We start from the raw sequence: 55896 nt of genomic DNA on the forward strand, positions 1-55896 counted from the left end.
AGCGACACGGCTACCAAGCGTGGACGCGGGCCGAGTTCTCTCGCCTGGCGATTTTCTACTGGATGTTCGAGACCGGCGCCGGCCTGGGCGTGCTCTTCCTGTCGTGCATCGTGTGTGTCGTGGGCATCGTCATCACGAGCCAGTCGCTCATGGGCGCGGTGGGTGGATCGGTGAACGAATACGCCACCCTGCACGCGCTGGGCGTGGGGATGGGCTCGCTCAAGCGCGTGGTGCTGGAGCAGTCGGCCTGGGTCGGTGCCGCCGGGCTGCTGATGGGCATCGCCGCGACCGCTGCGGCGCTCTGGCTGGCAAGCCGCAACGATGTGCCGGTGTCGCTCGACGGGTGGGCGGCCTTCGCCTGCATCGTCGTCGTCATGGGCATCTCGCTGCTCTCGGGCCTGGCCGCGACACGCGTGCTCCGCCGTGCCGACCCTGCCACCTTGTTGCGCTGACGTCGCAACCTCCAGCCCACGCCATGGAACATCCCGCCATCCAAGCCACCGGCCTGTGCAAGTCGTACCGCAGTGGCAAGCTCCAGACGCCGGTGCTTCAAGGCTTGTCGATCGAGATCGCGCCCGCGCAGCTGACGCTGGTCGAAGGCCCCTCGGGCTGCGGCAAGAGCACGCTGCTGGCGCTGCTGGGTGGCCTGCTCAGGCCGGATGCAGGCGAGGTGACGGTGCTCGGCAACGAGCTGTGGCGAATGTCGCCCCGGCAGCTCGAACAATTCAGGCTGCGGCACACGGGCTTCATCTTCCAGGGGTTCAACCTGTTCGGTGCCCTGTCATGCCGGGAGCAGGTGATGCTTCCGCTGGGCTACCTGGGCATCGACCCCGCGGCGGCCCGGCGCCGTGCGGATGAAGCCCTGGAGGAGGTGCGCATGAGTGCGCGCGCCGATCTGCGCCCGTCGCAGCTGTCGGGCGGAGAGAAGCAGCGCGTGGCGATCGCCCGCGCCCTGGCCAAGCGTCCGCAGCTTCTGTTCGCCGACGAACCGACCAGCGCGCTCGATGCCGCCAACGGACGACAACTCATCGAGCTGCTGCATTCGATCGCGCGCCACCATGGCACCGCGATTCTTTGCGTCAGTCATGACCCGAGACTCATCAAGGAAGGCGACCGAGTGATGCAGATGGAAGACGGCCGCATCGTCAGCGACACGAGCCCGACCGCGCTGGAGGCGGCAACCCCATGAAGACCAACGCCAACACATGGCTCATGCGCCGCGTCGCGTCCACCGTGGCCACGGGACTCGTGTGCGCACTGGCGGCGGCATGCACTCCGGGACCCGAGGCATCGCAGGCCCCGGCCCCGGCTGCAGCCACGGTCGAGGCTGTGGCCCAGGCCAAGGGCCGCGTGGATGTGGAAGGCGGCGTCCAGCGCATCGTTGCGCCGCGCGAAGGCGTGATCGACAAGGTGCTCGTCGACATCGGCGACGAGGTGGCCGCGGGCCAGGTCGTGGCCCACCTCGCCACGAAGAAGGCGGAGCTTGCCGTGGCCCTGGCCCAGGCCGAGCTCGATCAAGCCCTGGCGCGAGTGAGTGCGCAACGCGCCCGCCTGCCCGCGCTCAAGGAGCGGTCGCAGCGCATGCGGGACGCCGCAGCCGCGGGCGCGCAAAGCGGGCAGATGTCCGACGATGCAGCAGCGGCCGTGCATGAACTCGAAGCGGACATCGCAGCGCTAGAAGCCGCCGCCCAGGTGGCACGCCGGCAACGCGATCTGGCGCAGGAGGCGGTCCTGTCGTCGGCCGTTCGCGCGCAGGCCGCCGGACGCATCGTCGAACGGTTCGCGCACGTGGGCGACGGCGTGAACGCCGCGGCGCCGTTGTTCAGCATCAAGCCGCCGCGGCCCCTGGTCGTGCTGGCCGACCTGAACGAAGAGCTGGTGGATCGCGTCAAGCCGGGAACGCGTGCGGAGATCATCCTGTCGGGCGCGGACGCAGCCAGCCACACAGCGCAGGTCATCCGCATCGGCGAGGTGTTCGGGCCGGCTCGCCTGGGCGACGAGTCACAGCCCGCCGTGGATGCCAGAAGCGTCGAATGCGTGCTCAGGCTGGACGACCAGGCCCTTCGCATCGGCCAGCGGGTTCGCGTCAGGTTCCTGCGATGAGAATGGACGTCCATCGCCTGTCTGCACCGGGTGAATCGGGAGAGGACTTCCAATGATCAAGCGTCAAACCATCGCCGTTCTCGTGGGCCTCGCAGGATCCTTGTGCGCCCATGCGGACGAGCAAGCCACCCGCCCCTGGAAACTGACCCTCGGGAACTACCACTACAGCGACGGCTCGGACGGCCGCGACACCAACCTGCGCTGGCGCCGCGACGACACCAGCGTGTGGGTCGGCGCCTACCATGACCCGGCATTCGGCAGCCAGGTCCGCACGGGGTTCGACACCTCGATTTCCCTGGGCGGCACGGCCCAGCTCCAGCCGTCGTTGCAGGCGGCCTCGCGCGGCTTCTTCGGCGGGAGCCTGAACCTGCAGGTGGGCGACCCGTGGTTCGCGGTCGTGGGTTGGGGCCGCACGAACCTGCGTCCGTACTTCAACCTCAACTTCGACCCGAACGATGCCATCACGCTCGGGGTCGGCTGGCACGGTGACGGCGGACGCAGCCTGATGCTGTCCGTCATCGCCGACGACCGGCTGCATACCGGCCAAAAGGACTGGCACCTGTCGGGCCGCTGGCCCGTGCGCGACGACTGGCGGCTGACCCTGGACCTCATGCGCAAGACCGGCATGGGTGACGAGGCCGAGGTGCGGGCCTGGGGCTGGAGTGCCACGATCGACTTTCCCGCATGGTTCATTCGCGTTGCGCGGGATCCCAACCAGAACTTCTCTGCGGTGGATGCGACACGGGTTGCTGCGGGCCTGCGCTTCTGAGCGTCTGGCGCGACACGGGTGCCGCGCTATGCAGGCCTCACGTAGTCCACCGCGAAAGCGCGCTTCGCACCGTCTGGAAAAACGACCGTGACCTCCTCACCCGCCACGCGGTCCACCGTTCCATCGCCGTAGCGAGGAACGCTCACGCCATCGCCTGACTTGAACGCAGGTTCGGCCAGGGCCGCAGGTGCAGTGTCTTCAGGCGCGCTCGCCGCGTCCTCTGCCGGCCGCAGGCAGTTGTCGCAATGCCCGCAGCGCTCGCCTTCCATCAAGGGCTCGTCGAAGTACTCCAGCAGCACGCGCCAACGGCAGAAGCCCGTCTGTGCATAGAACACCAGGCGTTCCAGCGCTTCCTGGTCGCGCTCGGCCTTGTCTTCGTAGGCCTGCGCCAGCTCGCGCAAACGGGGCATGTCAGCCGGCTGGCCGTTCTTGAGCGACCACGCGCGTGAGCGATTCGCCGTCGCGACGCCGCCGTCTCGCAGCAGCTTGAGTGCGACCGTCACGCGGTTGTGGTTGAGGCCGTGCAAAGGCGCGGCAATTTCATCGAGATGCAGCGGATGCGGCGCCGCGCTGAGCACCGCGTGCACGGCCTGCAGGTCGTCCGAGGTCGGATAGCGCTTGGCGAGGAAGAACTGCTGCACCTGCTTGTCCTTGCGCAGGAAGAGCAGCACGCAATCCGCCGGCTGGCCATCGCGCCCGGCCCGTCCCGCCTCCTGGTAGTACGACTCGACATTGCCCGGCATCTGGTAGTGGATGACGAAGCGCACGTCGGCCTTGTCGATGCCCATGCCGAAGGCGTTGGTCGCGACCATGATGCGTGACTCGCCATTCATGAATCGGTCCTGGTTGTCGTGCCGCTCGGACGCGCCGAGCTTGCCGTGGTAGCGGGTCACGTCCAGCCCCGACGCGGAGAGGCGATCGTGTATTTCCTCGCATGCCTTGACCGTCGCCGTGTAGACGATGCCGCAACCCTGCACCTTGGCCAGCACCTCGCGAAGCTGCGTGAACTTCTCGTCCTCGCGCGTGGACTGCACCACCTGGAAGTGCAGGTTGGGCCGGTAGACGCCGGTGCTGACGACGTGCATCCGCGGCCGGCCCAGCTGCTGGCGGATGTCTTCCATCACGTCGGAGATCGCCGTGGCGGTCAGCGCCAGCACCGTCGGCTTGCCCAGTTGCTCCAGCGCGTGGCTGATCTCCAAAAAAGCGGGCCTGAAGTCGTGTCCCCACTGTGAGATGCAGTGCGCCTCGTCCACCACCAGCAGCGCGATCTTCTGCCGCTGCATGGCCTGGATGAACGCGTCATCCGACAGCCGTTCAGGCGTGGCGAAGACGATGGCTGTCTGCGACTGCGCAATGCGGTCCATCGCCTCGTCCTGTTCGCGCCGCGGCAAGGCGCTGTTGAGCTGCACCACGGCGACGCCCGCGCGTTCGAGCTTGTCGGCCTGGTCCTTCATCAGCGAAATGAGCGGCGACACCACGAGCGTGATGCCGTCCAGGTGAAGCGCAGGCAGTTGGTAGCACAGTGACTTGCCGGCGCCGGTGGGCATCACGGCCAGGGTGTCCTGCCCCTTGAGCACCCGGCTGATCACCTGCTGCTGGCCGTCGTGGAGGCGAAAGATTCCGAATGTGTCACGCAGTGAGCGGCGCACGGCGTCTGGGATGACGGGAGCGGTCATGCCGTCTTCAGGCAACCGGGGTGCCTGGCCATCCCACAACCTTTTCGCGAAAATGGTTTTGCACATTTAAATTGTGTGCAATACAATTCGCTCCATGGTCAAGACCGCATCACAGCCACTGCCTCCCGCCAGCGAAATGCTGAAGCTGGACCACCAGCTGTGTTTCGCGCTGTATTCCGCATCGCTGGCCATGACCAAGATGTACAAGCCGCTGCTCGACCCGCTGAACCTCACCTACCCGCAATACATCGCGATGCTGGTGCTGTGGGAGCGCGATGGCATCACCGTGTCCGAACTGGGCCAGCGCCTGCAGCTGGATTCCGGAACGCTGACGCCCCTGCTCAAGAGGCTGGAGGGCAACGGCTTGGTGACACGCCAGCGCGACTCGGTGGACGAGCGCCGGGTGCTGCTGCACCTCACGTCCACCGGCCGCGCGCTGAAGTCCCGTGCCGCGAAGGTGCCACCCGAGGTGGTGTGCGCCGCGAACTGCACGATCGACGAACTCGCATCGCTCACGCGGCGGCTGAAGTCGCTGCGCGACGAGATCCAGAACTACTCCGACGCGGTGGCTGGCTGAGCACCGCACATCCGTCCCATCCCTGTCATCACGTTCACTGCAAAGGAGCCCACCATGGCACTCGAGAAAGTCCTGTACACCGCGTATGCAACGTCCACCGGCGGCCGCGAAGGCACGTCCAAGTCCTCCGACGGCGTGCTCGACGTGCGCCTTTCCACCCCGAAGGAACTGGGCGGCGCCGGCGGCCCCGGCACCAATCCCGAGCAGTTGTTCGCGGCCGGCTATTCGGCCTGCTTCATCGGCGCCATGAAGGCCGTGGGCGGCAAGCTGAAGATCGCCGTGCCGGCGGATGCGTCGATCGCCGCGGAAGTGGGCATCGGCCCCATCCCCAACGGCTTTGGCATCCAGGCCAAGCTGAACATCTCGCTGCCCGGCCTGGACCGTGAAGTGGCGCAGAAGCTGGTCGACGCCGCCCACCAGGTGTGCCCGTACTCGAACGCCACCCGCGGCAACATCGACGTCACGCTGAACCTGGTCTGACGCCTCCCCCGCGCTTGAGGGTCCGTGCCGGCTCTGTCACGGAGGTTTCACGCAAGCGCGCCACTCTCCCCGGTTTTGCACAACGAAACCGAGGAGAGTCCCATGACGTCGTTCCCTTCACGCCTGTCCGGCATCGCCCTGGCAGGCGTTTTCGCTTTGATGGGCACGCAAGCCCACGCCATCCAGTTGATCGCCCAGGGCAACCTGTCGGGCCAGTCGCTGGACATGTCGGGGCTCAGCGGCACGCTCGAGAACGGCCTGTCCGCCAGCCTGGCCGGCGGCCTCGGCTCAGGCCTCGCCTGGGCGGGCGGCAATACATTCATCGGCATCCAGGACCGCGGCCCCAATGCCAAGGCCTGGAACTCCACCGTCGATGACACCACCTCGTTCATCGGCCGCTTCCAGACGCTGAAGCTGGAGCTCAGCGCCGCCGCCTCCGGCTCGCCCCTGCCCTACACGCTCACGCCCACGCTGACCGGCACGACGCTGTTGTCCAGCCCCACCGCGCTCAACTACGGCACGGCTCCTGCACCCAGCATCAACAGCGCGGGCAAGAACTACTTCACCGGCCGCTCGGATGCCTTCGGCGCCGGCCTGTCCACCAACCCGAACGACGCCCGCCTCGACCCCGAGGCGGCCCGCGTCTCCAAGGACGGCAAGAGCGTGTTCGTGAGCGACGAGTACGGCCCCTACGTCTACCAGTTCGACCGCGCCACCGGCCAGCGCATCCGCACCTTCGCGCTGCCTGACATGTTCGCCATCGCCAACAAGAGCTCGCAGGGCGCCGTGGAGATCGCGACCAACGCGACGGGCCGCGTCACCAACAAGGGCATGGAAGGCCTGGCCATCACGCCGGACGGCAAGTATCTCGTGGGCTTCATGCAAAGCCCGCTGGCGCAGGATGGCGGCGATGGCGGCGCAGCCAACCGCATCGTGAAGATCGAGATCGCCACTGGAAAGGTGACGCAGTTCGCCTACAACAACACCATCGCGGGCAAGAACTACAACAGCAGCGAGATCGTGGCGCTCAACGACCACGAGTTCCTCGTGCTGGAGCGCGACGGCAAGGGCCTGGGCGACGGTTCCAAGGCGGTCGTGAAGCAGGTGTGGAAGGTGGACATCGCCGGTGCCGACGACGTGTCCGCACTCAGCGGCGCTGCGGCCTTGCTGGCCAAGGCCCCGAGCAAGACGCTGTTCCTGGACATCAAGGCCGCGCTGAACGCCGCGGGCATCGCCGACGACCGCATCCCCGCCAAGCTGGAGAGCCTGGCCTTCGGCGAAGACGTGATGGTCGGCGGCAAGCTGCAGCACACGCTGTACATCGCCAACGACAACGACTTCCTCGGCGATGTGCTGCTGTCGGACAAGAAGACCAGCGTCAGCTACGGCAACCAGTTCTTCGTCTTCGGCTTCGGGGACGCCGACCTGGGCGGCTCCGCCTTCGTGCCGCAGCAGATCACGGCCGTGCCCGAACCCGAGACCTATGCGCTGATGCTTGCCGGCCTGGGCCTCGTGGGCTGGATGTCGCGCCGCCGCCGCGGCTGATGTCCTTGCGGCGCTCCTTTCGCGGGGAGCGCCGCGCTCATGCCGAGAGCAATCTCAGCAGCAACTCGACACGCGCCTTGGCGGGCGGGAGTTCGTCCGCCGAGGGCAGGCTGTCGTGGATGGTCGGCAGGATGCGTCCGCCGGTGCGCGTGCTGCGCAGCACGGCCAAGCCTTGCCGGTTGGCCTCGATGAGCGCTTCTTCCATGTCGCGATGGATGGTGCCGTTGCCGGTGCAGGCGACGACCAGGCCCTTCACGCCGGCCGAAACGAGCGCCTTCACGACAGCCACGCCCGCGCCGGCATGGCTGGTGACGACCTCCACCTGCGGCCACTGCATGGCATCGCCGCCCAGCACCGCGGTGCCGAGCGCCTCGCCTCGCGGCCATTCGCCGAAGACCTTCACCGCGCCCTCTTCCACCACTGCCAGCGGCCCGGCATCGCCTGAATCGAAGGCATCGACACGGTAGGCGTGCACCTTGCGGAAGCGCTGCGCGGCGTGGACCTGGCCCGACATCACCGCCACCACGCCACGTGCCTGCCCGCTGCGAACCACGGCCACAGCGTCGAGCAGATTCTGAGGGCCATCGCGCAGCAAGGCCGTGGAGGGCCGCATCGCGCCGGTGATCACCACCGGCTTGCCTGGCGCCAGCACGCGCTGCAGGAACCAGGCGGTCTCTTCCATCGTGTCCGTGCCATGGGTGATGACCACGCCGGCCACCTCCGGCCGGGCCAGGTGCTGCTCGCAGCGCAAGGCCAGCGTGCGCCACACCTCGTGGCTCATGTCCTTGCTGTCGAGCTGGGCGACCTGCTCCATCTCCAGCGGCACAAGCGCGAGCGCCGGGACGGCCTGCACGAGTTGCTGCACACCCACCTGCCCCGCGGTGTAGCCCACGTTGTCGCCGGCGTCCGCCGCCTTGCCCGCGATGGTGCCTCCGGTGCCCAACACCACGACGGTCTGTGCATTGCTTTGCATTTTTTCTGAAGCTGGATGAAAATACAGGTACTGGATGGATGTTCAGTCCGGTTCCTTTGAGGCCCACCGATGCACGACGCTCCGAAACTCACTGAACGGCAACAGCAGATTCTCGACCTCGTCCAGAGCGCCATCGAGCGCACCGGCGCCCCGCCCACCCGGGCCGAGATCGCCTCGGAACTGGGCTTTCGTTCCGCCAACGCCGCCGAGGAACACCTCCAAGCCCTGGCCCGCAAGGGCGTCATCGAACTCGTGGGCGGCACCTCCCGCGGCATCCGGTTGAAGTCTGACACACTGCGCGCGCTCAACGAGAGCCGCGGCAAGCAGTTCAGCCTTCCGCTGCCCAGCCTTGCGCAGCTCTCATTGCCGCTGGTGGGCCGGGTAGCGGCGGGCAGCCCCATCCTCGCGCAAGAGCACATCGACCAGACCTTCCTCATGGAAGCCAGCATGTTCGCCCGCCGGCCCGACTACCTGCTCAAGGTGCGCGGCATGAGCATGCGAGACGCCGGCATCATGGACGGCGACCTGCTTGCCGTGCAGAAGGCCACCGACGCCAAGAACGGCCAGATCGTGGTGGCGCGCCTGGGCGACGACGTGACCGTCAAGCGCTTCAGGCGCACGCGCACGAGCATCGAACTTCTCCCCGAGAACCCCGACTTCAAGACCATCGTCGTGCCTTTCGGCGACGTGGACTTCCAGCTCGAAGGCTTGGCCGTGGGTCTCATCCGAAACAACATGCTGATGTGAGCACGGCGGTGGAAGAAGCCATGGTCATCAAAGCCCCCAAGGCCGCGACGGCGGCCGAGTGCAAGACACTCGAACAACTGCCCAACATCGGCCCATCGCTCGCGGCCGACTTGAGGCTCATCGGCATCCAGGAACCTCGCCAGTTGCGCGGCAAGGATGCCTTCGTGCTCTACCAGAAGCTGTGCGCAGTGACCGGCCAACGCCAGGACCCCTGCGTGCTCGACACCTTCATGGCCGCCACCGACTTCATGGGTGGCGCGCCGGCCGCGCCGTGGTGGAAGTACACGCCCCAGCGAAAGGCCTTGTTCGGACAGGTTTAGCCTTGATCAGGGAGGTCTGCGGACCTCCCTTTTTTTCGTCTGTGTTTTTGGGGCTTGCGCATCGGTTTGGGGGTTTGCAAAGGCGTGGGTGGGCTGGCTGGGGCGCGCGGCGGAAGCGGTCGGCCGTTGGCCGACTCCGCTGCGGTGCTCGGCTTCATGGGCTGCCGCAGAACTCACTCCGCGCCCCTGCGGTGCGCTGCGTTCAAACATGCTGCGGCAAGTCAGAAGACGAAGCGCGCTGCGCGCGCGCCCATGAAGCCTGCGCTCCTCGCCGCTTCCTGATGCGCGCCCCAGCCAGCCCACCCACGCCTTTGCTGTTGCGGCTTTGGGTTTTCTCGTCGAGCACACCCTTCGGTTGTTGAGCGGCAGGCGGCATGGGCCAGGGGCTGCGTCTGTGGCGGCGAGCAGCGCAGCACCGAGGGGTGGCGCGCGCAGCGCGCTTCGTCTTCATACTTGCCTCGGCTGTTTGACCGCAGCGCACCGCAGGGGCGCGTAGGGAGTTCCGAGGCACACCCCTCGGTGCGAGCAGCGCAGCGCAGTCGGCGCAACGCGCCGACCGCCACAGCCGCAGCCCCTGGCCCATGCCGCCTGTCGCGACACAACCAATCCGCTGAGAAGAAAGAGCCTACTTCCGAGGCTGCAACACCAGCACCGACTCCGCCGCCCCACCCCACACCGGCACGTACTCCACCTTCGCCCACGGCTGCACAAAACTCTTGTAGTGCGGCGAGAAGAACAACCCCGACTGCCCGCTCGAATGCATGAAGCGCGACTGGCTCGGATCACCCAGGTCATACAAGCCGCGGAACGACGGCCCATGCTCGTCCAGGTACAGCTCACCGGTCGTCGCATCCGGCCGCAGGTTCACACGCGACACGTTCAGCGTGTACGTGTCGCCGCCCACCGGAGTCCGCAACTCGAACCACTTCGCCAGCGGCTTCACACGGCTCAACGGCCGGTGCTCCGAGCGCGCCACGTGGGCCTTGCTCCATTGCCATGTCGACACGTCCGGACCTTGCTGCGCCTGGATCTCCTCCAGCGCCTTGGTGAAAGCCAGGTCGATCATCTGGTCGCAGGTCTCCACGACATCCTTCGTGTCCTTGTTGTCGCACCACCAGGCGTCCTTGCGCTCCAGCACACCCTCCAGCGCGTCGCGATAGCTGCGGCCCGAGCGCTCGTAGAGCTTGTCGCCCACCTCGTCAGCGAAGATGAGCTGCGCCAGATGCCGCGTCCAGGACCACAGGATCAGCGGCGCTGCCTTGTCGGCCGCCATGGTCCCGTCGAAGCCGGCCAGTTGCTCCTGCGCGGCTGCCGCCAGCGGATGCGCGGACTTTGCCTTCTGCAGGTAGGGCAGCACCTTCGGCGTCGCCAGCGACAGCACGTCCGCCTGCATGTCGCGCAGGCTGTCGATGTTGTGCTGCGGCTTGGCCTTGAGCATCTGCTCGATGCGCTGCATGCGGTAGGGCACCGTCCACTCGCTCGTCAGGTAGTGCGGGTAGTCGACTGGATGGATGCGCTGGTTGGCCGTGCCGATCCAGCCGCGTTCAGGGTCGATCTCACGCGGCGTGAGGCCCGCTTCGAGGTATCCGTTCCAGTCGTAGCGCGCGTCCCACCCCGGCGCCGGCACCTGACCCTTCAGGTCGTTCTCCGGCTTGCGCAGCGGCACGCGTCCGGCCGACACCACGCCGATGTGTCCCTCGCGGTCCGCCACCACCATGTTCTGCATCGGCGCGCTGTACTTGGCCGAGGCGGCCACGAACTCCGCCACCGAGCGCGCGGTATTGAAGCCGATGGAGGCATCGAGGGTGCCCAGGTCGGTGTCCAGCGCCGTCCAGCGCATGGCCAGCGCATAGGTGGGCCGCGAGGCCGGCCCGGTCAAGCCCTCCAGGCCATCGGAGATCACCGGACCGTGCCGCGTGGCCCGAACGGTGATCGCCACATCCGGCTTGCCCTTGACCTTGATGATCTCGTTGACTGTCTCGAACGGCGCCCAGCCCGTGGGCGTCTGGTACTGCGTGGGGTCATCGGGCTTGATGCGCTCGATGTAGATGTCCTGCACATCCGGCCCGGTGTTCGTGAAGCCCCAGGCGATGTTCTCGTTCTGCCCCAGCACCACGCCCGGCAGCCCCGGCATGGTCGCGCCGGCCACCTTGAAGCCGGGCGCCTCCAGCCGCGCCAGGTACCACAGCGCCGGCGCGGTGAGCTTCAGGTGCGGGTCGTTGGCCAGCAGCGGCTTGCCGGTGGTGGTGTGCGAGCCGTGCACCACCCAGTTGTTGGAGCCGATGCCCTCGATGCCCGACTCCGGCGCCATCAGCAGGGCTTGCTGCCCGGTTCGTCCGTCGATCTTCAGGTCGCGGTACAGCGCGGCATAGTCCGCCGTCACCAGCGGTTTGTCGCCCGGGTACGGCGGCAGCAGTTCGTTGATGCGATCCACCGGCATGCGAAGCGCCAGGCGCATGCGCAGGATCTCGGTGGTCCAGTTGCCGCCCAGGTCCCAGGCCATCATGGTCAGCCAGGCCATGGTGTCTTCGGGCATCCAGGGCTCGGGCTGCACGCCCGTCAGGATGAACTCCGGCGGACGCGCCTTCAGCCCTTGTGCCAGATAGGCGTTGATGCCCGCGGTGTAGGCCAGCACGGCGGCCTTGGCCGGCGCACTGGCATTGGCCCACTGCACCGCTGCCGTGCGCCGCACGCCCAGGGCGCGCAGGAACTTGTCGTTGTCCAGGGCCGCTTCGCCGAAGGCCTCGGCGAGCCGGCCTGAGCCGATGCGACGGTGCGTCTCCAATTGCCACAGCCGGTCCTGCGCATGCACGAAGCCCAGCCCGAACAGCGCGTCGTCCACCGACATGGCCTTGATGGTCGGAATGCCGTTCGCATCGCGCTCGATGCGGATCTCCGCCTTCGGGCCGGCAATGCTCATGCTGCCGTCCACCTGCGGCGACACCTGCTTCACGTAGATGAACCAGGCCGCCGCCACCACGAGAACCAGCAGCAGCACCAGCGCCGCGAACCTGCGCAACCACTTCATTGAACGTCTCCACCTCGGCACGAGGCCGCTTGACCGGCCCGCATTGTCGTGGCGGCCTCCAAGGGAATCAGTCAGGCATTACGAGCCCTTTTCCAGAGATCGCACCAGGGGCGGCCGCCGAACAATGCTCTCACAGCCTGCCAAGGGCGGGCCCAGGGGAAAGCATCATGTGGTCGGGTCTCGTTCAGCTGCCAACCAAGTCGCGCCAGGCCGCCAAGGCGCCGGCCCGGCTGGAAAGCTGCCCGCCCGCCCCCTTCGGCCACGAGGCTGGCTTCATGGACCGGCTGCTGGACCGCCTGATCGACTGGCTGGGCGAAGGCTTCGAGCGTCGCCGCCACGCCAATGCCGACTCCAACGACTCGCAGCCGCCGGCTGGCGTCACCCCGCTTCCCGTGGTGCGGCTGGAGTTCGCTGACGCCGTCGCGGACATTCCCACCCGCGCCGCCGACGAGCTGGCGCACCGCATCCACAACGCCCGCTCGCTGCGCGAGCTGTGGCACCTGCGGGCCGACGTGTTCAACGCCGTGTCCTGCCATTGCGATCAAGCCGAGGCACGAACGCGCCTCGCGCAACTCAACCGCCATTTCCCGGCGCGTGCGCCCAAGAGCGGTTTCGGGGGATTCGATGTCATCGAGCCAGGGAGGTCGAAGTCATGACCAAGCCGCACACCCATTCGTTCGAGCATGCCGCCGCCATCCATGGCTACGGCATGCCCGATGACCGCCTCGCCCGCATGGCCGCGCGCCGTGCGTTCGTGGAGATGAAGCAGGTGTTCATGCGTGCCGCCGCCGATGTGGATGGCACGGTGGGCGAGATGCTCCAGCAGCGCGTACGCGCGGCCAACGAGCCGGTGGAGCTGTGGCGCATCCGCGCCGTGCTGCTGGCCTCGCTGCCGGCACACCACCAGCGCACGCTGACGCATCGCATCGAGCTGCACCGGCAGTTGGACAGCCTGTTCCCGTTCAACGCCTGCGCGACGGTACCTGCCCCGCTACAGCATTCGTAGGCGCCGCCCTACCTGGACGACAGCGCCAGCTTCACCCCCAGCCCGACGAACACCGCGCCCACCGCGCGCCGCAGCCACGCGCCCACGCGACCGGCCGAGGCCGACTGCGACATCTGCTCGCGCACCGCGCCGGCCATGAACGACATCGCCACGTTGATGGCGGTACCACCCACATTGAAGATCGTGCCCAGCACCACGAAGGCCATCACCTGGCCCGACTCGCCGGGCGAGATGAACTGGGGCAGGAAGGCCAGGAAGAACAAGGCGACCTTCGGGTTGAGTGCGTTCGTCAGCGCACCCTGCCAGAACACCTTGCGCGGGTCGGCCACGGCCGTCGCACCGGGCTCGCTCGACGGCCGGCTGCGCAGCATCTGCAGCCCCACCCACACGAGGTAGGCGGCCCCCACCCACTTCACGACCTCGAAGGCCACGGCGGACGCCGCCAGCAGCGCCGACAGGCCCACCGCCGCCAGCACGGTGTGCAGCACGCAGCCCGCACCAACGCCCAGCGATGCCATCACGCCCGCACGCTTGCCGTTGGCCGCGCTGTTGCCGATGACGAACAGCATGTCCGGCCCGGGCGTGAGGTTCACCAGCAGGGCCGCCGTCATGAACAGCGGCAGGTCGTGGATGGGCAGGCTCACTTCAGCGGACCGAGGTAGTCGCTCTTGCCCAGGTCCACGCCGTTGTGGCGCAGCAGGGCGTAGGCGGTGGTCACGTGGAAGAAGAAGTTGGGCAGCACGAAGTTCTTGAGGTAGGGCTCGCCCTTGACCACGATGGGCCCGTCACGGCGGGGCACGGTGATGTCGTGGTCCTCGCTGCCGTTGATCTTGTCGGCCGGCACCGATTCCACGAAGGCGATGGTCTTGCGGATGCGCTCGCGCAGTTCGTCCAGCGTGGCCTCGTTGTCCTCGAATTTCGGGGCCTCGATGCCGGCCAGGCGCGCCACGCCGAACTTGGCGGCGTCGCTGGCGATCTGGATCTGCTTGGTGAAGGGCAGCATGTCCGGTGCCAGGCGGGCGCCCAGCAGCACGGTGGGCTCGAATTTCTTGGCAGCAGCATGCGCCTCGGCCTTGTCCAGCCAGGTCAGCAGGTTGTTGAACATGCGCACGAAGATCGGCACGCTGGCCGAATGCATGGAGATGGACATGGACGCTTGTCTCCTGAATCGTCTGGTTGGTTGCGGGGGGAAGCCGCGATGCTACCGCCGACCGGATGGACGTGCAGGACAGGCCCCAAGCGGGGTGCCAAAGACGGGGCACAATCAGCCTGTGAACATCATCATCCTCGACGACTATCAGGACGCCGTTCGCAAGCTCAGGTGCGCGAGCAAGCTGGAATCCCTCAACGCGAAGGTGTTCACCAACACCGTCAAGGGCATCGGCCAGCTGTCGGTGCGCTTGCGCGACGCCGACGTGCTGGTGCTGATCCGCGAGCGCACCCAGTTCCCCAAGCAGCTGCTGGAAAAGCTGCCCCGCCTCAAGCTCATTGCCCAGACCGGACGCATCGGCTCGCACATCGACATCGAGACCTGCACCCGCATGGGCATCGCCGTGGCCGAGGGCGTGGGCTCGCCAGTGGCGCCGGCCGAACTGACCTGGGCGCTCATCATGTCGGCCATGCGGCGGCTGCCGCAGTACATCGGCAACCTCAAGCACGGCGCCTGGCAGCAGTCGGGTCTGAAGGCCGCCTCCATGCCTCCAAATTTCGGACTGGGCATGGTGCTCAAGGGCAAGAAGCTGGGCATCTGGGGCTACGGCAAGATCGGCCAGCTGGTGGCCGGCTACGGCCGGGCTTTCGGGATGTCGGTGGTGGTATGGGGCAGCGAGTCGGCCCGCGGCAAGGCCGTGGAAGACGGCCATGTGGCCGCGACGAGCTGCGAGGACTTCTTCGCTACCTGCGATGTGCTCAGCCTGCACCTGCGGCTGAGCGACACGACGCGCGGCATCGTCAAGCACGAGGCGCTGGCGCAGATGAAACCGACCGCCTTGCTGGTGAACACCTCGCGGGCCGAGCTCATCGAGGAAGGCGCGCTGGTTTCGGCGCTGAACCGCGGGAGGCCCGGCATGGCGGCGGTGGACGTGTTCGAGAGCGAACCCATCCTGCAGGGCCACCCGCTGCTGCGGCTGGAGAACGCCGTCTGCACACCGCACATCGGCTATGTCGAGCAGGACAGTTATGAGCTCTACTTCAGCGCGGCCTTCGACAACGTGGTCAACTTCGTGAATGGTCATCCGAGCAACATCGTCAACCCGGACGCGCTGAAGGTCTTGCGTTGAGCGACGACACCGCAGACATCCCTCCCCCACCGGCCGAACCGGCCGCGCCCCGGTCCCTGGGCGATCTCTTCTGGACTTTCACCAGCCTGTCGATGCAGGGCTTCGGCGGCGTGCTGGCGATCGCCCAGCGCGAGCTGGTCGAACACAAGCAGTGGATGACCCGCGAGCAGTTCGTGGAAATCCTCTCCGTGAGCCAGGTGCTGCCCGGGCCCAACATCGTGAACATGTCGCTGATGATCGGCGACCGCCATTTCGGCCTGCGCGGCGCGTTCACCGCCCTGGCCGGCATGCTGCTGATTCCCATGCTGGTGGTGCTGGGCATCGCGGCGCTGTATGCGCAGTTCGCCTCGCACCCGATGGTCAGCGGGGCGCTGCGCGGCATGGGTGCGGTGTCGGCGGGGCTGGTCATCGCCACCGCCGTCAAGCTTGCGACCACGCTGCGCAAGGGGCCAATGGGCGTGCCCATCAGCATGGTGTTCGGCGCGCTGACCTTCGTGGCGGTCGGGCTGCTGCGCTGGCCGCTGATCTGGGTGCTGCTCGCGCTGGGGCCAATCGCGATCGGCGTGGCCTGGCATCGACTCAAGCCTCTCCCATGACCGCCTGGCTGACCACCCACTCCTGGGCCGACATCGGCGCTCTGTTCGGGCACTTCCTGATGCTCAGCTTCCTGGCCATTGGCGGCGCCATCACCACCACGCCGGAGATGAGCCGCTTCCTGGTCAACGAACGGGGCTGGCTCACGCCGCCGGAGTTCACCGCGTCCATCGCCATCGCCCAGGCGGCGCCCGGGCCCAACGTGCTGTTCGTGGCGGTGCTGGGCTGGAACGTGGCGGGGCCGGTGGGTGCGATGGCAGCGATGACGGGCATCCTGATTCCGTCCACCGCCTTGTCGCTGTGGGCCACGCGATGGGGCCAGGCACGCAAGGACACACGCGGCGTGAAGGCCTTCACCGCGGGGCTGGCGCCAGTCACCATCGGGCTGCTGATCGCCACCGGCTGGATCCTGTCCGGCCCGGCCACCGGTCACGTCGGCTCGATGCTGCTGGTCGCGATGACCGTGGTCGTGATGGTCCGCACCAAGCTCAGCCCGATGTGGATGGTCGCGGCAGGCGCCATTGCGGGCGCCATCGGGTTCGCTTGAATCAGGCCTGAGTCAGCGCAGCGCGTCGGCCACCAGCATCGGCAGCTCGGTGAGATCGCGCGCCACGGCAGCCGGCAGGTCGTCCCAGGTTTCGCCGGCGATCAGGACCTCGGTCGCGCCATCGGCATCAGCGCGCACGACCACCGCCAACGGCAGTTCCGGCCGGGATTCGGGACCTTCCATCAGCACCGGCGTGCCGCCGGCCGCGGACTCGAACACGATGAGCGTGAACTCGTCGCGCCCATCGCCCTTGCACACCCTGGTGAACACCGACAGGCCATGCTGAGGCGCACAGGCCTCGATGCGCTGCACCGTTTCCAGGACACGGAAACGGCTGGCCTGCGAAGAATGGGGGCTGCGCTCATGCGCCAGCGCGCCGCGGCCGATGCCCAGCGCCGCCATCACCACCGCAACACTACCCGTCATCCAGAAGCGGAAGGGATGCTTCATCGAGAGCTCTCCTCGGTTCAGACTGCGTACAACATTCCGAGTGTGGGCCCGGAACGTGACCTCCCTGTGAACGCCGGTAAAACTCAAGGAGCCTTCGGTAAAGCAGAACTGCCGGGGCTCTCGAAGAAACGGTTAGTGTGGATCAGCGCCGCACCAATTTGGGCTATCCCCTGACGGACTCGTGGTGACGGCCTTCGAGCGCGCTCTACTTGGTGCCGAAGATCTTGTCGCCCGCGTCGCCCAGGCCAGGAATGATGTAGCCGACTTCGTTCAAGTGGCTGTCGATGGCCGCCGCCCAGCAGCGAACCTCCGGATGCGCCTTGTCCAGCGCCGCGACGCCTTCGGGCGCCGCCACCAGCACCAGCGCGCGGATGTCGGTGCAGCCGCGGCTCTTGAGCAGGTCCACGGTGGCAATCATCGAGCCCGCGGTGGCGAGCATCGGGTCGATGATGATGGCCGTGCGCTGGTCGAGGTGGCCGACGAACTTTTCGAAGTAATTTTCCGGCTGCAAGGTCTCGTGGTTGCGGCTCAGGCCCACCACGCTGACCTTGGCGTTGGGAATCATGTCCAGCACGCCGTCGAGCATGCCCAGGCCGGCACGCAGGATGGGCACCACCGTCACCTTGCGGCCGCTGATCTGGTCGACCTCGGTGGGGCCGCTCCAGCACTGGACGGTGGTCTTCTCCAGCGGAAAGTCGGCCGTGGCTTCGTACGCCAGCAGCCGGGCGAGCTCGTTGGTCAGCTCGCGGAATTTCTTGGTCGAGATGTCGTGCTCGCGCAGCAGCCCGACCTTGTGCTTGACCAGCGGGTGGCGAACGTCGATGACGGGCATGGCGAGGAATGGCAGTGGCGATGAGCCAGTTTAGCCATCCCCGACCGCGTCATTCCTTCGGCCGCATGTTGATCGAGCGCAGGTAGGACACCAGGTCCTTCATCTGCTCGTCCGTCAGCTCCGCGCCCCACGGCGGCATGAACTGCGAACGGCCCATGGCCTCGCCGCCCATGCGGATGATGAGACCGAAGTACGCGTCGTTCTTGTCGCTCATGCGCAGGTTGGCGGGCTTGGGGTTGTACAGCCGTGCCGCGCGGCCATTGCCGTCGGCGTTGAAGCCGTGGCAGGTCACGCAGTAGTTGGCGTAGACCAGGCCGCCGCGGAACACCGCGGCATCGGTACTGTCGCGCGGCAGCAGCGCGCCCTGGGCGCCCTTGTCAGCGCCTTTGTCGGCAGGCTTGTCGGCGGCGAGCACCATGGTGCCGGCCAAGGCCATCAGCACCACCATGCCCAACCGCAACATGGCGGTCCCAAGCGCTCTCACTTCTGCACCTCGACGATGAGCTTCATGTCCGGATGCACCGCGCACTCGACCTCCACCGTGCCCGGCTTGTCGAAGACGATGCTCTTGGAGCCGCCCTGGCCGTAGGAGCCGAGGTCGAAGCTCTTGGCATCCGACAGCGAGAACACGTTGTGCGAGAACGGGTCTTCGTTGACGAACTTGATGGAGTCGCCCACCTTGAGGCTGAGCTTCTTGGTCGAGAAGGCCTTGGCCTTCTGGGTGACCACGTGCTCGGTGGCGAAGGCGCCGGTGCAGCAGGCCGCAGCAGCGGCGAGCGCCAGCGCGCGGGCGAGGGACATTGCGTTCATTGTCTTGATCCTTTCGAGCCGTTTCATTGCATCACCGACGCCAGCCGCGAGAGCATGCGCGAGGAGGTGTCCGACAAGGCATTGGCCGTGCCGTCCAGGAGTTGGGCGTGCGAGTGCCCCGCCTGCAAGGTGCCGTCCAGCGAGCCGACCTCGCCGTCCATCTCGCGCACGCGGCCGGTCTGCCGCTCGAACGAGGTGCGGAAGCCCTGCACGTCGCTGGACATCGCTTCGATCAGTTGCCGGTTCTGCGCCGCCGACGACTCCAGCGCCGCGATGCGCGCCGCGCAGTCGTCCATCAGCTCGCGTGTCTTGCTCACCGACTGCTCGGTGCTGGCCAACTGCTGGTTGATGTCGTCGCTCGCACGGCGGATTTCCACCGCGGCGGTCTGCGTGTCTTCCGACAGCCTGCGAATGGATTGCGCCACGACGTTGAAGCCACGGCCCGCCTCGCCGGCGCGTGCAGCTTCCACCGCGGCGTTCATTGACAAGAGCCGCGTGGTGGACGAGATGCGCGCGATGCTTTCGGTGAAGCTGGCGATCTGGTTGCGGCTGCGGCCCAGCGCCTGGGTCACTTCCTGCAGGCCGTGCATCTGCGCGACGGTGGCCTTCACCTGCTGCGCCACCACGTTGGCATCGCCGGCCTGCTGGCGCGAGGTGGCCATCGAGGTGTGGCAGGTCTGCGTGAGGGATTCGAGTTCGGCCAGCGCCTTGCGCGAGTCCTCGCCCATGGCGCCGAAGGAGTCGCGGAAGTGCGCCACCATGGCCGAGAGCTGCTCGTTGGCCTGGCGCATGTCGCCGTTGAGCTGGGCGAGCTGCCGCCCGTCGCTGTCCAGCCGCTGCGCGCTCTCGTGCACTTCGCCCAGCAGGCGCTCGACCTCGTCGGTGCGTGCCAGGCGCTTCATCAGCCGCCAGTAGAAGACCAGGCCCAGCAGCACGCCACCGCAGGCCGCGCCGGCCAGGCCCATGAGCATGCTGCGGAAGTTGTCGTCGCGCAGTTGCGCCGCGCGAAGCAGTTCGGCGCTCTGGTTGTTCTGGATGGAGCTGGAGAGATCGTCGATGCGCTTGAGCGGATCGGCGATGGCTGCGAGCATCTCCAGCGCCTTGTCGTTCTCGCGCTTGCGAGCCGCGACCACCACCTTCATGCGCGGGGGCTTCACGCTGTCCACCAGCCGCGCCATTTCGTCGACCTCGGCGTTGGCAGGCAGTGCCTGCTTCAAGGCCGTGATCGCGTCTTCGAGCTTGGATGCCGCGGCGATCGAGGCCACGGCCGATGCGCGCACCTTGTCGGAATCCGTGAGCGCAATGGTCTGCATGAGCAGCCGGTCCACCTCCAGGATGGCCAGGCGGGTGGCCGTGGCCGCCTGCATGCGGGCGTCGCCTTCACGCTCGACCGCGGCCACGTCGCGCAGCATGCGCCACATCAGCACGCCCGAGGTCCCGGCCACGCCCAGCACGAGCAGGATCATCAGCATCGCGAACACGGTGACCTGGCGCTTCCATTGCGTCACGCCACCCTGTCGCGCAGGAGCCGCAGCGGCGGACGCATCCCGCGTCCGGCCGAACAGCTTCTTGAACATGGAACCCATGGGAAAAGTCGGTGCCGGTTACTGAGGCAGTTGCGGGACGACCAGCGGCTTCTGCTTGCCGGTCAGGGCCTTCATGAAGGCGACGAGGTCGTCCTTCTCCTGCTCGCTCAGCGTCAGCGGCTTCATGCTGGTCGACAGGTTGGTCTTGTCGTCGCCGCCACGCACGTAGTGCTCCACCACGTCCTTGAGCGTGGCCGCCGAGCCGTTGCGGAAGTACGGCGCGGTCAGTTCGATGTCGCGCAGGCCCGGCGTCTTGAAGGCGCCTTGCATGCTGGCCACCTTGCGGATGGCAAAGCGGCCCGGGTCGGCTTCGCCGTCGCCCTGCTTGGCCAGGCCGATGTTGTGGAAGCCGTTGTCGGTGAAGTTGGGCGCCGAGTGGCAGGCGGCGCAGTTGCCCTTGCCGGCATCGGTGAAGACCTTGAAGCCGCGCCATTGCTGCGCCGTCATGGCCTTCTTGTCGCCGGCCAGCCAGCGGTCAAAGGGCGAGTCGTTGACGACGACGGTGCGCTCGAAGGCGGCGATCGCCTTGGCGATGGTCTCTTCCTTCACGCCTTCGCCGGGGTAGGCCTTCTCGAACATCTCCACGTACAGCGGCACGGCCTTCAGGCGGGCGAGCGACTGCGTGAAGTCGGTGTTCATCTCCTGGGGGGTCTTCATGGGCCCGAGCGCCTGGTCTTCCAGCGACTTCTTGCGGCCGTCCCACATGAACTGGGTGTTGTAGGCGGTGTTGAGAACGGTCGGCGTGGCGCGGCCCAGCACCTGGCCGCCCCAGCCCACGGCGGTCTTGAGGCCGTCGGACCAGCCCAGCGACGGGTTGTGGCAGCTGGCGCAGGACATGGCGCCGTTGCCCGACATGCGCGGGTCGAAGAACAAGGCCTGGCCCAGCGCGATGCGCGCGGGGTTGCTGACGTTGTCGGCCGGCATGGGAACGGCAGGGAGCTGCCACGCCTTGTCGGCCGCCGTCGGCGCAGGCGCCCAGTGGGCGGCGTCAGCCGCGAGGCTGGGGAGGGCGGCGCACAACAGTGCGGCCAGCGAGGTGTTCAACAGCATGCGGTCCATGGATTCCACTCCAGTGATGTTTTCCGGCCTCCCCGAAAGGCCGACGCACCTTTGTGAAACAAGGTGTCATCACTGCGATCTTCGGCCGTTGATCGCACGGACTTGAATGGAAAAGCGGGAGAAATGCCGCCCTTTTGGGCGTGGAAAACCCTGGAGCCGGGGCCGGCCAGGCCGCGGCAAGCGCCTTGTCCCGCCTTGCGGATCAGCCGCGCTGTCGCACCGCCTCGTACAGGCAGATGCCCGAGGCCACCGACACGTTCAGGCTCTCGACCGCGCCCTTCATGGGCAGACGCACGAGTTCGTCGCAGGTCTTGGTGGTGAGCTGGCGCATCCCTGCGCCTTCGGCCCCGAGCACCAGGGCTACCGGGCCGCTCAGGTCCACCTCATACAGCGACTTCTGCGCCGCGTCCGAGGTGCCGATGACCCGGATGTTGCGCTCCTTCAATTCGTTCAAGGTGCGCGCCAGGTTGGTGACCATGAAGTAAGGCACGGTCTCGGCCGCGCCGCTGGCCACCTTGGCCACCGTCGCGTTGATGCCCACCGCATGGTCCTTGGGCGCAATCACGGCATGGGCTCCGGCGCCGTCGGCCACACGCAGGCAGGCGCCCAGGTTGTGCGGGTCGGTGATGCCGTCCAGCACCAGCACCAGGGGGTCGCCATCGACGGCGTCGAGCGTGTCGTCCAGCGAATGGCTCATCTGCACGGCGTTGACCCGCGCCACCACGCCCTGGTGGCGATGGGTGCCACACATCTTCTGCAGGCGCTCGTCGTCGCTGTCGATGACCTTGGTGCCGGCCTCCTTGGCGCGCTCCACGAACTGGCGCATGCGCTGGTCGCGCCGGGTGGCATCGACGTGCACTTCCACGATGGACTGGGGGGCGGTCTTCAGCCGCACGGTCACGGCGTGGAAGCCGAACAGGATCTTGTTACTCATGCCGGGGATGGTAGCCGCTACCTTCGGCCACGGGTTCATGGGTCTGTCATGCGCCCTGGATACCGTGCTGCGCCCGCCAACAACCCCAACGAGGAGACCTCCGGATGAAACTGCTCGCCCGTGCCAGCGCTATCGCCCTGGCTGCCATCACCCTGGCCGCGGCCCTTCCCGCCTGCGCCCACGACCTCGGCCAACGCCATGCCGACAACGCGCCGATCGTCATCGGCCACCGCGGCGGCGCCACCGCCTACCTGCCCGACCACACGCTGGAAAACTACGCGCTGGGCATCGAGCTGGGCGCCGACTTCGTGGAGCCTGACCTGGTCGCCACCAAGGATGGCCACCTGATCGCCCGCCACGAGCCCAACCTCATCGACACCACCGATGTGAAGAGCCACCCGGAGTTCGCCTCGCGCCGCCGCACGGTGACCCTGGACGGCGTGCCCACCGACGGCTTCTGGGCCAGCGACTTCACGCTCGCCGAGATCAAGACCCTGCACGCCGTGCAGCCACTGGGCGACCGCGACCCGGCCTTCAACGGCAAGTTCCAGATCCCGAGCTTCGAGGAGATCATCGAGTTCGTGAAGCGCAAGTCGCGCGAGGAAGGCCGCCAGATCGGCATCTACCCCGAGACCAAGCACCCGACCTACCACCAGAGCATCGGCCTGCCGCTGGAAGACCGCCTGCTGGCCGCACTGACCCGCGCCGGCTGGAACCACCGCAGCGCGCCGGTGTTCATCCAGTCCTTCGAGACGGCCAACCTGAAGTACCTGCGCACAAAGACCAGCGTGCGCCTGGTGCAGTTGGTGGATGCGGACGATGTGAACCCGGATGGCAGCCTGGCCTTCAACAAGCCCTACGACAAGCCGTACGACTGGGTCGTGTCCGGCCGCGCCGGCCTGTTCAGCGACCTGCTCACGCCCGCGGGCCTCGCCGAGGTGCGCACCTATGCCGACGGCGTCGGCCCCTGGAAGGTCTACCTGATGAGCACCGCCTGCAAGAAGGTCGTGGCTGGCGCCTGCCAGGACGTGACCGGTGACGGTCTGGTGGACGAGCGTGACCGCGGCCTGCTGCCCGCCACCGCCATCGTGGCCAACGCGCACAAGCTGGGCCTGGTGGTGCATCCCTACACCTTCCGCCCCGAACAGAAGCGCCTGGCCAGCGACTACCAGGGCTCGCCCGTGAGCGAGATCCAGGCCTTCTATGAAATGGGCGTGGATGGCGTGTTCTCGGATGCCGCCGACATCGCCTTCGTGGCCCGCGCGAAGTTCCTGCTGAAGACGGACCCGAACTACGCGAAGTGCCTCGTCAACGAGCACAAGTGCGCGAAGAACCGCGACTGATGGACTGAGTCCCTCTTCCCTCGCGGGAGAGGGACCTACCGCAGCTGCAGCACCAGCAGGACCAGCCCGATCAGCACCGGCTGGTGCAGCATGTAGAAGCTCAGGCTCCACCGGCCGAGCACGGCCATCGGGTGCAAGGCCCGGGGCAGCGGGCCGGTGAGCCATTCGCGGCGGTGCGCCAGCACCCATTGGCCGGCGGCCATCCCCCACCACATCACGCCGATCCACGGCAGCACCGGCACGTAGTCTTCCGTCGCCGGACGGTGCGTGATCAGGCCCACCCAGTTGGTCAGCCGCGAATCGAAGAACGGCTCGTGAATGAAGCGCGGCAAGGCGATCGCCACCGCACCGGCGATCCACAGCCACACCCCGCCCCGCGCCGTCAGCCGCACGAGGATGAGCATCACCGCAATGCCGTGCAGCACGCCGAAGTGGATGAAGCGTTCCTTGAACATGAGCCACGAGCCGATGCTCACCAGCACCGCGCAGCCCGCCACCTGCGCCCAGCGCCGCCAGAAACGCGGCCAGGTCTGCGCCTGCCCGAAGGCCACCGCCTGCCCCAGCCCCGCCACGAACAGGAACAGGCTGACGATGCAGGTGCGCTGGTGCAGCCAGAACGGATCAGCGTAGAAGTTCTGCCGCGTGATGCCGTAGTGGGCCAGGTCGAAGCTGAAATGAAAAATGGCCATCCAGACGATGGCCACCGCCCGCAGGGCGTCGAGTCGGTCGAATCGGTCGCGTGGTGGTGTGGGTGATGTGTTCACCCGCGCGACGATAGCGCAGGTTGCGTGGCCCGCTTCAGCCCCATGAACTCCAGCTCCGCCAGCACCAGCACTGCAAAGGCCTGCGCCGCGATGAAGGCATGGCCCAGGGCGTTGGGCTGGAAGGCGCCGCCCAGCGACACCCATGCGGAATCGGCGAACCACAACGCGTTCAGGGCGATCACGGCCCACACCGCCGCCGAGGGCACGACCGCCTTGGCGGCCAGCCACAGCAGGAAGCCGGCCCAGGGGAACAGCGCGCCCCCGGCGGCGACCAGCAGCGACGACGGCAGGTGCAGCACATCCTGAAGCACGCTGGCGCCCAGCGACATGGCGACACCGGCGGCAACGCTGATCCAGGCATCGGCCTTCAGGACGCGGCGAAGGAACGGGGTCATGGTGAGGTGGCTCATGGTTTCTCTCCTTGGCTCAGGGGGTGGGACATGGCGCCATGGTCGGCAACCCCGCGCACCGCGGCCATAACCTGCGAGGTCATGGAAGCCGATCCGCCGCTGGGCTATCGTCACTCCCATGCACGCAGCCACCCTCCCCCATGCCAACGTCGGCAGCCTCATCCGCCAATGGCGGCAGCGCCGGCACCTGAGCCAGCTCGACCTCGCCTGCGAGGCCGACATCTCCACCCGGCACCTGAGCTACGTCGAGACCGGACGCTCCTCGCCCAGCCGCGAGATGCTGATGCACCTGGCCGAGCGGCTGAACGTGCCGCTGCGCGAGCGCAACCAGTTGCTGGCGGCCGCGGGCTTTGCGCCCATCTACCGGGAGCGTCCCTTGAGCGATCCGGCCCTCGCGCCCGCCCGCCAGGCGGTGGAGCTCGTGCTCAAAGGCCATGAACCCTATCCGGCCCTGGCAGTGGACCGCCACTGGAACATGCTGGCGCACAACCGCACCGTGCCGCTGCTGCTGGCCAGCGTGGATCCGGACATGCTCAAGCCGCCGGTGAACGTGCTGCGGCTGAGCCTGCATCCGCGCGGCCTGGCCAAGCGCATCGTGAACCTGGCGCAATGGCGCGAGCACCTCTTCCTGCGACTGAAGCACCAGATCGACCAGAGCGCCGACCCGGTGCTGGTGGAGTTGCTGCACGAGCTGCAGGCGATTCCCTTCGACGCCTCGCAGTCGCACGGCCCCGCCATCGACCCCGCCGGCCTGGCCGTGCCGCTCCAGTTCAACACCGAGATGGGCGTGATGTCCTTCATCAGCACCACCACCGTGTTCGGCACGCCGGTGGATGTGACGCTGTCGGAGCTGGCATTGGAGACCTTCTTCCCGGCCGACGACCACACAGCGGAATTGCTGCGTCGCCTGGGTGACGGACAAGGCACGCCCGGGCAGCGATAAAGCCAGGCAGCAAGGAGACACGATGAGCACCACGGCCGCCAACGAGACCAGCCACTACCGCATCTGCCCCATCTGCGAGGCCTGCTGCGGCCTGGAGGTGCGCATGTCGGACCGCAAGGTGATCGGCATCCGCGGCGCCGAGGCCGACCCCTTCAGCAAGGGCTACATCTGCCCCAAGGGCGTGGCGGTGAAGGACCTGCACGAAGACCCGGACCGCATCCGCACGCCGCTCATCAAGCGCAACGGCCAGTTCGTACCGGCCAGCTGGGACGACGCCTTCGAGGAGATCGAGCGCCGGCTCCCGCCCATCCTCGCTAAGCATGGCCGCGATGCACTGGGTGCGTCGCTGGGCAACCCGTCGTCGCACAAGTACGGGCTCATCCTCTACACCACGCGGCTGCTCAAGACGATGGGCAGCAAGAACCTGTTCTCCGCCTCCACGCTGGACCAGATGCCCAAGCAGCTGTCCAACGGCCTGATGTTCGGCCACTGGCTCACCCTGCCGGTGCCCGACATCGAACGCTGCGACTACCTGCTGATGCTGGGCGCCAACCCCATGGCCAGCAACGGCAGCCTGTGGACGGTGCCCGACTTCCGCGGCAAGGTGAAGGCCCTGCGCGCCCGCGGCGGCAAGCTGGTGGTGATCGACCCGCGCCGCACCGAGACGGCGGAGATCGCCGACGCGCACCACTTCATCCGCCCCGGCGGCGATGCCTTCCTGCTGCTGGGCATGGTGCACACGCTGTTCGACGAGAACCTGGTGAAACTGGGCCGGCTGGCCGGGCATGTGAACGGGCTGGAGGAGGTCCGTGCGGCGGTGAAAGACTTCGCACCCGAGGCCATGGCCGCACGCTGCGGCATCGAGGCCGGCGTGATCCGCGAGCTGGCCCGCACGCTGGCGACGACGCAGCACGCCGCCGTGTATGGCCGCATCGGCACCTGCGTGCAGGAGTTCGGCACGCTGAACTCCTGGCTGGTGGATGTGCTCAACGTGCTCACCGGCCACCTGGACGAACCCGGCGGCGCGATGTTCACCAAGGCCGCGGCCTTTGCTGCCAACACGACCGGCAAGCCCGGTTCGGGCCGCGGCGTGGTCACCGGCCGCTGGAAGAGCCGCGTCAGCGGATCGCCGGAGGTGTACGGCGAGATCCCGATGAACTGCATGGCCGAGGAGATGGAGACGCCAGGGCCCGGCCAGGTGAAGGCGCTCATCACCGTGGCGAGCAACCCGGTGCTGTCCGCACCCAACGGCCCGCGTCTGGCCGCGGCGCTGGACGGGCTCGACTTCATGGTCAGCCTGGACATCTACATCAACGAGACCACGCGTCATGCGGACGTGATCCTGCCCGGTGTGTCGCCGCTGGAAGAGTCGCACTACGACGTGCCCTTCCCGATGTTCTCGCACCGCAACCACGCGCGATTCAGCGAGGCCATCCTGCCCGTGCCCGAGGGACAGCAGCAGGAGTGGAAGACCATGCTCAAGCTCATCGGCATCCTGCGCGGCAAGGGCGCGAAGGCCGACGTGCTGGCACTGGACGACGAGCTGATGGCCGAGGACGTGAACAAGCAGATGGGAGAGCATGCCCAGGCGGTGCTCCAGGCGCTGTCGGGCCGCCGCGGGCCGGAACGCCTGCTGGACTACGCGCTGCGCACCGGGCCCTGGGGCGACCACTTCGGCCGCCAGCCCGACGGACTGAACCTCGACAAGGTGAGGGCTGCACCCGCCGGGCTGGACCTGGGCGCGCTGGCCCCGCGCATCCCGGAGGTGCTGCGCACGCCCTCGGGCAAGATCGAACTGGCGCCGCCGATGCTCATCGCCGACGTCGAGCGCGCCCGCGCCGACCTGTCTCGCCCGGTGGACGACGTGGTCATCATCGGCCGCCGCCACGTGCGCTCCAACAATAGCTGGATGCACAACCTGCCGCTGCTGGCCAAGGGGCCCAACCGCTGCACGGCACTCATCCACCCGAGCGACGCCGAGCGCCTGGGCCTGGCCCACGGGGCGCAGGCCCGCATCACCGGACGCAACGGCCACCCGATCCAAGCGCAGGTGGAGGTCAGCGACGAGATGATGCCCGGCGTCATCAGCGTGCCCCACGGATGGGGACACGACCTGCCGGACGCCCAGCTCAAGCTCGCAGGCGAGCGGCCCGGCGCCAACCTGAACGCCGTGCTGGACGAGAAGCTGCTCGACCCGCTGTCGGGCAACGCCGTGCTCGGCGGCGTGCCGGTGACTGTGGCGCCGGCCTGATCAGCCCTTCGCGCCGACGACCGTGTAGGCCTGCTCGTGGCGCCGCAGCCATTCGGCGGCGAGCGAGCCGTCCTGCTGGCACGGATGGAAGTCGCGGCGGAAATACGCGCGCCAGGGCTTGAAGGTGTGGCGCACCAGGCCGTGCTGGCCGAAGAAGAAGCTGGCGGCGCTGCGCCAGGTGCTCCAGCGCAACAGCTGGCCGTCGTGCCACAGGTCGCGGGCGGTCTGCCGCAGCACGTCGGTGGTGAAGTGGAAGGTCACCAGGCGCATCCAGCGCACGCGCCACTCGTGGCTGCCGCCCAGCGCCCGGTACACGTCGAAGGCGATGCTGCGGTGCTCCGACTCTTCCGACGCATGCCACAGCCACAGCGTCTGCAGCCGCTCGGGTGCCCCCTGCACGGTCTGCGGATGCTCCAGCAGGTGCTGCGCGAAGATGGCCGTGAGGTGCTCGGTGGCCGCGGTGATGGCCACCGCATGCCGCGGGTCCTTCATGAGCTTGAGCCGCTCCAGGCGCGCCAGCACCCGTTTTTCCCAGGTGTTGGTGTAGCCCTGGTTCGCCAGGTGCCCATTGAACAGGTCGTGGATGCGCCGGTGCGTCGCCTCCTGGCCTACGAATCCCCGTACATCCGCCTCGAATTCCATCATGCGAGATTCAGGCAGCGCTTTCATGCCGGTTCGGACTGAGTCGATGAAAAATTGTTCACCGACCGGAAAACTCATGGACAAGGCGTTGAAGTAAGCTGATCGAAATGCGTCGCCGCCATTCCAGCGGCGTTCAAAGGGGGCTTCCAGATCGATCAACAGACGACGTACTACCAGCGAGGTCATTGGCGCATCCCTTCGGCTTGGTACCAATCAGTACCATGATGCGGTCAATGTGCCGACCAAACTTGGTACTGTCAAGTACCAATCGGTGTTCTCTGCACCTGCGAATCCGCACAACTCCAACAATCACTCATCCCCGCACACTCTCATGACCATCGCAGAAACGACACAAGCCATTGCCCGCAACGCCGCGCAGGCGCTGAGCGAACACAAGCGCCGGCTGCTGGATGCCATGTCGCACGTCGTGGCCCGCAAGGGATACGCCGAGACCACCATCGCCGACCTCGCCGCCGAAGCACGCGTCTCCCGACGTACGTTCTACGAACATTTCGATACCAAGGCGGAATGCCTGATCGCCCTGTTCGAGGTGGCCAGCGACCAGGCCCTGACCGTGCTCAAGAGCCACGTGGACCCCAGGCATGACTGGCACACCCAGGTCGAGCAGGCGCTGTCGGCCTACCTGTCCACACTGGCCTGCAACCCGACGCTGCTGCGCACCCTGTTCATCGCCATCCTTGGCCTGGGCGCCGAAGGCCTGGCCGCGCGGCGCAAGGCCAACCAGCAACTGGCGGACTTCATCCTGGAGGTCGTCAACAGCCCCGCGCAAAGCAAGCACCGCAAGGGCCCGATGCCCGCATCGGACGCGATGGGCATCGTGGGCGCGATCAACGAGCTGATCCTGCAGGCGATCGAGGAGAACCGCGTGGAACGGCTGGCCGAACTCACGCCCGACGCCGCGCGGCTCGCGCAGGCGGTGATTGACGGGACGGCCTGAGCGGCAGGGAAACCTAGTCCCGCACCGCCTTCATCAGGCGGTCCCATTCCGCCCGGTCGTGCTGCTTGAGCGACTTCAACTCCTCCAGCAGCTCGGTCAGGCGGCGACGGCGAGCGGCTTCCTTGATCGCCTCGATGTCTTTCGCGAGGGCGACCAGGTCGGACACGCGTTCATCCTTGCCCGCGCCAGGCACTTTCTCCGACAGAGCGACCACCGCGTCCATCAGCCGGCCGATCTGCCGACCGTAGCTGTGTTCGCTCACCACCTCGCGCTCGACCTCGGGCGCGGACGAATTCTGGTTCGTCACCTGGATGATGTTGCCGAAGGTCCAGCCGTTGTTGAACGACTGCTTGAGCCATTCCGGCGCCAGGTTGGGCGCCCAAGGCCAGGTGGGAGAGATCACTGCACTCATGCCGGTTCCTCCTTGATGGTTCTTGGGCGCGATTCTCGCCGCAGCGATCAGGCGATGAAATCCCTTGCATTGCGGAACATCTTCATCCACGGGCTCAGCTGGCCCTTGTCGCCGCTGGTCCAGCTCATCAGCACGTTGCGGAACACGCGTTCCGGGTGCGGCATGAGCACGGTGAAGCGGCCGTCGGGCGTGGTCACCGAGGTGAGTCCGTCCGGGCTTCCGTTGGGGTTGAACGGGTAGGTCTCGGTCGCCTTTCCGTGGTGGTCCACGAAGCGCATCGCGCGATGCACCTTGGCGGCGTCGCCGCGCTGCGAGAAGTCGGCAAAGCCCTCGCCGTGGGCGACTGCGATGGGAATGCGGCTGCCAGCCATGCCCTTGAAGAAGATGGAGGGGCTGTCCAGCACCTCCACCAGTGACAGGCGGGCCTCGAACTGCTCGCTCTTGTTGCGGGTGAACTTGGGCCAGTCCTGCGCGCCGGGGATGATGGGCGACAGCGCCGCCATCATCTGGCAGCCGTTGCACACGCCCAGGGCGAAGGTGTCCTTGCGGGCGAAGAAGGCCTCGAACTGTTCGGCGAGCACCGGGTTGAACATCACCGAGCGCGCCCAGCCTTCACCGGCGCCCAGCGTGTCGCCGTAGCTGAAGCCGCCGCAGGCAATGAAGCCCTGGAAGTCGCCCAGCTTCGCACGGCCGGACTGAAGGTCGCTCATGTGCACGTCGTAGGTGTCGAAGCCCGCGGTGTGCATGGCGTAGCTCATCTCGACGTGGCTGTTCACGCCCTGCTCGCGCAAGATGGCGAGCTTCGGACGCGCGCTGTGCACGGCCGGTGCGGCAGCCGGGTCGAAGCTCAGGTGCACGTGCAGGCCGGGGTCGTCGGCCTGGCCGGCGGCCGCATGCTCGGAGTCGGCGCAGGCGGGGTTGTCACGCAGCTGGGCGATGCGCCAGCTCACGTCGTCCCAGGCCTGGTGCAGGTCGCGCAGCGAGGCGCTGAACACCGTCTTGGTGTCACGCCACACCTCCATCACGCCGCGGTCGTTGGTCTTGCCGATGAAATGGCTGTGCTTGGACAGACCGTGGTCGCGCAGCGTCTGCATCACCGCATTGCGCTCCTCGGTCTTCACCTGCACGACCACGCCCAGCTCTTCGCTGAACAGGGCGCGCAGCGTCAGTTCCTCGCGGCGGGCGCCGACCTGTCCGGCCCAGTTCTTCGAGTCGCCGTATTCGGCACGGCTGTCGCTGATGCCGTCGCCTTCGGTGACGAGCATGTCCACGTTCAGGCTCACGCCCAGGTGGCCGGCGAAGGCCATCTCGCAGGCCGCCGCCCACAGGCCGCCGTCGCTGCGGTCGTGGTAGGCCAGCAGCTTGCCTTCGCTGCGAAGGTGGTTGATGGCATCCACCAGCGACTTGAGCTGTGCCGCGTCGTCCAGGTCGGGCACGCTGTCGCCGAACTGGTTGATGACCTGCGCCAGCATGGAGCCACCCATGCGGTTCTTGCCCTGGCCGAGGTCGATGAGCAGCAGCGTGGTGTCGCCCGGCTGGAGCTGCGGCGTGAGCGTGCCGCGCACGTCGCCGAGGGTGGCGAACGCGGAGACGATCAGCGACACCGGCGCCGTCACCTGCTTGCCCTGGCCCTGCTCGTTCCAGCGGGTGCGCATGGACAGGCTGTCCTTGCCCACCGGCACGCTGATGCCCAGCGCCGGGCACAGGTCCATGCCGACGGCCTTGACCGTGTCGTACAGGGCGGCGTCTTCGCCGGGCTCGCCGCAGGCCGCCATCCAGTTGCAGCTGAGCTTCACGCGCGGCAGTTCGATGGGCGCGGCCAGCAGGTTGGTGATGGCCTCGGCCACCGCCATGCGGCCGGATGCGGGCGCATCCAGGGCGGCCAGCGGCGTACGCTCGCCCATGCTCATGGCCTCGCCGCGGAAGCCGCTGTAGTCGGCCAGCGTCACGGCCACGTCGGCCACCGGCACCTGCCAGGGGCCGATCATCTGGTCGCGGTGATTCAACCCGCCGACGGTGCGGTCACCGATGGTGATGAGGAATCGCTTGCTGGCCACGGTGGGGTGGCGCAGCACGTCGAAGGCCACCTGGTCGAGCTTCACGTCGTCGAGCTTGAGCGGCGTGAACTCGCGGGCCACGCGCTTGACGTCGCGGTGCATCTTGGGCGGCTTGCCGAGCAGCACGTCCATGGGCATGTCGATGGCGGTGCCGTCATCGCTGCCATCCAGCACCAGGCGCTTTTCTTCCGTTGCGACGCCCACGACTGCAAAGGGGCAGCGCTCGCGCTCGCACATCGCCTGGAACGCCGGCAACGCCTCGGGCGAGACGGCCATCACGTAGCGTTCCTGGCTCTCGTTGCACCAGATTTCCTTGGGTGCGAGGCCGGACTCTTCCAGCGGCACCTTGCGCAGGTCGAAGCGCGCGCCCATGTGGGCACCGTCCACCAGCTCGGGGAAGGCATTGGAGATGCCGCCCGCGCCCACGTCGTGGATGGCGAGGATGGGATTCTTGTCGCCCAGCGCCCAGCAGTGGTTGATGACCTCCTGCGCACGCCGTTCGATCTCCGGGTTGCCGCGCTGCACGGAGTCGAAGTCCAGTTCGGCGGCGTTGGCGCCGGCAGCCATGGAACTCGCCGCGCCGCCGCCCATGCCGATGCGCATGCCGGGGCCGCCCAGCTGGATCAGCAAGGTACCGGCCGGGAACTCCACCTTCTTCGTCTGCGAGGCGGAAATCGACCCCAGGCCGCCCGCGATCATGATGGGCTTGTGGTAGCCGCGGCGCTGCTGCTCGCTGCCCACCGTCTGCTCGTAGACGCGGAAGTAGCCGCCCAGGTTGGGCCGGCCGAATTCGTTGTTGAAGGCGGCGCCGCCCAGCGGGCCGTCGATCATGATCTGCAGCGGGCTGGCGATGTGCTCGGGCTTGCCGTAGGGCGACTGCTCCCAGGGCTCGCTGGTGCCAGGCAGGTGCAGGTTGGAGACGCTGAAGCCGGTCAGGCCCGCCTTGGGCTTGGAGCCTCGGCCAGTGGCGCCTTCGTCGCGAATCTCGCCACCGGCACCGGTGGAAGCGCCCGGAAAGGGCGAGATCGCCGTCGGGTGGTTGTGCGTCTCCACCTTCATCAGCACGTGCACCGTGTCCTGCCGTGGGCCGTACTTGGTGGATTCGGTCGTGCCGGCCGGCAGCCAGCGCTCGGCCTGGCCGCCTTCCATCACCGACGCGTTGTCACTGTAGGCCACCACCGTGTGCTGGGGCGCCAGCTGGTGGGTGTTGCGGATCATCCCGAACATGGAGCGTTCCTGCTCCTGCCCATCGATGGTGAACTTGGCGTTGAAGATCTTGTGCCGGCAATGCTCGCTGTTGGCCTGCGCGAACATCATCAGCTCGACGTCGGTCGGGTTGCGCTTCAGGCCCTGGAAGGCATTGACGAGGTAGTCGATCTCGTCGTCCGACAGCGCCAGGCCGAACTCCTTGTTCGCCACTTCCAGCGCACCGCGGCCCTGGCCCAGCACGTCGACGTGCTCCATGGGCTTGCCGGGCTGCTCGTCGAACAGGTGAACCGCCTCGTCGCGGGCCAGCAGAACGCTTTCGGTCATGCGGTCGTGCAGCAGCGCGGCGGCAGCCTGCAGTTCAGCCGGTTCCAGCGCCTTGGCGCCGCCCAGCAGGCCGGTCTTGAGGCTCAGGCGGAACTCGGTCACCCGCTCCACCCGCTTGATGGGCAGCCCACAGTTGTGGGCGATGTCGGTGGCCTTGCTGGCCCAGGGCGACACGGTGCCCAGCCGTGGCGCCACCACGACCAGGGTGCCGTCGGTCGGCCCGGCATACGGGTCGCCGTAGCGCAGCAGCGAGGCCAGCTTGTCCTTCGCATCGGCCGCCAGCGGGGTTTCGGCCCACGCCCAGTGCACGTGGCGCGCAGCGACGCCGGTGATCTTGGGGTTGATGGCCTGCAGCTTGGGCAGGAGCGCCTGGGCGCGGAAGGCGGAGAGCGCATTGCCCCCCTCGAAGTGAAGCAGGTGCTTGGGGCTGGACGTCACGCTGAAGCTCTGGCTTGGAGGGGGAAGGCCTCGGTCGGTTCGTGGCCGTACCGGGTGGAAACCCGCGATTTTACCGGGTGGGTGAGACAATAGCGGTACTGACCAGTGACCAAGGTTCGCTTCCCGCAGATGCCGGGCCTTGCACCGGCCGACCGCGGACATAATTTCTGACCATGACGATCACCATCAAGACCGCTGCCGACGTCGAAGGCATGCGCATCGCCGGCCGGCTCGCCTCCGAAGTGCTGGACATGCTCACTCCGCATGTGAAGCCGGGCGTCAGCACCGAGCATCTCGACAAGCTCGCACACGACCACATCGTGAACGTGCAAGGCGGCATCCCGGCCCCGCTGAACTACTGCCCGCCGGGCTACACGCCCTACCCGAAGTCGATCTGCACCTCCATCAACCACCAGGTCTGCCACGGCATCCCGAACGACCGGCCGCTGAAGAACGGCGACATCGTCAACATCGACGTCACCGTCATCAAGGACGGCTGGCACGGCGACACCAGCCGCATGTTCATCGTGGGCGACGGCTCCATCGCCGCCAAGCGGTTGTGCAACCTCACCTACGAGGCGATGTGGAAGGGCATCGTGAAGGTCAAGCCGGGCGCGCGCCTGGGCGACATCGGCCACAACATCCAGGTGTTCGCCGAGAACCAGGGCTTTTCCATCGTGCGCGAGTTCTGCGGGCACGGCATCGGCCGCAACTTCCATGAAGAACCGCAGGTGCTGCACTACGGCCGTCCGGGCACGCTCGAAGAGCTGGTGCCGGGCATGGTGTTCACCATCGAGCCGATGGTCAATGCCGGCAAGCGCGAGATCCGCGAGATGACCGACGGCTGGACCATCGTCACGAAAGACCGCTCGCTGTCTGCACAGTGGGAGCACACGGTGCTGGTCACCGAGACGGGCTACGAGGTGCTGACGCTGTCGGCCGGCAGCCCGCCGCCGCCGGCGTTCGTGACGCCGCAGCCCGCCTCCACCGTCGCCTGACCATGTCCGCCTTGGCCGAAGCGCGACCGCGCAGCGTCGGGGAGCTGCGCTCCCGTTTCCGCCAGGGCAAGGCGGCACTGATCGATCATTTCCGCGAAGCACGCGCCAGCTCCACCGCCGCGTCCCGGCTGGTCAAAGCACTGACCAAGCACGTCGACGGTACCCTGCAAGACCTCTGGGACCACGCCATGATGCCGCCCGGCGCCGCGCTGGTGGCCGTGGGCGGCTACGGCCGAGGCGAGCTCTTCCCGCATTCCGACGTGGACGTGCTGGTGCTGCTCCCCCCCGGCGAGGAACACGCCAACGACGCGCTCAAGTCCTCGGTGGAAGGTTTCATCACCGCCTGCTGGGACATCGGCCTGGAGATCGGCTCCAGCGTGCGCACGGTGAACGAGTGCATCGAGGAAAGCCAGCGCGACGTGACGGTGCAGACCGCCCTGCTGGAATCGCGCTACCTCTGCGGCTCGCGCCGCGTGTTCAACGATTTCCGCCGCGCCAACACCGCGGCCATGGACCCCAAGGCCTTCCTGCGCGCCAAGACGCTGGAAATGCGCCAGCGCCACCTGAAGTTCGAGGACACGCCCTACTCGCTCGAACCCAATTGCAAGGAAAGCCCGGGCGGCCTGCGCGACCTGCAGGTGGTGATCTGGGTCGCCCGCGCCGCGGGCCTGGGCCGAACCTGGACGGAACTGGCGAGCAAGGGGCTCATCACCCCCTTCGAGGTCAAGCAGCTGCAGCGCAACGAAGGCGTGCTCAAGCTCATCCGCGCCCGGCTGCACATGGTGGCCGGCCGCCGCGAGGACCGCCTGGTGTTCGACCTGCAGACCGCCGTGGCCGAGAGCTTCGGCTACGCGCCCACCAAGGGCCAGCGCGCCTCCGAAGTGCTGATGAAGCGCTACTACTGGGCGGCCAAGGCGGTGGCGCAGCTCAACCAGATCCTCATGCTCAACATCGAGGAACAGGTGAACGGCCTGCAGGATGCGCCCATGCGGCCCATCAACGAGAAGTTCCTGGAGCGCGGCGGCATGCTGGAAGTCGCCACCGACGACCTCTACGAACACGACCCGCACGCCATCCTCGAGACCTTCCTCACCTACCAGACGACCGTCGGCCCCAAGGGCCTCTCGGCCCGCACGCTGCGCGCGCTCTACAACGCCCGCGAGCTGATGAATTCGGACTGGCGCCACGACCCGGTGAATCGCGCCACGTTCATGAAGATGATCCAGGCGCACGAGGGGCAGACGCACGCCTTCCGGCTCATGAACCAGACCTCGGTGCTGGGCCGCTACCTGTGGGTGTTCCGCCGCATCGTGGGCCAGATGCAGCACGACCTGTTCCACGTCTACACCGTGGACCAGCACATCCTCATGGTGATGCGCAACGTGCGGCGCTTCCTCATTCCCGAGCATGCGCACGAGTACCCGTTCTGCTCGCAGCTCGCCGCACAGTTCGACCGGCCCTGGGTGCTGTACGTGGCCGCCCTCTTCCACGACGTGGCCAAGGGCCGCGGCGGCGACCACTCCGACCTGGGCGCCAAGGAGGTGCGGCGCTTCTGCCGCGACCACGGCATCGAGAGCGAGGACGCGACGCTGATCGAGTTCCTGGTCAAGGGCCACCTGACCATGTCGCGCATCGCGCAGAAGGAAGACCTGTCGGACCCGGATGTGATCGAAGCCTTCGCGCGGCTGGTGGGCACCGAGCGGCGGCTGACCGCGCTGTACCTGCTGACGGTGGCCGACATCCGCGGCACCAGCCCCAAGGTGTGGAACGCCTGGAAGGGCAAGCTGCTGGAAGACCTGTACCGGCTCACGCTGCGCGCCCTGGGCGGCGCACGGCCCAACATGGACGCCGAGATCGAGGCGCGCAAGCAGGAGGCGCGGCACACGCTCAACCTCTACTCGCTGCTGCCCGACACCGAGGCGCCGCTGTGGAAGACGCTGGAGATCAGCTACTTCGCGCGGCACGACGCCGGCGACATCGCCTGGCACGCCCGTTCGCTCTACCGCTTCGTCGAGAGCAAGGAGCCCATCGTGCGGGCGCGGCTGTCGTCGCTGGGCGAAGGCCTGCAGGTGCTCGTGTACGCGCCCGACCGGCCCGACCTCTTCGCCCGCATCTGCGGCTATTTCGACAGCGCCGGCTTCAACATCCTGGACGCCAAGGTGCACACCACGCGCGCCGGTTACGCGCTGGACACCTTCCAGGTCATCAGCCCCACGCTGGACCAGCACTACCGCGACCTGATCTCGCTGGTGGAAAACCAGCTCGCGGCAGCGCTCAACCAGACCGGCCCGCTGCCCGAACCCAGCCGTGGGCGCCTGTCGCGGCGCGTGAAGTCCTTCCCCATCACGCCGCGGGTCACGCTGCGGCCAGACGAGCGTGCGCAGCGCTGGCTGCTGGGTGTGTCCACCAGCGACCGCTCTGGCCTGCTGTACGCCATCGCCCGCGTGCTGGCGCGGCACCACATCAACCTGCAGCTCGCCAAGATCACCACCCTGGGCGAACGGGTGGAGGACACCTTCCTCATTGACGGCTCGGCCCTGCAGCAGAACAAGGCGCAGCTGGAGATCGAGAGCGAGCTGCTGGACGCGATCACGCCCTGAGGCCTTGAACCCAGGGCCGATCCTGTAAGAGCTGCCAGTACGCAAGCCGGCGGCCGGCTGTTGGAATGCTCCTGACCGCGCCAAGGAGACGGCGCACCCTCGGAGCCCATGAAAAAAATACCAACCTGCCTGCTGGCGGTGCTCGCTCCGCTCGTGCAGGCGGCGGGAACTCCCTCGCCCCGCGAGCTGGCAACGCTGTCGCTGGAGGATCTCGCCAACATCGAGGTCATCTCGACAAGCCGGCATGCGGAACGCCTGTCGGATGCAGCGGCCTCCATCTTCGTCATCACCGCGGAGGACATCCGCCGCTCGGGTGCCACCACCCTGCCTGAAGCGCTGCGCCTCGCGCCCAACCTGCAGGTCGGGCGGCTCGACGCCGGCCAGTACGCCATCAGCGCACGCGGCTTCAACAATGCCATCGGCAACAAGCTGCTGGTGCTGGTCGACGGCCGCACGGTCTACACGCCCTTCTTCTCCGGGGTGTTCTGGGACCAGCAGGACGTGATGCTCGATGACGTGGATCGCATCGAGGTCGTCAGCGGCCCGGGCGCCACCCTGTGGGGCGCGAATGCGGTCAATGGCGTCATCAACGTCATCACGCGGCCGGCGTCCCACAGCCAGGGCGGGTTGGGGGTGGCGGGCGGCGGCAACCGGGAGGCCGGTGCCTCGGCGCGCTACGGCGGCGAACTGGGCACGGGCAACTTCCGCCTCTATGCACGGGCTTCGCAATTGCAGAACACCCGCAACACCGCGGGTGCGAGCGTGGCTGACGGCTGGGACCGCACCCAGGCCGGCTTCCGCATGGACTGGGGCGACCAGCAGGACGGCGTCACGCTGCAAGGCGACATCTACGAAGGCAAGTCCGAAGACCGCGGCTCCTTGGGCCCCTTCCCGCTGGGTGCGGTGAAGGTGTCGGGCGCCAACATCCTCGGACGCTGGACGCACGCGCTGGGCGACGGCTCCAGCCTGCGCATCCAGGCCTACGTTGACCACACCCGGCGAATCGATGCCCTGATCTACAGCCCGAAGGCCGACATCCTCGATGTGGAAATCCAGCACGCCAGGCAGATCGGCCGACACGACATCGTGTGGGGTGTCGGCTACCGCCGCGCAAAGGACGACATCCAGCCCGGCGTGTTCTTCGGCTTCAATCCCGCCGGCACCACCATGGGTTGGGCCAATCTCTTCGCGCAGGACGAGGTCGAGCTGACCCAGGCGCTGAAGCTGACGCTGGGCGCCAAGCTCGAACACAACGACTTCACCGGCACCGAAGCCTTGCCCACGCTGCGCCTGGCGTGGAAGCCCGGCAGCAGCGATCTGCTGTGGGGCGGCCTGTCGCGCGCCGTGCGCGCGCCTGCGCGGCTGGACCGCGAGCTCTTCCTGCCGCCCCGTGCACCGTTCCTGATCGCGGGGGGACCAGACTTCGACTCAGAAGTCGCCAAGGTGGCCGAACTGGGCTACCGGGCGCAGCCAAACCCGTCGGTGAGCTATTCGGTGACGGTCTTCCGCCACTGGTGGGACAAGCTGCGCAGCGGCCAGAAGCCGCCGAATGCGCACGTGCAGAACATGATCGATGGGACGACCCAGGGCCTCGAAGCCTGGGGCCAATGGCAGGCGATGCCCTCCCTGCGCCTGAGTGCCGGCCTCACCACCTTGCACAAGGACTTGAAGCTCAAGCCCGGCAGCACCGATCCGGACGGACCGAAGAACCTCGGCGACGACCCGACGCACCAGTGGGTGCTGCGCGCGGCCTGGACGCTGCTGCAACGCCACGAACTGGACGTGTCGGTTCGCCATGTCGGCGAGCTTCCAGTGCCGGCGGTGCAGGCCTACACCGCCGTGGACCTGCGCTACGCGATCGGCCTCAATCCGCAGACCGAGCTCGCCTTGAGCGCGACCAACCTTTTCGATCCGTCGCACGTCGAGTTCATCACCTCCATGTCGCGCAGCGAGATACCGCGCGCTTTCGCGCTGACGCTGCGCTGGACGCCCTGAGGTCGCGTTACAGCAACTCGAAGGCGGCCATCGACACCAGGGTGGGAAGCAAGGCAGCCAGCAGCAGCGAGACCGCATTGATCGCCCCGCCCTGGAAGCTGCCGCGCAGGATGGAGAAGCCTGCGGGGTTGGGCGCGTTGGCAATCACTGTCAAGCCGCCGCCCGTCACCGCGCCGGCCACCAGCGAATACTTGAACTCGTCGCTCAGGCCCGGCACGAGCGAGCCGAGGTAGGTCAGCGCCGCGTTGTCGGTGAGCGCCGTCAGCGCCGTCGAGCCGAAGTACACCGCCTTCGGGCTCATCGACGTGAGCACGGGCTGCAACCACCACTGCTGCATGCCGCCCAGCACCACCAGCCCAGCCAGGAAGAAGGCCACGAGCAAGGCCTCGCGAAGGATGAGTTCGTCGTGATGCCGCGGATAGGCCGCGCTGTAGCCGATGAAGAACAGCAGCAGCCCGAGGAAGACGGCCGGGTGGTGCGCGAACACCACCGTGCCCAGCAGGAACAGCGCGCTCACCAGCATCGCGCCGATGGGCACGCGATGCTCCACCGGTGCCTGCGCGCCCGGTGCCTCGGCCTTCGCGAGATGCCGCCCGAACAGCAGGCACACCCCGACCGCGTTGATCAGCACCGCCACCGAGGCCTTCCAGCCGAAGTTGGACATCATGAAGGCCAGGTCCCAGTTCCAGGTGGAGGCCACCATCAGCACCGGCGGCGCGGCAAAGGGCGTGAGCGTGCCGCCGATGGACACGTTGACGAAGAGCACGCCGATGGTGGCGTACTTCAGCTTCTCGGGCACGTCGGCGGCGAACACGCGGTCGCGCAGCATCAGCGCGGCGAGCGTCATCGCGGCGGGCTCGGTGATGAAGCTGCCCAGCAGCGGCAGGAAAAACAGCGCGAGGAAGTACACCGCCAGCGGACGCGGCACCGGCAGCAGCCGCGCGAGCCCGTTCACCATGGCGGTCGACAACTGCAGGATGGGCTTGCTGCCTGCGATCACCATGATGGCGAACACGAACAGCGGCTCGGTGAAGTTGCGCGTGTCGACGTATCCGGTGGCGGCCTTCTTGCCTTGCAGCACGAAGCTGCACAGCACCATCACCAAGGCCCAGAAGCCGAACACCACCTCCACCTCGCCGAGCAGGTGCAGCAGGCCTTCGTGCTTGGGGTAACGCCTGGACAGGCGCTCGAAGAACGCCGTCGAGAAGGTGTGGATGAGCGCCACGCCGAACAAGGCCGCGCCGAGGATCTGCATGGTGGTGGCATTCATCACGCCATCCTATCGGCTGCGGCACGGTTCAGAGGTATCGGGCCCACAACTCGTTGGAGAACTTGCCCGCCGGGTCCACGCGCTGCTTGAGCGCGCGCAGTGCCGCCGACTCCGGATAGGCCTGCGCGAACTGCTCACGGGTCGCATGCAGCTGGTAAGGCAGGTAGTAGCGGCCTTCATGCCGCAACGCGAGCGCGATGAGCTCGCGTGTCCACTCGCCCACACGGGCCTGCTCGGCGGCATCGGTCTTCTGCTTGTAGTAGAGGACGAAGGAGAACACCTCTTCCTTTGCCCACGGCAGGAGCGACAGGCTGTCGGCGGGCGAATGCCGGATGGACACGTTCAAGGCATTCACGTGCCGCTGCCGAAGCGTGGCGGCCATGGCCCGTGCAAAGGCCAGGAAATGCCGCTTGGGGATGAAGTACTCCTGGAGCACGTAGGTCGACTCGGTGCGGCTTCGCGGTTCGAGTTCCGCCACGTCGAGGCTCGCTTCATGGTTGAGCCGCTTCACGACCTGCCCTTTCTGGAGCATCGGCTGCAGGACGGAGCGCCGGAACTTCGCGCCGCCCGGCAATTCGGTCACGCCCCAGATCACGTCGCGCTCCAGCTCGTAGGTCTTGCCGCGGGGAACCAGGCGCGCCAGCTCGGTCAGCGGCCTGTCGCAACGCCGCCAGGTCACACCCACCGGAGCGTCGAACTCCGGCGGCAGCAGGTCGGCGTTGTGAAGGACGCTCGCCGGATCGCCCAGCACCTGCTGCTCGAAGTGCTCGACGTAGTCCTCCAGCTTGCTGGCCCGCACCACGCGTTCGATGCACACGTTGTCAGCCAGGTCGAGCTCGACCTCGGTGATGACCCCCACTGCGCCATAGCCGCCGATCGCCGCGCGAAACAGCTCGGCGTTGTGCGTGGGCGTTGCTTCGACGATGCCGCCGTCCGCCAGCACCAGCTGCAACGCGCGCACCGTGTTGACGATGGGACCATGGCCGACGTAGCGCCCGTGCACATTGACCGACACCGAGCCGCCCACGCTGAAGTTGGCGTAGCTCTGCATGGTCTTCACCGACAGGTCCAGCGGGTCAAGGTGGTCCTGCAGGTCGCGCCAGCGCATGCCGGCCTGCACACGCACCCGCCGGTCCGCCGCGCGCAGCCACACGAGCTGGTTCATCCCACGCATGTCCAGGTGCAGCCCTCCAGCGATGGCGACCTGGCCGCCCATGCTGTAGCGACCGCCACCGACGGCCACCCGCGCCGGCCAGGCCCGGACCATCTCGGCCACCTCCGTCGTGCTGCCCGGCGTGCCCACGCGCGCGACCTCCACCGGATACAGACGGGTGACGTTCTCCACCAGAAGCGCGGGTGGAACCAGCGCGCGCAACGGTGCAGCAGCCAGCAGGCCCGCGGTCGCGAGTGCGCCGGCAAGGTAGCGCCGGCGTGAAAGCATCAGGTCATCCATGGTGTGGGTGGTGGCAGCGAGACGGCGCATTGTGCGCAGCGCATGCAGCGGCGGCCACCCAAACAAGAAGGGCTCCGCATCGCGGAGCCCTTGGTACACACAGATCGTACCGGCGTGCTTACAGCTTCTGCGCCTGCATGAAGTCGTCGAAACCGGCTTCGGCGAAGCGGAACCACAGGGTCTGCTCGGCGCGGAACTTGGCGTAGTCCTCGTAGACCTTCTTCCACTGCGGGTTCTTGGCCGACAGCTCGGAGTACAGGCCCATCGACTCCTTGAAGGCCAGTTCCATCACGTCCTTGGGGAAGCGGAACAGCTTGGTGCCTGCGCCCACCAGTTGCTTGAGGGCGACCGGGTTGCGGGCGTCGTACTTGGCCTGCATGTCGACGTGCGCGTGCGAGGCCGCGCACTCGATGATGGCCTTGTACTCGGCCGACAGCGCGTTGAACGCCTTGGTGTTGATGAGGAAGTCCAGCTGCGGACCACCTTCCCACCAGCCGGGGTAGTAGTAGTTCGGCGCGACCTTGTTGAAGCCCAGCTTCTGGTCGTCGTACGGGCCCACCCACTCGGCCGCGTCGATCGTGCCCTTTTCCAGCGCCTGGTAGATTTCACCGCCGGGGATGTTCTGCGGCACGCCGCCCATGCGCTCGAGCACGCGGCCAGCGAAGCCGCCGATGCGCATCTTCATGCCCTTCACGTCGGCCGCGCTCTTGATCTCCTTGCGATACCAGCCGCCCATCTGCGCACCGGTGTTGCCGCCTGGGAAGTTGATGGCGTTGTACTCGTTGTAGAACTCGCGCATCAGCTTGAGGCCGTTGCCTTCGTACATCCATGCGCTCATCTGGCGCGAGTTCAGGCCGAAGGGAATCGCGCAGCCCAGCGCGAAGGTCTCGTTCTTGCCGAAGAAGTAGTACGGTGCCGTGTGGCACATCTCGACCGTGCCGCCCTGCACGCCGTCGACCACACCGAACGGGGGCATGAGTTCGCCGCCGGCATGCGTGGAGATCTGGAACTTGCCGCCAGACATTTCCCCCACCTTCTTGGCGAACACATCGGCCGCGCCGAAGATGGTGTCCAGCGATTTCGGGAAGCTCGACGCCAGGCGCCAGCGCACGTTGGCCTGTGCGTGCACGACGGCAGGCGCAACACCCGCAGCCAGCACGCCAGCCAGACCGGCACCATGAACGAAGGAACGACGCTGCATAGTTCTATCTCCTGTGAATTCGAGTGAGGCAGTCCGGGCAAATTCTAGGAGTGGGGCCTTTGCCCCCTACCCGGATTTACCCGTGCGCAAAAACCGGTCTTTCACCTGCGGAAAAACCAGTAGATGTCTCGCTCACGAGCCAGCGATCTTCATGCGATCGATGAGCACCGAGCCGATGGTCTTGCCGCCCAGCGTGTAGGCATCGGCGCCCACCGCGACGATGCCCTTGAACATGTCGCGCATGTTGCCGGCAATGGTGATCTCGTGCACCGGATAGGCGATGCGGCCGTCTTCCACCCAGAAGCCTGCCGCGCCGCGCGAGTAGTCGCCCGTCACGTAGTTCACGCCCTGCCCCATCATCTCGATGACGAAGAAGCCGCGATGCAGCTTGCGCAGCATCTCGTCGAGCGTGTCGCCCGTCCCGGTCTTGCGACTGGTGAGACGCAGGTTCTGCGAGCCGCCGGCATGGCCGGTTGTGCGCATACCGAGCTTGCGCGCGGAGTAGCTCGACAGGAAATAACCCTGCACCACGCCGCCTTGCAGCACCTCGCGCTTGCGCGTGGCCACGCCTTCATCGTCGAACGGCGCACTGCCCTTGCCGCGCAGCAGGTGCGGGTCCTCGTGGATGTCGATGTGGTCGGGCAGCACCTGCTTGCCCAGCGAGTCGAGCAGGAAGCTGGACTTGCGGTACAGCGCGCCGCCGCTGGTGGCCTGCACGTAGGCGCCCAGCAGGCCGGCCGCCACGGTGGATTCATAGAGCACGGGCACTTCGCAGGTGGCGATCTTGCGCGACTTCAGGCGCGACAAGGCACGCTCGGAGGCATAGCGGCCCACCGCTTCGGGCGCGGCCAGGTCGCCCGCAGCGCGCATGGAGCTGTACCAGGCGTCGCGCTGCATGTCGTCGCCGCCCTTGCCGGGCAGCGAGGCAATGGGCGCCACCGACAGCGAATGCCGCGAGCTGGCATAGCCGCCACGGAAGCCGCGGGTGTTGCCGGCGAAGAAATGCGATTGCTGCGCGGAGACGCCTGCGCCTTCGGAATTGGTGATGCGGCGATCGACTTGAAGCGCCGCGCGTTCGCAGCGCGTGGCCAGCTCGACGGCGCCTTCGGCATCGATGGCCCAGGGGTGGAAGAGGTCAAGGTCGCGATTCGCTTCCTCGCTGCTGGCCAGGTCCTGCTCGTCGGGCAGGCCCGCGGCCGGGTCTTCGGCGGTGAAGCGTGCGATGTCATAGGCCGCACGCACCGTCTGCTCCAGCGCGGCGCGCGAGAAGTCGGAGGTGCTCGCATTGCCGCGGCGCTGGCCGATGTACACCGACACGCCGATGGATTTGTCGCGGTTGCGCTCGACGTTCTCCACCTCGCCCTTGCGCACCGACACCGACAGGCCTGCGCCTTCGGACACCTCCGCGCCTGCATCGGTGGCGCCCAGCGACTTCGCGAAGCTCAGGGCGTCTTCGACCAATTGCTGGAACTGCTCTCGCGAGTAGGCAAAGCCGGCATTGCCGGTCGAAACCGCGGCCGGGGCCACGGAAGCAGAGATGGGGTTGTCGAGTGCCATGGCGGACTATCATACCCACCGTATTTCAGCCTCTCGAATGCCTTCACCGTGCGTGGTCAAAAACCCCTTCCTCCCGATGACGATGACGACGCCCCCGGTGACGTCCCCAACCCCGAATCCGGCGGCGAACTGCTGCCCGACGACTGGGACCGCCCCAGCAAGACGCAGCGCAAGAAGGAGTCCCACGAGCTGCAGTCCCTGGGCGAGGCGCTGGTCGCGCTGCCGGCCGACCGGCTCGAGGGGCTGGGCATCGACGAAACGCTGCTCGAAGCCATCCGCCAGTACAAGCGCACCAAGACCTTCGAAGGCCAGCGCCGGCAGATGCAGTACATCGGCAAGCTGATGCGCCGCGCCGACCCCGAGCCGCTGCGCGAAGCGGTCGCGCAGATGCAGCTGGGCCGCGCGAAGGACTCGCTGGCGCTGCACGAGGCCGAGCGCTGGCGCACCGAGCTGATCGGCAGCGACGACGCGCTGACCCGCTTCATGGCCGAGCACCCCGAGTGCGACGTGCAGCAGTTGCGCAGCCTCATCCGCGCCGCGCGCAAGGATGCGTCGGCCGCCCCCGAGCAACGCAGCGGGCGGGCCTATCGAGAGCTGTTCAAGTTCATCCGGGCGGAGCAATGAGCGGTTTCGATCCTGTGCGCATCGGCATCGTGTCCGTCAGCGATCGCGCCTCCACCGGCGTGTACGAGGACAAGGGCATCCCGGCCCTGAAGGACTGGCTGGGACGCGCGGTGCGCAATCCCATCGCCTGGGAAACGCGGCTCATCCCCGACGAGCAGGACGGCATCAGTGCGGCATTGCGCGAGCTGGTGGACGTCGCGACATGCGACCTCGTGCTGACCACCGGCGGCACCGGTCCGGCACCGCGTGACGTGACGCCCGAAGCGACCGTGGCCGTCGCCGACAAGCTGATGCCCGGTTTCGGCGAGCAGATGCGGCAGATCAGCCTGAACTTCGTGCCCACCGCCATCCTCTCGCGGCAGGTGGCGGTGATCCGCGGCAAGGCACTCATCATCAACCTGCCGGGGCAACCCAAGTCCATCGCCGAGACGCTGGAAGGCCTGCCGCAGATGCAGCCGCCGGTGCCGGGCATCTTCGCGGCCGTGCCCTACTGTGTGGACCTGATCGGCGGGCCGTACATCGAGTGCGACGAGGCGGTGTGCAAGGCGTTCCGGCCCAGGTCGGCGATTCGCGCGAAGGGCTGACCTTCGTCAGCCCTTCACTCACCTCATCAACTGCTTGAGGTGATCCGCATCGAAGTCCTCAAGCTTCTGCGCATCACTGGGCACGCAATCCTCGGTCTTCTGCTTCGACAGCTTCTCGATGGCCGACCACAGCAGCGCGATCTGGTGCTCGTGCCCGGCCGTGTGGTCGATGATGTTCTTCATCGCCTGCGCCACCGGGTCATCGCCCAGCGTCACGCCATAGGCCGAGAACTTGCGCTTGGTGGCTTCCTCGGGCGTCTCTTCCTTGGCCTCGATGATGCGCGCCGGAATGCCCACCGCCGTCGCCCCCGGGGGCACCGGCTTGAGCAGCACCGCATTGGCGCCGATGCGCGCGCCATCGCCCACGGTGAAGCCACCCAGCACCTTGGCACCCGCGCTCACCACCACGCCCTTGCCCAGCGTGGGATGCCGCTTCGCGCCCTTGTACAGCGAGGTGCCGCCCAGGGTCACGCCCTGGTAGATGGTGCATTCGTCGCCGATCTCGGCCGTCTCGCCCACGACGATGCCCATGCCGTGGTCGATGAACACCCGCCGGCCCACCGTGGCGCCGGGGTGGATCTCGATGCCGGTGGCCCAGCGAGAGAAGTTGGAAATGAAGCGGGCCAGCCAGTACCAGCCGCCCGTCCAGCAGGCGTGGGCCCAGCGGTGCATCACCAGCGCATGCAGGCCAGGGTAACAAGTGAGCACCTCCCACGTGGAACGCGCCGCAGGGTCGCGCTCCATGATGCAGGCGATGTCTTCTCGTAAACGCTGGAACATGGATGCTCGCTCGGGAGTGGGCCACAAAGTTTAGCCGCAGACCCTTGAGCCTGCCCGACGCGGGGGCAGGCGAACATCCCCAGGACCGTGTCCGCTCAGGCCGGCGCGAACTCCTGCGCGCGGGCCTTCGCGTTGTCGGGCGTCACCGCCCAGCGCTCGGGCCGGTCGTACTCGAACTCCGCCGTGACTTTGCCGGTTTCCCGGTCCACACGGAACAGCGCGGCCTGCCAGGGCCGGTCGTCGTCCACCTCGGCCATCGTGTCGCGCAATGCCTCGATCACGTCGAAGATGGCGAAATCCTCCGGGGAGACCGGCGTCGCCCGGCCGTCGGCGGTGTAGCAAAAGCCCGTCAGGTCGGGCGTGCCATCCTCGATCTGGCTGACCAGGACCAGGTGCTTCCAGCCGTCCAGCAGCAACGCGCTGTCACCGGCAATGGACTGCGCCAGGCTGTGGATGAGTTCGTCGCGATTCATCGCCACTCCGTGCATGTCGTTCATGGCAGCATATCCTTCGCTTGAACTCTGTCAAAAGTCTGGCCTGCCTCGTTCTTGAAGGGCTTGGCCCGCGTGAACACCACGTCGCCCGTGGCCGGGTCGGTCACCACGTAGCGCACGTTGACACGGTCCGGCCGCGTGGCGGTGCCGCCCGAGAGCGAGACCTGCACGTCCACTTCCTTGCCCTTGCCCACCCAGTCGGCCCACTCGTTCTCCAGCTTCTTGTACGCGCTGTTGTTGAACTGCACGTTCTGCGGGAACATGTTGACCGGCCCCTGGTCCTTCACGAAGCGGTGGCCGATGATGTGGCCGCCGACGTCGTCGGCCTTGCCGGCCGCGCCCGAGGCGGCCTGCGCATCGCGCTCGGCGCTGCTGCGCGGTGCCTTGGAGAACACCTCCTTCAGGTTGGCCTCGGCCTTGATGGTGTGGCCTTCGGCATCCACCGTCCACTTCACCGTGTTCTTGCCCGTCGTGGCCGACTGCACGGTGAGCCTGGACGCGGCACTGGCGCCGTGCGATGCATCGGCCAGCGCTTCACCGCCGTGGGCGGCGCCATTCAGGCCTTCGGCCGCGTGCGTGGCTCCGTTCAAACCTTCGGCCGCGTGGGTTGTCGCGCTCAGCCCCTCGGCCGCATGCACTGCCGCATTGGCGCCCTCGGCACCCTTCACAGCCGCGTTCGCCTCGCCCGCGCCAATGAAGAAGCTGCCCACATCCACCACCGCACGCCCGGCGAACTTGGACCAGTCGCCGGACTTGGCCGCGTCCTGGTAGCCCGCCGTCACACCGTTCCACAGCGCCTTGGCGGTGTTGGCGTTCTCCTGCGTGTGCAGCACCCACTCGGCGGGGCTGCCCAGCTTGGCCATGGCGGTGAGCGCATTGCCCGCCGTCTGCGCACGGGCGACGTTGCGCTCGGGGTGCAGCGCCCACTCGACCGGATCGGTCAGGTGGCCCAGGCCGCGCGCCATGGTGGCCAGCCCCGAGCCGGCGTCGTAGACCGCCAGGCCTGCGCCTTCGACCAGCCCGATCGAATCGGACAGGTTGTGCGCCACGAACTTGCCGACCACGCCGCCGTGGTGGTCCCCGAAATCGACCACGGCCTTGCGCGCGTCGTCGATGCCATGCTCGGCCGCATGCACCGCGCCATCGACCGCATGGCCTGCCGTGTCGATCGCCTCGTCGGCCTTGTCGTGGACCCAGCCCACGGCCTTGCCCACACTTCCGATCACATCCCAGCTCATCAGCACCTCCGCAAACGGACGGGACGCACCTGTTCGTGCGTCGATGGGGTGTATTGCAGCGCCGTCGCCGGGCCGAAGAAAGCTGGTGCGCACGCCAGCTAGGGTGGACGCGAGCTGGGGTGGACCCTAGCTTTTGGGCCGCAAGCGGCTGAGCTCGATGAGATTGCGCGCGATTCCACGCAGGATGTGCACCTCTTCCGGCGTCACCTGCGCCCGGTTGAAGAGCTGGTTCAGCCGCGGCATGAGCTTCTTGGGCGCATCCGGATCGAGGAAGCCGCTGGCCACCAGCGCCTGCTGCCAGTGGTCCAGGACGCCCTGCACCGCCGCCGCATCCGCCGCCTGCGGTTCGGCGGTTCGGCCCTGGACTCCGAAGCCGCCCAGGGCCTGCCGCCAGTCGTACGCAATGAGCTGCACCGCCTGCGACAGGTTCAGCGAGCCATAGTCCGGATGCGTGGGGATGCTGATGCACGCATGGCAGCGGTACACGTCCTCGTTGCTCATGCCGAAGCGTTCGGAGCCGAAGAGGAAACCCACCGTGTGCGGGGTTCGCGCAAGGCCGGCGAACAGGTCGCGCGGCGCCTGCGTGGGCGGGCCGAAGTCGCGCGGCGTCATGGCCGTGGCGCACAGGCAGGTCACGCCGTCCAGCGCCTCGGCCAGCGTCGGCACGATGCGCGCCCGCTCCAGCACGTCCGTGGCGCCGCTGGCCATGGCGATGCTGTCGGGATGCGTCAGCGCGTCCTCGAAGCGGGGCGCGACCAGCACCAGGTCGGCAAAGCCCATCACCTTCATCGCCCGCGCCGTGGCGCCCACGTTGCCGCGGTGGCTGGTGTTGAGCAATATGAAACGGGTGGGGTCGGGGTCCGCGATGGCCATGGGTCTGCCGGCTCATGGGCCGGTTAAAATCGCGATTATCCGCAGCGGCTTTGCCTGCTGCCCGCTCTTTCCTCCCCGCCAGTCCACGCACACCCAAGGTTGCCCCATGTCGCAAGCGCTTCATCCCATGCTCAACATCGCCATCAAGGCGGCACGCGCTGCGGGGGCGCTCATCAACCGGGCGTCGCTGGACCTCGATCTGCTCAAGATCAACACCAAGTCCCCCAACGACTTCGTCACCGAGGTCGACCAGGCCGCCGAACAGGCCATCATCGAAGTGCTGCTGCAGGCCTACCCGGGCCACGGCATCCTGGCCGAAGAATCCGGCCGCACGCATGGCGCCAAGGACAGCGACTACGTCTGGATCATCGACCCGCTGGACGGCACCACCAACTTCATCCACGGCTTCCCGGTGTATGCCGTGTCCATCGCGCTGGCCTTCAAGGGCCAGATTCAGCAAGCCGTGGTGTACGACCCGGCGCGCAACGACCTCTTCTACGCGTCCAAGGGCCGCGGCGCCTTCCTCAACGACAAGCGCCTGCGCGTGTCCAAGCGCACCCGCATGCAGGACTCGCTGGTGGGCACGGGCTTCCCCTTCCGCAAGGGCGACAACTTCAAGCGCTACGTGCAGATGTTCGAGGCCGTGATGCAGAACTGCGCCGGCCTGCGCCGCCCGGGCGCCGCCGCGCTGGACCTGTGCTACGTGGCCGCCGGCTACTACGACGGCTTCTTCGAGACGGGCCTGAACCCCTGGGACATCGCCGCCGGCTCGCTGATGATCACCGAGGCGGGCGGGCTCATCGGCAACTTCACCGGTGAATCCGACTACCTCTACCAGCGCGAGGTGGTGGCGGGCAACCCGAAGATCTATGCACAGCTCGTGCAGATCCTCTCGCCGTACACCCGCGTCATCAAGGCGGACGACGTGCATGCCGCAGCTGCAGCCGAACTGACGCCCGAGCAGGCGCTGATCGCCACGCAGGAGGCCAAGCCGGCCGAGGCGCCGAAGAAGAAGGGCGTGGTGCGCATCAAGAAGGCTGATGTGCAGCCCAAGGACGGCTCCCCCTTCTGAGCCGGGAGGCGACGCAGGTGACCACGCTTCCTCCGGCGGTGAATCCGGGCGCGGACCTCTCCGCCCACACGCCCATGATGCAGCAGTACCTGCGCATCAAGGCGGACCATCCCGACACGCTCGTGTTCTATCGCATGGGCGATTTCTACGAGCTGTTCTACGACGACGCGCGCCGCGGCAACAAGCTGCTGGACATCACGCTCACCACGCGCGGCCAGAGCGCGGGCGAGCCGGTGGTGATGGCGGGCGTCCCGGTGCATGCGGTGGAGAGCTACCTCGCCAAGCTCATCAAGCTGGGCGAGGCCGTGGCCATCTGCGAGCAGGTGGGCGACGTGGCCACCTCCAAGGGGCCGGTGGAGCGCAAGGTGGTGCGGGTGGTCACGCCCGGCACCGTCACCGACACCGAACTGCTGGCCGACAAGAGCGACTCGCTGCTGGTGGCCTTGTCGAGCAACACGCACCGGGGCGTGACGACGCATGGCATCGCGTGGCTGGGGCTCACCAGCGGGCAGCTGGGCGTCACCGAATGCGATGACCGGCAACTCGCCGGCTGGCTCTCACGCCTGAACGCCGCCGAGGTGCTGGTGGACCGCGACCGCGTGCCCCCGGCGCTGGTGCAGGCGCGCACGACCATCACCCACCGCCCCACCTGGCAATTCGATGCGGAGCTGGGGCGGCGCAAGCTGTGCGAACAGCTGCGCGTGTCCAGCCTTGCCGGCTTCAATGCGCAGGACCTTCCCTGCGCCCACGCCGCCGCCGCAGCGCTGCTGAGCTTCGCCGAGCACACGCAAGGCCAGGCGCTGGCCCACGTGCGGCATCTGCAGGTCGAACGCGCCACCGAGCTGCTGGACCTGCCGCCACTCACCCACCGCAACCTCGAACTCACGCAGACGCTGCGCGGCGAGGACTCGCCCACGCTGCTCTCGCTGCTGGACACCTGCCGCACCGGCATGGGCAGCCGCACACTGCGGCACTGGCTCACGCACCCACTGCGCGAGCGCGCCGTGGCCATGCAGCGCCATGACGCGCTGGATGCGCTCATCGAGCAAGGCGTCACCACCTTGCGCGATGCCTTGCGCGGCGTGAGCGACGTGGAGCGCATCACCGCCCGCATCGCCTTGCGCCAGGTGCGCCCGCGCGAGCTCACTGGCCTGCGCGCCACGCTGCAGGGCCTGCCCTCGCTGCGCCGCCATGTGCCCGCCGATGCCGCCTTGCTGCTGGACATGCTGGCGCAGGCCATGAACCCGTCGGCAGAGATCCTCGCGCTGCTGGAAGCATCCATTGCCGAGGAGCCCGCCGTGCTGCTGCGCGACGGTGGCGTGATCGCCACCGGCTTCGATGCCCAGCTCGACGAGCTGCGCGCCATCAGCCAGAACTGCGACGCCTTCCTGCTTGACCTGGAAACCCGCGAGCGCACCCGCACCGGCATCGCCAACCTGCGCGTGCAGTTCAACAAGGTGCACGGCTTCTACATCGAGGTCACGCAAGGCCAGGTCGACAAGGTGCCGATGGACTACCAGCGCCGGCAGACGCTGAAGAACGCCGAGCGCTACATCACGCCCGAGTTGAAAGCCTTCGAGGACAAGGCACTCTCGGCGCAGGACCGCGCGCTGGCCCGCGAGAAGCTGCTGTACGACCAGCTCATCGACCAGCTGCAGGCGCACCTGGACGAGCTGTCGGGCCTGGCCCGCGCGCTGGCCAGCCTGGACGCGCTGGCTGCGCTGACCGAACGCGCGCTCACGCTGAACTGGACGCGCCCTCAGTTCGTGAAGGAGCCTTGCATCGCCATCGAGGCAGGCCGTCATCCGGTGGTTGAAGCGCGCCTTCAGGAAACCGGCGCCGGCAACTTCATGCCCAACGACTGCCGGCTCGACGCCACGCGCAAGATGCTGGTCATCACCGGCCCGAACATGGGCGGCAAGAGCACCTTCATGCGGCAAGTGGCCCTCATTGCGCTGCTCGCCGCCATGGGCTCCTTCGTGCCGGCAAAGGCCTGCCGGCTGGGGCCGGTGGATGCGATCCACACCCGCATCGGCGCGGCGGACGACCTGGCGAATGCGCAGTCGACCTTCATGCTGGAGATGACCGAGGCCGCCGCCATCCTGCATGGTGCCACCGAGCATTCGCTCGTGCTGATGGACGAGATCGGCCGCGGCACGTCCACCTTCGACGGCCTGGCGCTGGCCGGGGCCATCGCCAGCCACCTGCACGACAAGAACAAGGCCTTCACGCTCTTTGCCACGCACTACTTCGAGCTCACCGAGTTCCCGAAGAAGCATGAGCGCGCGCTGAACGTGCACGTGTCGGCGGCCGAGAGCGGCGACGACATCGTGTTCCTGCACGACATCCAGCCGGGGCCGGCGAGCCGCAGCTACGGCGTGCAGGTGGCGCGGTTGGCAGGCATGCCGTCAGGCCTCGTGCGGCAGGCGCGCGCGACGCTGGAGGCGCTGGAGAACCAGCAGCGTGCGGCCGATGCGCAGATCGATCTCTTCGCGGCACCGGCTGCGTTGCCCGAGCGCGAGCCATCGCCCATCGAGGCGGCGCTGGCCCGGATCGACCCGGACCAGCTCACGCCCAAGGAAGCGCTGGACGCGCTCTACAAGCTGAAGAACCTCTGATCAGCCCGTGCGGCGGCCGTTGGCGCCGAGAACCGCCAGGCTGACGTACTTCGACGCAACGTACGGCGCCGCGCCGGCGAAGCCCAGGTTCATCTCGCCGATGCTGAGCTGCTTCATGCCGGCCAGCGCCTGGCGCAGCTTGTCTCGCGTCACGTCGCGGCCGGCGCGGCGCAGGCCTTCGGCGACGACCATCGCGTTCACGTAGCCCTCGAAGGCGGTGTTGCCGGGGTTCTCCTTGCCGGCCGCACGCATGGCCGCATGGAAATTGCGCACCGATTCGAGCCGTTCGGACGTGGCGTCCGGGAACACCTGCGACATCGCTAGGCCTTGCAGGGCAGGCCCCAGCTTCGCCAGTTCCGAGGAGATCACCGACACCGACAGGCCCACGATGGGCAGGCCCGGCATGCGGTTGCGCAATTCGAGGATCAGCGCGGTGCTCACCGTGCCGGTGGTCCCGAGGAACACCACGGTCGGCTTGGCCGCCTGCACCTGATCCACCACCTGCGTGACGTTCTTGCCGTCCACCGCCACGGCCACCGAGGCCACCGACTTGCGCTGCGCCGCCTTGATGGCCGCCTCGGCGTCCTTGGCCACTTCCTTGCCGAAGCCGTTGTCGAGGTAGACGACCGCGATGTCCTGCAGGCCCATGGCCACCAGTTGCTGGCTGACGCGGGTCACCTCATCGGTGTAGCTGGCACGCACGTGGAAGACGTTGCGCTGGCCCGGCTGGCGCAGCGACGAGGCGCCGGTGATCGGCCCCACGTAGGGCACGCCGGCCTGCTCGATGATGGGAATGATCGCAGCATTGTTGGGCGTGCCGATGCACGACATCAGCGCGAACACCGCATTGCCGTCGAGCATCTGCTTGACGTTCTCGACCGAGCGCGCGGGCACGTAGCCATCGTCCTTCATCACCAGGCGCAGTTCGCGGCCATGGATGCCACCGGCCTTGTTGATGGCCTGGAAGGCCGCGGTGATGCCCGCCTGCTGGTCGCGGCCCGCCCCGGCGAGGATGCCGGTGAGCGCCGCCGTGCTGCCCATGGTGATGTGCGATGTGGAGATGTCTTCGGCCGCGCGGGCGACCTGCACCCAGCCGCCACCGGCCACTGCGGCGGCTCCACCGGCCACCGAACTCAGGAACATCCGACGCTTCATGGTCCACCTCCAGGATTTTGTGAGATGCGACTATCCGGCCGGCAGACGGTACCGGTCTGTACCGCAGGCGACAGTTTTGCGTCAGCTTTCGTGACAGGACCCTCACAGTGAATCCTCACGTGAACTATTCACGCGGCGGTGTGGCACCGTGCGATCACCGCGGGTTTTCACTCTAGGGGTGGAGCGACCGAACCCAAGCCGTTACCCTCCCGCGCGGCCGGATCACCGGCCGATGAATCCATCATCAGGGAGAGTCCATGTCACTGTTCAGTCGCCACAGGGTTGGCGCCTTCGCCGCTGCATTGCTGGTGTCGTCCGCATGCTGGGCATTGCCGGCCGGTTGGACGGCCGCCGCATCGTCGTCCAACGCGCAGGTCTACCGCAGCAGCCGCGGCACGCTGAGCGCCGAGTTCCGGGTCTATCCGGCCCAGCAGTCGGACGGCACGCTGTCCGACTGGTTCGAGACGCGTCGCACCCAGCCGATGGCCGGGGTGCCGACGAGTTCGTTCGAACCCACGAACCAGTCCCAATCGAACATCGTGTTCGCCTATGGCGCGGGCGTGGACGCGCAGGGCCGCCGGGTCATCGTGGTCCGCACGGGCTGCGCCCGCTCGCAAGGCGGCTTCGTGCTGGCAGAGACGGTCATGTCGATGGACCTCGACTATTTCCGCCAGACCTTCCAGGAGGCCGGCAGCATCCTGGAGCAGGCCTGCTTCGCCAATGGCACCGCCGCCGCGACCAAGGCGGCGCCCGCCACCAAACCGGCCGCCGAGCCCCCGGCCGAGCGTCCCTATGCCTACGTCAAGGCGCAGGGCACGGGCCTCAAGCCCAAAGACATCGAGACCATCCTCTGGCGCTGGCGCAACGAGCAGTCGGGCATGACCATGCAGGTCCGGACCTACTACTACCTGCTGCTGAAGGACGGCACCTACCGGCACGGCCTGCCGCCGGTGGCACTGGAAGATTTCGACGCGGCCGCTGCCAAGCAGGGCGAGCCACAGGAATGGGGCCGCTGGACCCGCTCGGGCGCGAACTACGCACTCAGGCGCAACGGCGACAAGGACGTGGACAGCCTCCCGGCCGACAGTGCCCGCTTGCCCGCGCGCAAGGACGAGAAGCTGGACGGCACCTGGCAGATCGAGACCGCCTATTCGAGCCTGTGGTCGGTGTCGCGCTCGCGCCGCGCCATCAGCTTCGATCGCGATGGCCGCTTCAGCCGCAACTCGGGCGGCAGCATCGTGGGCAGCATGGGCAGCGGCGCTGGGGGCAACGCGGTGGGCGGCTCGGTGGTCCACGACGACGACAGCAGCTCATCCTC

At 67.5% G+C, this 55896-nt stretch carries 51 protein-coding genes and 2 pseudogenes (2 of these 53 cut by a window edge); 27 read left to right on the top strand and 26 right to left on the bottom strand.

Annotation, left to right across the window (positions count from 1 at the left end):
* The 4 genes in view from DZC73_RS16860 to DZC73_RS16875 are tightly spaced (at most 52 nt apart) and all read left to right on the top strand, a layout consistent with a single transcriptional unit that may run on beyond the window.
* Window positions 1–452 carry the 3' portion of an ABC transporter permease gene (locus tag DZC73_RS16860; protein WP_124541511.1) on the top strand. 691 nt of this gene lie to the left of the window's left edge, so 452 of the gene's 1143 nt are visible here — the last part of the coding sequence; its start codon lies beyond the left edge, outside the window; its stop codon occupies window positions 450–452.
* A gap of 23 nt (window positions 453–475) precedes the next feature.
* Window positions 476–1189 carry an ABC transporter ATP-binding protein gene (locus DZC73_RS16865; RefSeq protein ID WP_124541512.1) on the top strand — a complete coding sequence of 238 codons (714 nt, stop codon included), beginning with the start codon at window positions 476–478 and terminating at the stop codon, window positions 1187–1189.
* On the top strand, window positions 1186–2103 hold the full coding sequence (locus DZC73_RS16870; RefSeq protein WP_124541513.1) for an efflux RND transporter periplasmic adaptor subunit: 918 nt from the start codon (window positions 1186–1188) through the stop codon (window positions 2101–2103). The genes DZC73_RS16865 and DZC73_RS16870 overlap by 4 nt, the downstream gene beginning before the upstream one ends.
* Before the next feature lie 52 nt (window positions 2104–2155).
* A complete protein-coding gene (locus DZC73_RS16875; RefSeq protein WP_124541514.1) occupies window positions 2156–2872 on the top strand; it encodes a hypothetical protein in 717 nt (238 codons plus the stop codon).
* Between the two features lie 26 nt (window positions 2873–2898).
* Here the strand turns inward: DZC73_RS16875 and DZC73_RS16880 are convergent, their stop codons facing one another.
* Window positions 2899–4548 carry a RecQ family ATP-dependent DNA helicase gene (locus DZC73_RS16880; protein WP_124541515.1) on the bottom strand — a complete coding sequence of 550 codons (1650 nt, stop codon included), beginning with the start codon at window positions 4546–4548 and terminating at the stop codon, window positions 2899–2901.
* Between the two features lie 94 nt (window positions 4549–4642).
* Between DZC73_RS16880 and DZC73_RS16885 the strand changes: the two genes are divergently transcribed.
* The 4 genes and pseudogenes from DZC73_RS16885 to DZC73_RS30690 all read left to right on the top strand — a co-directional run.
* A complete protein-coding gene (locus DZC73_RS16885; protein ID WP_124541516.1) occupies window positions 4643–5125 on the top strand; it encodes a MarR family winged helix-turn-helix transcriptional regulator in 483 nt (160 codons plus the stop codon).
* A gap of 54 nt (window positions 5126–5179) precedes the next feature.
* On the top strand, window positions 5180–5605 hold the full coding sequence (locus tag DZC73_RS16890; RefSeq protein WP_124541517.1) for an organic hydroperoxide resistance protein: 426 nt from the start codon (window positions 5180–5182) through the stop codon (window positions 5603–5605).
* Window positions 5606–5830: 225 nt separating this feature from the next.
* A pseudogene (locus DZC73_RS16895) lies at window positions 5831–6934 on the top strand (esterase-like activity of phytase family protein); the annotation flags it as partial.
* Between the two features lie 129 nt (window positions 6935–7063).
* Window positions 7064–7150: pseudogene (locus DZC73_RS30690) on the top strand (PEP-CTERM sorting domain-containing protein); the annotation flags it as partial.
* Between the two features lie 37 nt (window positions 7151–7187).
* On the opposite strand, the gene DZC73_RS16900 reads toward DZC73_RS30690, so the two are convergent.
* Window positions 7188–8123: an asparaginase gene (locus DZC73_RS16900; protein WP_124541519.1), complete on the bottom strand. Its 936-nt coding sequence runs from the start codon at window positions 8121–8123 to the stop codon at window positions 7188–7190.
* A 69-nt stretch (window positions 8124–8192) separates the two neighbouring features.
* Here DZC73_RS16900 and lexA point away from each other — a divergent pair, with 69 nt between their 5' ends.
* A complete protein-coding gene (gene lexA, locus DZC73_RS16905) occupies window positions 8193–8870 on the top strand; it encodes a transcriptional repressor LexA (RefSeq protein WP_124541520.1) in 678 nt (225 codons plus the stop codon).
* 20 nt (window positions 8871–8890) lie between these two features.
* Window positions 8891–9190, top strand: a complete 300-nt coding sequence (locus tag DZC73_RS16910; RefSeq protein ID WP_124541521.1) for a helix-hairpin-helix domain-containing protein — start codon at window positions 8891–8893, stop codon at window positions 9188–9190.
* Between the two features lie 625 nt (window positions 9191–9815).
* Here DZC73_RS16910 and DZC73_RS16915 read toward each other — a convergent pair.
* Window positions 9816–12218: a penicillin acylase family protein gene (locus DZC73_RS16915; RefSeq protein WP_124541522.1), complete on the bottom strand. Its 2403-nt coding sequence runs from the start codon at window positions 12216–12218 to the stop codon at window positions 9816–9818.
* A gap of 167 nt (window positions 12219–12385) precedes the next feature.
* Between DZC73_RS16915 and DZC73_RS16920 the strand changes: the two genes are divergently transcribed.
* Together DZC73_RS16920 and DZC73_RS16925 are read left to right on the top strand one after the other, a co-directional pair.
* Window positions 12386–12874 carry a hypothetical protein gene (locus DZC73_RS16920; protein WP_124541523.1) on the top strand — a complete coding sequence of 163 codons (489 nt, stop codon included), beginning with the start codon at window positions 12386–12388 and terminating at the stop codon, window positions 12872–12874.
* The gene (locus tag DZC73_RS16925; protein ID WP_124541524.1) at window positions 12871–13224 is read left to right on the top strand and encodes a hypothetical protein; all 354 of its coding nucleotides are present in this window, start codon (window positions 12871–12873) and stop codon (window positions 13222–13224) included. Before DZC73_RS16920 ends, DZC73_RS16925 begins: the two co-directional genes overlap by 4 nt.
* Window positions 13225–13232: 8 nt before the next feature.
* Here the strand turns inward: DZC73_RS16925 and DZC73_RS16930 are convergent, their stop codons facing one another.
* Together DZC73_RS16930 and DZC73_RS16935 are read right to left on the bottom strand one after the other, a co-directional pair.
* Complete coding sequence (locus tag DZC73_RS16930; RefSeq protein WP_198414882.1) at window positions 13233–13835, bottom strand: LysE family translocator; 603 nt, start codon at window positions 13833–13835, stop codon at window positions 13233–13235.
* Window positions 13836–13864: 29 nt separating this feature from the next.
* Entirely contained in the window at window positions 13865–14374 is a 510-nt protein-coding gene (locus tag DZC73_RS16935; RefSeq protein ID WP_124541525.1) for a DUF1993 domain-containing protein, read from the bottom strand.
* A 121-nt stretch (window positions 14375–14495) separates the two neighbouring features.
* Between DZC73_RS16935 and DZC73_RS16940 the strand changes: the two genes are divergently transcribed.
* From DZC73_RS16940 to DZC73_RS16950, 3 genes are read left to right on the top strand one after another with little or no spacing between them, the layout of a single operon-like run.
* On the top strand, window positions 14496–15503 hold the full coding sequence (locus DZC73_RS16940) for a D-2-hydroxyacid dehydrogenase family protein (protein WP_124541526.1): 1008 nt from the start codon (window positions 14496–14498) through the stop codon (window positions 15501–15503).
* Window positions 15500–16099 carry a chromate transporter gene (locus tag DZC73_RS16945; RefSeq protein WP_124541527.1) on the top strand — a complete coding sequence of 200 codons (600 nt, stop codon included), beginning with the start codon at window positions 15500–15502 and terminating at the stop codon, window positions 16097–16099. Before DZC73_RS16940 ends, DZC73_RS16945 begins: the two co-directional genes overlap by 4 nt.
* Window positions 16096–16644 carry a chromate transporter gene (locus DZC73_RS16950; RefSeq protein WP_124541528.1) on the top strand — a complete coding sequence of 183 codons (549 nt, stop codon included), beginning with the start codon at window positions 16096–16098 and terminating at the stop codon, window positions 16642–16644. Before DZC73_RS16945 ends, DZC73_RS16950 begins: the two co-directional genes overlap by 4 nt.
* A 12-nt stretch (window positions 16645–16656) precedes the next feature.
* On the opposite strand, the gene DZC73_RS16955 is transcribed toward DZC73_RS16950, so the two are convergent.
* The 7 genes from DZC73_RS16955 to rlmB form a co-directional block, all read right to left on the bottom strand.
* Complete coding sequence (locus DZC73_RS16955) at window positions 16657–17094, bottom strand: hypothetical protein (RefSeq protein ID WP_124541529.1); 438 nt, start codon at window positions 17092–17094, stop codon at window positions 16657–16659.
* Between the two features lie 205 nt (window positions 17095–17299).
* Entirely contained in the window at window positions 17300–17926 is a 627-nt protein-coding gene (upp, locus tag DZC73_RS16960) for a uracil phosphoribosyltransferase (protein WP_124541530.1), read from the bottom strand.
* Between the two features lie 49 nt (window positions 17927–17975).
* Window positions 17976–18389: a c-type cytochrome gene (locus tag DZC73_RS16965; protein ID WP_124541531.1), complete on the bottom strand. Its 414-nt coding sequence runs from the start codon at window positions 18387–18389 to the stop codon at window positions 17976–17978.
* Between the two features lie 17 nt (window positions 18390–18406).
* Entirely contained in the window at window positions 18407–18736 is a 330-nt protein-coding gene (locus tag DZC73_RS16970; protein WP_235835165.1) for a cupredoxin domain-containing protein, read from the bottom strand.
* Window positions 18737–18759: 23 nt separating this feature from the next.
* Window positions 18760–20322 carry a methyl-accepting chemotaxis protein gene (locus DZC73_RS16975; RefSeq protein WP_124541532.1) on the bottom strand — a complete coding sequence of 521 codons (1563 nt, stop codon included), beginning with the start codon at window positions 20320–20322 and terminating at the stop codon, window positions 18760–18762.
* An 18-nt stretch (window positions 20323–20340) separates the two neighbouring features.
* Window positions 20341–21381 carry a cytochrome-c peroxidase gene (locus tag DZC73_RS16980; RefSeq protein ID WP_124541533.1) on the bottom strand — a complete coding sequence of 347 codons (1041 nt, stop codon included), beginning with the start codon at window positions 21379–21381 and terminating at the stop codon, window positions 20341–20343.
* Window positions 21382–21583: 202 nt separating this feature from the next.
* Complete coding sequence (rlmB, locus tag DZC73_RS16985) at window positions 21584–22315, bottom strand: 23S rRNA (guanosine(2251)-2'-O)-methyltransferase RlmB (RefSeq protein ID WP_124541534.1); 732 nt, start codon at window positions 22313–22315, stop codon at window positions 21584–21586.
* Window positions 22316–22419: 104 nt separating this feature from the next.
* Here rlmB and DZC73_RS16990 point away from each other — a divergent pair, with 104 nt between their 5' ends.
* Window positions 22420–23658, top strand: coding sequence for a glycerophosphodiester phosphodiesterase (locus DZC73_RS16990; protein WP_124541535.1), 1239 nt, complete (start codon window positions 22420–22422; stop codon window positions 23656–23658).
* Between the two features lie 35 nt (window positions 23659–23693).
* On the opposite strand, the gene DZC73_RS16995 is transcribed toward DZC73_RS16990, so the two are convergent.
* The gene (locus tag DZC73_RS16995) at window positions 23694–24422 is read right to left on the bottom strand and encodes a heparan-alpha-glucosaminide N-acetyltransferase (protein ID WP_268879046.1); all 729 of its coding nucleotides are present in this window, start codon (window positions 24420–24422) and stop codon (window positions 23694–23696) included.
* The gene (locus tag DZC73_RS30280; protein ID WP_235835167.1) at window positions 24419–24832 is read right to left on the bottom strand and encodes a hypothetical protein; all 414 of its coding nucleotides are present in this window, start codon (window positions 24830–24832) and stop codon (window positions 24419–24421) included. The genes DZC73_RS16995 and DZC73_RS30280 overlap by 4 nt, the downstream gene beginning before the upstream one ends.
* A 118-nt stretch (window positions 24833–24950) precedes the next feature.
* On the opposite strand from DZC73_RS30280, the gene DZC73_RS17000 reads away from it, so the two are divergent.
* Window positions 24951–25775: a helix-turn-helix domain-containing protein gene (locus tag DZC73_RS17000; protein ID WP_124541537.1), complete on the top strand. Its 825-nt coding sequence runs from the start codon at window positions 24951–24953 to the stop codon at window positions 25773–25775.
* A 22-nt stretch (window positions 25776–25797) separates the two neighbouring features.
* On the top strand, window positions 25798–28026 hold the full coding sequence (locus DZC73_RS17005) for a molybdopterin-dependent oxidoreductase (RefSeq protein ID WP_124541538.1): 2229 nt from the start codon (window positions 25798–25800) through the stop codon (window positions 28024–28026).
* Here DZC73_RS17005 and DZC73_RS17010 read toward each other — a convergent pair whose 3' ends face one another.
* On the bottom strand, window positions 28027–28854 hold the full coding sequence (locus DZC73_RS17010) for a metal-dependent hydrolase (protein WP_124541539.1): 828 nt from the start codon (window positions 28852–28854) through the stop codon (window positions 28027–28029).
* A gap of 145 nt (window positions 28855–28999) precedes the next feature.
* Between DZC73_RS17010 and DZC73_RS17015 the strand changes: the two genes are divergently transcribed.
* Entirely contained in the window at window positions 29000–29626 is a 627-nt protein-coding gene (locus tag DZC73_RS17015; protein WP_124541540.1) for a TetR/AcrR family transcriptional regulator, read from the top strand.
* A 13-nt stretch (window positions 29627–29639) separates the two neighbouring features.
* Here DZC73_RS17015 and DZC73_RS17020 read toward each other — a convergent pair whose 3' ends face one another.
* Both DZC73_RS17020 and purL read right to left on the bottom strand, forming a co-directional pair.
* Entirely contained in the window at window positions 29640–30038 is a 399-nt protein-coding gene (locus DZC73_RS17020) for a hypothetical protein (protein ID WP_124541541.1), read from the bottom strand.
* Between the two features lie 47 nt (window positions 30039–30085).
* Window positions 30086–34066, bottom strand: a complete 3981-nt coding sequence (purL, locus tag DZC73_RS17025) for a phosphoribosylformylglycinamidine synthase (protein WP_235835168.1) — start codon at window positions 34064–34066, stop codon at window positions 30086–30088.
* 173 nt (window positions 34067–34239) lie between these two features.
* Here purL and map point away from each other — a divergent pair, with 173 nt between their 5' ends.
* The 3 genes from map (at window position 34240) to DZC73_RS17040 (ending at window position 39659) form a co-directional block, all read left to right on the top strand.
* Complete coding sequence (gene map / locus DZC73_RS17030; protein WP_124541543.1) at window positions 34240–35064, top strand: type I methionyl aminopeptidase; 825 nt, start codon at window positions 34240–34242, stop codon at window positions 35062–35064.
* A 2-nt stretch (window positions 35065–35066) separates the two neighbouring features.
* On the top strand, window positions 35067–37664 hold the full coding sequence (locus DZC73_RS17035) for a [protein-PII] uridylyltransferase (RefSeq protein WP_124541544.1): 2598 nt from the start codon (window positions 35067–35069) through the stop codon (window positions 37662–37664).
* A gap of 108 nt (window positions 37665–37772) precedes the next feature.
* Window positions 37773–39659 carry a TonB-dependent receptor plug domain-containing protein gene (locus tag DZC73_RS17040; RefSeq protein ID WP_124541545.1) on the top strand — a complete coding sequence of 629 codons (1887 nt, stop codon included), beginning with the start codon at window positions 37773–37775 and terminating at the stop codon, window positions 39657–39659.
* Between the two features lie 7 nt (window positions 39660–39666).
* On the opposite strand, the gene DZC73_RS17045 is transcribed toward DZC73_RS17040, so the two are convergent.
* The 4 genes from DZC73_RS17045 to pmbA all read right to left on the bottom strand — a co-directional run bounded on the left by DZC73_RS17045 (window position 39667) and on the right by pmbA (window position 45140).
* The gene (locus tag DZC73_RS17045; RefSeq protein ID WP_124541546.1) at window positions 39667–40929 is read right to left on the bottom strand and encodes a putative Na+/H+ antiporter; all 1263 of its coding nucleotides are present in this window, start codon (window positions 40927–40929) and stop codon (window positions 39667–39669) included.
* A 28-nt stretch (window positions 40930–40957) separates the two neighbouring features.
* A complete protein-coding gene (locus DZC73_RS17050) occupies window positions 40958–42370 on the bottom strand; it encodes an FAD-binding oxidoreductase (protein ID WP_235835169.1) in 1413 nt (470 codons plus the stop codon).
* 130 nt (window positions 42371–42500) lie between these two features.
* Entirely contained in the window at window positions 42501–43583 is a 1083-nt protein-coding gene (locus DZC73_RS17055) for a TRAP transporter substrate-binding protein (RefSeq protein WP_124541547.1), read from the bottom strand.
* A gap of 132 nt (window positions 43584–43715) precedes the next feature.
* Window positions 43716–45140, bottom strand: coding sequence for a metalloprotease PmbA (pmbA, locus tag DZC73_RS17060; RefSeq protein ID WP_124541548.1), 1425 nt, complete (start codon window positions 45138–45140; stop codon window positions 43716–43718).
* Between the two features lie 48 nt (window positions 45141–45188).
* Here pmbA and yjgA point away from each other — a divergent pair, with 48 nt between their 5' ends.
* Together yjgA and mog are read left to right on the top strand one after the other, a co-directional pair.
* Complete coding sequence (gene yjgA / locus DZC73_RS17065; protein WP_124541549.1) at window positions 45189–45764, top strand: ribosome biogenesis factor YjgA; 576 nt, start codon at window positions 45189–45191, stop codon at window positions 45762–45764.
* Window positions 45761–46348 (top strand): molybdopterin adenylyltransferase, encoded by a 588-nt coding sequence (gene mog / locus DZC73_RS17070; protein WP_124541550.1) that lies wholly within the window; start codon window positions 45761–45763, stop codon window positions 46346–46348. The genes yjgA and mog overlap by 4 nt, the downstream gene beginning before the upstream one ends.
* An 18-nt stretch (window positions 46349–46366) precedes the next feature.
* Here the strand turns inward: mog and cysE are convergent, their stop codons facing one another.
* The 4 genes from cysE to DZC73_RS17090 form a co-directional block, all read right to left on the bottom strand.
* Window positions 46367–47128 carry a serine O-acetyltransferase gene (gene cysE, locus DZC73_RS17075; RefSeq protein WP_124541551.1) on the bottom strand — a complete coding sequence of 254 codons (762 nt, stop codon included), beginning with the start codon at window positions 47126–47128 and terminating at the stop codon, window positions 46367–46369.
* A gap of 95 nt (window positions 47129–47223) precedes the next feature.
* Window positions 47224–47625, bottom strand: a complete 402-nt coding sequence (locus tag DZC73_RS17080; protein ID WP_124541552.1) for a hypothetical protein — start codon at window positions 47623–47625, stop codon at window positions 47224–47226.
* On the bottom strand, window positions 47622–48860 hold the full coding sequence (locus DZC73_RS17085) for a DNA/RNA non-specific endonuclease (RefSeq protein WP_124541553.1): 1239 nt from the start codon (window positions 48858–48860) through the stop codon (window positions 47622–47624). The genes DZC73_RS17080 and DZC73_RS17085 overlap by 4 nt, the downstream gene beginning before the upstream one ends.
* Before the next feature lie 126 nt (window positions 48861–48986).
* Window positions 48987–49733 (bottom strand): RNA methyltransferase, encoded by a 747-nt coding sequence (locus tag DZC73_RS17090; RefSeq protein WP_124541554.1) that lies wholly within the window; start codon window positions 49731–49733, stop codon window positions 48987–48989.
* A gap of 106 nt (window positions 49734–49839) precedes the next feature.
* Here DZC73_RS17090 and DZC73_RS17095 point away from each other — a divergent pair, with 106 nt between their 5' ends.
* Together DZC73_RS17095 and mutS are read left to right on the top strand one after the other, a co-directional pair.
* The gene (locus DZC73_RS17095; RefSeq protein WP_124541555.1) at window positions 49840–50805 is read left to right on the top strand and encodes an inositol monophosphatase family protein; all 966 of its coding nucleotides are present in this window, start codon (window positions 49840–49842) and stop codon (window positions 50803–50805) included.
* A gap of 74 nt (window positions 50806–50879) precedes the next feature.
* Window positions 50880–53423: a DNA mismatch repair protein MutS gene (gene mutS, locus DZC73_RS17100; RefSeq protein ID WP_124541673.1), complete on the top strand. Its 2544-nt coding sequence runs from the start codon at window positions 50880–50882 to the stop codon at window positions 53421–53423.
* On the opposite strand, the gene DZC73_RS17105 is transcribed toward mutS, so the two are convergent.
* Window positions 53424–54578, bottom strand: a complete 1155-nt coding sequence (locus DZC73_RS17105; protein ID WP_124541556.1) for an ABC transporter substrate-binding protein — start codon at window positions 54576–54578, stop codon at window positions 53424–53426.
* 257 nt (window positions 54579–54835) lie between these two features.
* Between DZC73_RS17105 and DZC73_RS17110 the strand changes: the two genes are divergently transcribed.
* Window positions 54836–55896, top strand: the 5' portion of a protein-coding gene (locus DZC73_RS17110) for a hypothetical protein (RefSeq protein ID WP_124541557.1). Its footprint extends 214 nt past the window's final position; the window shows 1061 of its 1275 coding nt (coding positions 1–1061); it begins with the start codon at window positions 54836–54838; its stop codon lies off the right edge, out of view.

Origin of the sequence: Rhizobacter terrae (genome assembly GCF_003852895.1) — a bacterium.
GTDB lineage: Bacteria > Pseudomonadota > Gammaproteobacteria > Burkholderiales > Burkholderiaceae_C > Albitalea > Albitalea terrae.

Bases quoted from the DNA above. Each gene is read 5' to 3' on its own strand.
- DZC73_RS16865 (WP_124541512.1), top strand. From the start codon at position 476: ATGGAACATCCCGCCATCCAAGCCACCGGCCTGTGCAAGTCGTACCGC.
- DZC73_RS16870 (WP_124541513.1), top strand. From the start codon at position 1,186: ATGAAGACCAACGCCAACACATGGCTCATGCGCCGCGTCGCGTCCACC.
- DZC73_RS16875 (WP_124541514.1), top strand. From the start codon at position 2,156: ATGATCAAGCGTCAAACCATCGCCGTTCTCGTGGGCCTCGCAGGATCC.
- DZC73_RS16880 (WP_124541515.1), bottom strand. From the start codon at position 4,548: ATGACCGCTCCCGTCATCCCAGACGCCGTGCGCCGCTCACTGCGTGAC.
- DZC73_RS16885 (WP_124541516.1), top strand. From the start codon at position 4,643: ATGGTCAAGACCGCATCACAGCCACTGCCTCCCGCCAGCGAAATGCTG.
- DZC73_RS16890 (WP_124541517.1), top strand. From the start codon at position 5,180: ATGGCACTCGAGAAAGTCCTGTACACCGCGTATGCAACGTCCACCGGC.
- DZC73_RS16900 (WP_124541519.1), bottom strand. From the start codon at position 8,123: ATGCAAAGCAATGCACAGACCGTCGTGGTGTTGGGCACCGGAGGCACC.
- lexA (WP_124541520.1), top strand. From the start codon at position 8,193: ATGCACGACGCTCCGAAACTCACTGAACGGCAACAGCAGATTCTCGAC.
- DZC73_RS16910 (WP_124541521.1), top strand. From the start codon at position 8,891: ATGGTCATCAAAGCCCCCAAGGCCGCGACGGCGGCCGAGTGCAAGACA.
- DZC73_RS16915 (WP_124541522.1), bottom strand. From the start codon at position 12,218: ATGAAGTGGTTGCGCAGGTTCGCGGCGCTGGTGCTGCTGCTGGTTCTC.
- DZC73_RS16920 (WP_124541523.1), top strand. From the start codon at position 12,386: ATGTGGTCGGGTCTCGTTCAGCTGCCAACCAAGTCGCGCCAGGCCGCC.
- DZC73_RS16925 (WP_124541524.1), top strand. From the start codon at position 12,871: ATGACCAAGCCGCACACCCATTCGTTCGAGCATGCCGCCGCCATCCAT.
- DZC73_RS16930 (WP_198414882.1), bottom strand. From the start codon at position 13,835: ATGACGGCGGCCCTGCTGGTGAACCTCACGCCCGGGCCGGACATGCTG.
- DZC73_RS16935 (WP_124541525.1), bottom strand. From the start codon at position 14,374: ATGTCCATCTCCATGCATTCGGCCAGCGTGCCGATCTTCGTGCGCATG.
- DZC73_RS16950 (WP_124541528.1), top strand. From the start codon at position 16,096: ATGACCGCCTGGCTGACCACCCACTCCTGGGCCGACATCGGCGCTCTG.
- DZC73_RS16955 (WP_124541529.1), bottom strand. From the start codon at position 17,094: ATGAAGCATCCCTTCCGCTTCTGGATGACGGGTAGTGTTGCGGTGGTG.
- upp (WP_124541530.1), bottom strand. From the start codon at position 17,926: ATGCCCGTCATCGACGTTCGCCACCCGCTGGTCAAGCACAAGGTCGGG.
- DZC73_RS16965 (WP_124541531.1), bottom strand. From the start codon at position 18,389: ATGTTGCGGTTGGGCATGGTGGTGCTGATGGCCTTGGCCGGCACCATG.
- DZC73_RS16970 (WP_235835165.1), bottom strand. From the start codon at position 18,736: ATGAACGCAATGTCCCTCGCCCGCGCGCTGGCGCTCGCCGCTGCTGCG.
- DZC73_RS16975 (WP_124541532.1), bottom strand. From the start codon at position 20,322: ATGGGTTCCATGTTCAAGAAGCTGTTCGGCCGGACGCGGGATGCGTCC.
- DZC73_RS16980 (WP_124541533.1), bottom strand. From the start codon at position 21,381: ATGGACCGCATGCTGTTGAACACCTCGCTGGCCGCACTGTTGTGCGCC.
- rlmB (WP_124541534.1), bottom strand. From the start codon at position 22,315: ATGAGTAACAAGATCCTGTTCGGCTTCCACGCCGTGACCGTGCGGCTG.
- DZC73_RS16990 (WP_124541535.1), top strand. From the start codon at position 22,420: ATGAAACTGCTCGCCCGTGCCAGCGCTATCGCCCTGGCTGCCATCACC.
- DZC73_RS30280 (WP_235835167.1), bottom strand. From the start codon at position 24,832: ATGAGCCACCTCACCATGACCCCGTTCCTTCGCCGCGTCCTGAAGGCC.
- DZC73_RS17000 (WP_124541537.1), top strand. From the start codon at position 24,951: ATGCACGCAGCCACCCTCCCCCATGCCAACGTCGGCAGCCTCATCCGC.
- DZC73_RS17005 (WP_124541538.1), top strand. From the start codon at position 25,798: ATGAGCACCACGGCCGCCAACGAGACCAGCCACTACCGCATCTGCCCC.
- DZC73_RS17010 (WP_124541539.1), bottom strand. From the start codon at position 28,854: ATGACCTCGCTGGTAGTACGTCGTCTGTTGATCGATCTGGAAGCCCCC.
- DZC73_RS17015 (WP_124541540.1), top strand. From the start codon at position 29,000: ATGACCATCGCAGAAACGACACAAGCCATTGCCCGCAACGCCGCGCAG.
- DZC73_RS17020 (WP_124541541.1), bottom strand. From the start codon at position 30,038: ATGAGTGCAGTGATCTCTCCCACCTGGCCTTGGGCGCCCAACCTGGCG.
- map (WP_124541543.1), top strand. From the start codon at position 34,240: ATGACGATCACCATCAAGACCGCTGCCGACGTCGAAGGCATGCGCATC.
- DZC73_RS17035 (WP_124541544.1), top strand. From the start codon at position 35,067: ATGTCCGCCTTGGCCGAAGCGCGACCGCGCAGCGTCGGGGAGCTGCGC.
- DZC73_RS17040 (WP_124541545.1), top strand. From the start codon at position 37,773: ATGAAAAAAATACCAACCTGCCTGCTGGCGGTGCTCGCTCCGCTCGTG.
- DZC73_RS17045 (WP_124541546.1), bottom strand. From the start codon at position 40,929: ATGAATGCCACCACCATGCAGATCCTCGGCGCGGCCTTGTTCGGCGTG.
- DZC73_RS17050 (WP_235835169.1), bottom strand. From the start codon at position 42,370: ATGCTTTCACGCCGGCGCTACCTTGCCGGCGCACTCGCGACCGCGGGC.
- DZC73_RS17055 (WP_124541547.1), bottom strand. From the start codon at position 43,583: ATGCAGCGTCGTTCCTTCGTTCATGGTGCCGGTCTGGCTGGCGTGCTG.
- pmbA (WP_124541548.1), bottom strand. From the start codon at position 45,140: ATGGCACTCGACAACCCCATCTCTGCTTCCGTGGCCCCGGCCGCGGTT.
- mog (WP_124541550.1), top strand. From the start codon at position 45,761: ATGAGCGGTTTCGATCCTGTGCGCATCGGCATCGTGTCCGTCAGCGAT.
- cysE (WP_124541551.1), bottom strand. From the start codon at position 47,128: ATGTTCCAGCGTTTACGAGAAGACATCGCCTGCATCATGGAGCGCGAC.
- DZC73_RS17080 (WP_124541552.1), bottom strand. From the start codon at position 47,625: ATGAACGACATGCACGGAGTGGCGATGAATCGCGACGAACTCATCCAC.
- DZC73_RS17085 (WP_124541553.1), bottom strand. From the start codon at position 48,860: ATGAGCTGGGATGTGATCGGAAGTGTGGGCAAGGCCGTGGGCTGGGTC.
- DZC73_RS17090 (WP_124541554.1), bottom strand. From the start codon at position 49,733: ATGGCCATCGCGGACCCCGACCCCACCCGTTTCATATTGCTCAACACC.
- DZC73_RS17095 (WP_124541555.1), top strand. From the start codon at position 49,840: ATGTCGCAAGCGCTTCATCCCATGCTCAACATCGCCATCAAGGCGGCA.
- mutS (WP_124541673.1), top strand. From the start codon at position 50,880: ATGATGCAGCAGTACCTGCGCATCAAGGCGGACCATCCCGACACGCTC.
- DZC73_RS17105 (WP_124541556.1), bottom strand. From the start codon at position 54,578: ATGAAGCGTCGGATGTTCCTGAGTTCGGTGGCCGGTGGAGCCGCCGCA.